We start from the raw sequence: 57,671 nt of genomic DNA, 5'->3' as shown, positions 1-57,671 counted from the left end.
TCATACGCATATCGGACAATATCACATCTTACAGGGCGTAAATTTTGAAGCGAAGGAGGGGCAGGTGACAGTATTGCTAGGTCGGAATGGTGCAGGTAAAACGACAACGCTGAAAACGATTATGGGCTTAACACCTGCCACAAAGGGAGAAATCGCCTTTCGCTCCCACTCTATTAAAAAAAGTCCTACTTACAAGGTGGCCAAATTAGGGATAGGCTATGTTCCAGAAAATCAAGGGATTTTTGCTGATTTATCGGTAGAGGAGAATATGAAGGTAGCGATGCGTAAGGAGGATACAGCGACGGTAGAGCGACAGCAATATGTGCTTGAGCTTTTTCCAGACTTAAAGAAGTTTTGGAAGAAGGCTGGCGGCCATTTATCAGGTGGCCAAAAGCAAATGCTGTCAATGGCAAGAGCTTTTATCAATGATAGTCCGTTAATTTTGATTGATGAACCGTCGAAAGGGCTAGCACCAATAGTCGTTGAAAAGGTGATGGAAGCCATTGTGGAAATGAAAAAGAAGACGTCCATTGTTCTTGTGGAACAAAACTTTATGATGGCTAGCCGAATCGGTGATACTTATACATTGATTGATGATGGCAGAACTGTACATTCAGGCAATATGAAGGAACTTATTGATAATGAAGAACTAAAACGCAAGTATTTGGGCATTGGATAAAGGGGGTGACCATCATTGGAGCTGTTTGTCAATTTAATCATTAATGGCTTGGCAACAGGCATGCTGATATTTTTACTAGCGGCAGGCTTGACGTTAATTTTCGGCTTAATGGATGTGTTAAATTTCGCGCATGGTGGGTTATTCGTTTGGGGGGCTTATGCGGGAATCTTCACCTATATGTATACGGAAAGTTTCATCGTAGGGATTATTGGTGCTATTTTAACGGGGGCATTGCTAGGATTTATCACAGAGAAATTAATTATCACACCTGTTTACGGCAATCATATTCAGCAAATTTTAATAACGTTAGGATTGATGCTTGTTTTGCAGGAGCTAATTAAAGTAGTCTTTGGCCCGAATGGTGTTGCCGTGAAAACACCAAGTTATTTATCTGGTAGCTGGGAAATTGGTGACGTTATTATCATCAAATATCGGTTATTTATTATTGTCACTGGATTTGTGATTTTTGGGATTTTCCAATATATGCTGAAGCGCACGAAGATTGGTTTAATTGTTCGGGCAGGCGTTCAAGACAAGGAAATGGCACAGGCTCTTGGTATTCATATTAAACGTGTGTTTTTATATGTTTTCATGATTGGTGCGGCACTTGCAGCACTAAGTGGCATGTTGATGGCTCCCTATTCAGGCGTAATCTATGCAGAAATGGGTATGGAATACGCTATTTTAGGCTTTATTGTGGTAGTCATTGGTGGAATGGGCAGTTTTTCCGGCTCCTTGCTGGCGGCTATTTTAGTAGGACTAGCAGGTAGCTTTATGGCTTATTATGTGCCCGTCCTATCACTTGCAGTCAATATGATATTAATGGCAATTGTATTAATCTTCCGCCCTCAAGGACTGTTTGCGTTGCGAAAGGAGCGAACATCATGAAGCCAAAAATTGCCTTACGCCATATCGCATTTTTCCTATTATTTGGGATATTTTTCATCCTTCCTTTTGTTAATGATTCAAGGACATTACTTATTTTATTAACGCAAATTTTCATTTTTGGGATACTAGCAATGAGCTATGATATTTTACTAGGTTATACAGGAATCGTGTCGTTTGGGCATGCCATGTTTTTTGGTATTGGTGCCTATACAACAGCGGTTATGCTCAAGCAGATGGAAAATACTATGGTTATTTTTGTCCTCTCCATCGTGATTGGCATGCTGTTAGCAGGACTCATTAGCTTCTTAGTAGGGCTACTGACACTTCGTTTGAAAAGTCATTTCTTTGCTATGCTGACATTAGCCTTTTCAGGGTTATTTCTAGTACTAGCTGAAAAATGGCGCACGGTTACTTACGGCAATGATGGCTTTACATTTCGAGCACCAGATATGTTTAGAGATCGTATGACGTTCTATTTTTTTGTACTCGGGAGCCTAGTTTTAATCTTTTTAGCCCTTTATCGCTTCGTTAATTCTCCGACAGGTCGAATTTTAATTGCTGTTCGTGAAAATGAACAACGGACGAAATCATTAGGCTTCAACACCTTGCATTATAAAGTCATTGCTTCAGTTGTGGCAGGCATTGTTGCGAGCTTCGCAGGTTCTTTATATGCCGTATCCCTACGCTTCGTTAATACAAGTGTAATGACGATGGATATTACACTCGATGCTTTATTAATGACCATTATTGGTGGTGTCGGCACTTTAGTGGGACCATTATTAGGGTCAGCAGTCATTGAATATGCTCAGCACACATTATCTGGATTGGCACGAGATTATCCTATTTTTGAACGTTGGATTATTTTCTTTGGCATTCTTTATATTTTAGCGGTGATCTTTTTCCCAAAGGGCCTTATTGGTACACTTCGCTTGCTCATATGGAAATGGCGAGGAAAAGTAAAGAACAGAAAAACACAGGTTGCCTTGCCGCAGGAAAAGGAGCGATTTGAATGACAGTAGGGATTGTCAGTACAGGTATTTATCTACCACAAAACAGAATGTCATCCAATGAAATTGCGGATCTTTCCAATATTCCAGAGGATATTATCCGTCAAAAAATGGGCATTCATGAAAAACCGATTCCTGGAGAGCATGATCATACCGTGCAAATGGGGATATGGGCAGCACAGGATGCCCTTAAAAAAGCACATATAGAGCCGAAAGATATTGATGTTGTTATTTATATGGGAGAGGAGCATAAGGAATATCCTTTATGGACAGCCTCCATCAAAATGCAGGAAGAGCTTGGTGCAGTCAATGCGTGGGCATTTGATGTGCAATTACGTTGTGGCACGACCATTATGGCGCTGAAGGTCGCAAAAAGCTTAATGGCCTCCGACGACACGATCAACACAATTCTCATCGCTGGTGGTTATCGCAATGTTGATTTTATCAATTATAGCAATCCACGAACACGCTTTATGTATAATTTGGCAGCTGGTGGAGGCGCTATGCTGTTACAAAAAAACTATCCAAAAAACCAGCTTTTAGAGGCGGATATCATGACAGATGGCACCTTTTCTGAGGATGTCGTCGTTCCTGTTGGTGGCACGAAAACACCATTAACACCCTCTCATTTAACAGAACATTTATATCAGTTGGATGTTCTAGATCCGATTGGCATGAAAGAACGGTTAGAACAGAAATCTTTAAGCAACTTTTTGAAGGTCATTCGTAGCTCTTTATCGAAAAGTGGATATAGGGAAGAGCAGTTACATTATTTAGCGATGCTGCATATGAAAAGATCCGCCCATGACTATATTTTAACGGAGCTTGGTCTGCAGCCCGAGCAATCTATTTATTTACAAGAATATGGGCATATTGGTCAGATTGATCAAATATTGTCCTTACAGCTTGCCTTAGAACAAAATCGAATACAAGCTGGCGATATTGTTACATTGGTTAGTGCAGGCATTGGCTATGTATGGGGGGCTATTACAATACGTTGGGGATAAGGGGGAAGTGCAATGTTAAAAACGGTTCAGTTAGCAAATGGGGAAACGATGGCCTATCGAAAACGTTCGGGTGGAGGGCATCCTTTAGTGCTGGTTCATGGGAATATGACCTCCTCTAAGCATTGGGACTTACTAATGGATGCTTTAGATGAAAAATTTACGATTTATGCGATTGATTTACGAGGTTTTGGTGGATCTTCCTACCATCAGCCTATTTCGTCCATCAGAGATTTTAGTGGGGATGTCAAATTATTTGTGGATGCTTTGCAATTACAAACCTTTGATATGATTGGCTGGTCAACGGGGGGAGCAGTCTGTCTACAGTTTGCCGCCAATTATCCAGGCTATTGTCAACGACTGATTTTACTAGCATCTGCTTCCACACGTGGCTATCCATTTTACACGGATTTAGGAACGGGCAATCCTGCCTCATTTAAGAGAGCGTATAGCTATGAAGAGGTACTTGTGGATACATCGAAAACGAAGCTTATACAGGGCTTCTATCATACGAAAAATAGAGAAGGCTTACAGTCACTGTGGAATTCTTTAATTTATATCCATCACCAGCCGAGCAAGGAAAAATATGAAGAATATGTTGAGGATATGCTGACACAGCGAAATTTAGCGGAAGTTTATCATGCACTGAATACTTTTAATATAAGTGTAGTTGATCATGAGGTGGCTAAAGGGACACACGAAGCCCTACTTCTTACTATTCCCATTTTAGTATTAAGAGGAGATCGTGATTTAGTCATTACGGAAAAAATGAATGCAGAATTGCTTCAGGATCTGGGCAAGCAGGCTCAATTTGTGGGCTTAAAAGATTGTGGGCACTCGCCATTAGTGGATGATGTCGCACAGCTGACAGCTGAAATTGAAACCTTTTTAGAAATTGGAGGGAGAAATTATGCGCTTAAACAATAAAGTCGCCATTATTACAGGTGCCGCCAATGGTATTGGCTATGCGGCTGCTGAGCGTTTTATCGAAGAAGGGGCAGTGGTTTTTATTGCTGACTATGATAACGATGCGGGGAATGCTGTAGCACAACATTTAGGTGAAAAGGCGACATTTATACAAGTGGATGTAGCGAATCGGGAGAGCGTAAAACAATTAGTGGCAACCGTCATTGAGCAAGTAGGATGTATCGATATTCTAGTGAATAATGCAGGGATTACAAGAGACGCCATGCTAACTAAGATGACGGAGGATCAATTTCAACAAGTGTTAGATGTCAATTTGACAGGTGTTTTTCACTGTACACAGGAAGTCATTCCCCATATGGTTGCGGCTGGGAGTGGCAAAAATTATTAATACATCCTCTGTAAGTGGTGTCTATGGCAATGTTGGTCAAACGAATTATGCAGCCACAAAAGCGGCGATTGTAGGAATGACTAAAACATGGGCAAAGGAATTAGGGCGGAAAGGGATTAATGTCAATGCGGTTGCTCCTGGCTTTACAGAAACCGATATGGTAAAGAAAATGCCTGAAAATATCCTTGCTCAAATGCGATCGATCGTCCCATTGCAGCGTTTAGGCACACCTCGCGATATTGCTAATGCTTACTTGTTTTTAGCATCTGATGAAGCCTCCTACGTCCATGGTCATACACTTCATGTGGATGGCGCCATTATGATGTGACGGGAGGTTTTCTACATGTTTGTTGAGCACGAGTGGATTTTAAAGCGAGCTGCATTAACACCTCACCACATTGCATTGATTAATCTAGCTACAGCAGAGCAATGGACGTATCAGCAATTAAGTGAGGAAATCAGTAAATGGTGTCAATTTTTCGAGGGTCAGCAGCTATTGAAGGGAAGTAGAGTCGCAGTTTTTGCCAAAAATCATATTCAACTTTTTGCTGTTCTCTTTGCCTGTGGGCTGCGCGGACTTATTTATGTGCCGTTAAATTGGCGTTTGAGTAAGGAGGAACTAGCCCAAATTTTGGAGGATGCTACCCCTTCAATCCTCTTGTTTGAAGAGGAGGATACTTGTCCAATCGTGTTAGACAAAATGTTTTCGCTGCATAGTATCCAGCAACAGAAGAAAGGGAGCGTTAATAAGCAAACTATGGAAGTAGATGATCCTTGGCTCATGATTTATACAGGGGGGACAACAGGTCGGCCAAAGGGGGTCGTGTTATCCTTTGAGTCAGTCAATTGGAATGCCATGAATACAATTATTAGCTGGGGTTTGCACGACAAAGATCGTACTTTAAATTATATGCCCATGTTTCATACAGGTGGCTTAAATGCGCTTTGTATCCCCTTACTGATGGCTGGTGGGACTGTTATTATTGGTGATAAATTCGAAGCGGAGGCAGCACTGCGAGCTACAAACCAATATGAAACAACAATCTCACTTTTTGTCCCAACGATGTATCAAGCAATGATTGCCTCGAAATATTTTCAGGAAAATCAATTTCCTTCGATGAAAGTATTTTTATCAGGTGGTGCCCCATGTCCTCATCCAATTTACGATGCATTTTATAGGAAAGGGTTATTTTTTAAAGAGGGCTACGGCTTGACGGAGGCAGGACCTAATAACTTTTTCATTGCTCGCGAGGATGCCTATGCCAAAAAAGGAGCCGTTGGGAAAAGCATGCAATTCATTGAAGCTAAAATCATCAAACCGACTGGACATAATTGTGCACCTCGTGAAGTGGGGGAGCTATTAGTAAAAGGCAAGCATATGTTTCGTTTCTATTGGAATAACAAGGAGGAAACGGCCAGTATTATGCAAGATGGTTGGTTAAAAACGGGCGATCTAGCTATGATGGATGAGGATGGCGATTTCTTTATTGTTGGACGTAGAAAAGAAATGATCATCTCTGGTGGTGAAAATGTTTATCCTCAGGAAGTCGAACAGTGTATATTACAGCACCCTGATGTACAGGAGGTTGCCGTAATTGGCATAGCAGACGACTATTGGGGAGAGGTCGTGACAGCTTTCATTGTCTGTCACAATCAAGTAGCGACCATTTTAGATGAACTCCACGACCTGTGTCATCAACAGCTAGGTAGGTTTAAAATCCCTAAACAAATCCTTTTCTTAGAGGAATTACCGAAAACAAGCGTCGGTAAAATCGATAAAAAGGCTTTGCATATGCTTGTAGATGCTACGCCATGTGAATAAAAGTGCTCGTGTTTCTATTATCGGAATCGACAGAGCCATCAAAAATAGCGTCATTACAAGGAGAACCTATTATTTTTATTCAACATGCACAATTCTTTAGCGTTGGAACATTTTAAGTTTGGGAAAAGCTCCAATAAAAATTGACTTTGCATATAACCTTCGTCTCATGTAATAGGCGAAGGTTATTGCGCTTTTAAGACTGATAATCGTGCAAGAACCTCTGTTTATCGTTGTTTAGTTCTTGTTACCGCTTATTTTTTCACATCTCTTCCCATCAGACCAACATATCAGTAAAATAGAGTAGGTTAGGGGGATTGTCTTGTGAAAGATCAACGCTTTAAAATTGCGCATCGAGAGGCGCTTATTGGAATTGGATTAGTCCTTGTCAACTTTGCGATTTGGTTTGGCTTTGCTTATGGACTAGGTGCAGGGGATCCCGCAAATTATTCGTATGTTTTGGGTTTTCCTGCTTGGTTTTTCTATAGCTGTATCGCAGGGACAGGCTTTATGATCCTGCTCATCTGGATCGTTATGAAGCTCTTCTTTAAAGAGGTTCCATTTGAAGATGAGGGGGAGGAGCGCTAATGCATTGGCAAGTTGTATTTCCATTGCTATTATTTTTAATTATTATTTTTGGAATTGGTTTGTGGGCCAATAAACATGTCCGCTCTTCTAACTCGTTTCTACAGGAGTATTTCCTTGGTGGTCGAGAAATGGGTGGATTTATCCTAGCGATGACAATGATAGCTACATATGGTAGTGCGAGTAGCTTTATCGGAGGGCCAGGAGTAGCTTATACGAAAGGGCTGGGCTGGGTGCTACTTGCCATGGCACAGCTACCTGCTGGCTATTTTGTCCTGATGATTTTAGGGAAAAAATTTGCGATTATTGCTCGTCGTTACCAAGCTATTACGCTTATCGACTTTTTACGAGAACGCTATAAAAGCCATGTCATTGTCATTCTGTCTGCTATTAGTATTATTGTCTTTTTATTTTCAGCGATGATGGCGCAGTGGGTAGGAGGAGCCCGTTTAATTGAGTCTTTAACAGGCTTACATTATACGGCGGCACTGTTTATATTTGCGATTTCAGTTTTAGTGTATGTTATTATTGGTGGCTTCCGAGCAGTTGCTTTAACGGATACTGTACAGGGCTCCATCATGGTTATCGGAACTGTCATTTTATTAATCGGTACTATTATTGCAGGTGGAGGCATCGATAAAATTATGACCTCGTTGGTCGCAGAGAATCCCAATTTCGTATCTCCATTTGGAGCAGAAGGGGATTTAACACCTCTGTATGTTTCAACATTTTGGATATTAATTGGTGTGGGGGTGGTCGGTCTTCCGCAAATCGCCGTGCGTGCGATGAGTTATAAGGATTCTAAAAGTATGCACTTAGCGATCATTATAGGCACGATTGCCATCGGGACGATCATGTTTGGGATGCATCTAATTGGTGTGTTAGCACGACCTGTCCTACCTGGCATCGATATTGGTGATAAAGTCATGCCACTCTTAACATTGAAGGTACTGCCGCCATTTTTAGCAGGGATTGTCTTAGCAGCACCAATGGCCGCTACCATGTCTACTGTCAATGCACTGCTCATGCTAGTAAGCTCTACGGTTGTCAAAGACATCTATTTAAATTACATGAAGCCAAAGGCAAGTGATGCAGAGATTAAGCGTGCCAGTTTTATAGTAACAACGGTCATTGGCTTAGCGGTTGTCCTCTTTGCACTCCATCCACCTGATTTATTAGTGTGGTTAAATTTATTTGCATTTGGTGGACTTGAGGCAGTCTTTATTTGGACGGTAGTTCTCGGGTTATACTGGAGGAAAGCAAACAAATATGGCGCCATTTCGTCAATGATTTCAGGTATGGCTTTGTATATTTTCATTGACAGGTTCTATCCGACCGCTTTCGGTATGCATACCGTTACGATTCCTATTATAGCTTCCTTCATTATTTTTGTAATCGTCAGTCTTGCTACTAGTCATAAATTTAAGGACGAGCATTTCCTCATATAATGTAAAACAACGCCGCAGATTTTTGACTGTGGCGTTGTTTTTATTTAATGAATCATATAATCGTAGGCATTTTTTGCAAGGAGCGTCATCGTCACAATGATAAAAAGCGTACGGACAAAGCCGCTTCCTTTTTGAATGGCCATACGAGAGCCAAGCATAGCCCCACCAATTTGAGCAACCCCCATAACTAAACCATATACATAATGGATTTGACCTAAGTAAGCAAACATACAAACACCTGCCACATTACTTGCTAAATTTAAAAATTTCGCATTTCCTGCCGCCTTTAAAAAATCAAAGCCAACAAGCAAGAAGCTAAAGATTAAAAAAGAGCCCGTTCCAGGACCAAGAAACCCGTCATAAAACCCAATAGCAAATAATAGCATCATAAATAAAAATAAGTGCGTTTTAGATAGATTTTTAACCGTTGAGACAGCGCCCCAATCCTTTTTAAAGATCGTATATATCCCAACAGCCGCCAGCATGATAAGCATTAATGGTTTTAATAGGGCTGGGTTAATTAAATGAACAGTCCAAGCACCACATAATGATCCAATGAAGGCGAGAGGGAAATATTTCAGGACAGATCGAATTTCAAGCTGACCAGAACGGTAAAAGGAAATGGACGATGTGAGTGAGCCCATCGTGCCAGCTAATTTATTGGTTGCTACTGCAGCGGCGGGATTTAAGCCAACAAACAATAAGGCTGGTAAGGAAATTAAACCACCACCTCCAACGACAGAATCGATAAATGCTGCCAAAAATCCAAAGGAAATCAATAGTATTAAAATATGTACATCCACATCAAAAACCATGCTTACACCTCTTCTTTATTAGTTACTACTGAAATAGTAACTAATTTATTCGATGCTGTAAAGCCTAATTTTTTCATTGGCAAATGTTCACAACAGTAGCCTATAATAAAAATATGGAGGGATGATATGAATGAATTAATCGCCCAATTAAAAGAACTGGGATTGACAGAATATGAGGCAAAGGCCTATACAGCACTCGTACAAAATAGTCATGTCAGTGCCTACCAAGTTAGCAAAAACTCTGGGATACCAAGAGCTAGAATCTATGACATATTAAATGGTCTTGTTGAGAAGGGATTCGTACTGAAAGAGGAAACGGCGGATCAAACGACTTATTCTTCCATTCCTGTCGAGATGTTTTTGCAGCAAGTTCAACAGCGCTGGCAATCGAATTTTACGTCGATTAGTGATCAATTAGAAAAACTAGAAACGAAAGAACAAGAAACGGAACCTAAAGTGTTAATGCTAAAAGGGAAGCAGACAATCATCAATTATTGTCAAACCTTATTAAAAAAAGCAGAGACAAAAGTCATCCTATCGATGTGGGAAGATATGTACGATGCCTTACGCGAGGATATCGAAGGGGTATCACAGCATGTGGAGGTGCATGGCATTACCTTATATGTCGGGGAGCATCTGGCATCTATCGATCAGCACAGAGCCACACACTATACGAGAAAGACTTCTACACCCCATTGGTTTATTTTATCGGTTGATGGACAAGAAATGATTTATGGTCACTCGCCGTCAAACCAGGAAACCGCTTTTATAACGAATGATCCTGTGCATATTTATTTATTAGAGGATTATGTTTGGCATGATGTTCTTATCAATCGACTAGTGAAGCGTGATGATAAAGAGCTTGAGGACTGGATTGCTAAAGAACGTAAAGCATTTTTCTTAGAGTAGCTATAAGGGAAGGGGAGCATCTTGAAAAAATGGATGTTGCCAGTATTGTTTTATGTATTATGGATTGGCGGATGTGATTCTGCACCGCTGCTAGTTCCACCTAAGATTCAGGAGCTAACCATCGTTCCTGACCATATCCAACAGCATATTATAGCTCAAGAAAGAATTCTGTTATTGTATGAAGATGACATGACGTACTATCTTGTCATGTTTTCGAAAGGAAATGTGCTAGCAAGTGTGGCAGCAAATGAAGATCGGTTAGTCATTCATTTCAAGGAAGGAAGCGAGCAAAAGAAAGAAGCTCAACCGTATGTCTATGCCATCAATAAAAACCCTGAGCTGACGATTATTGAGCTATATATTAACGGCAAAAGCATGGCGATAGATCGCATGACTATGATGTAATAAAAAAACCGAAATCCCTAAAAAAGAGATTTCGGTTTTTGTTGATATTAATAAAATACTTTATCTACATTGTATTTGGAGCGGAACGTATTAATCGCATATGTTTCATAAATTTCACGTTCCATAGGATCTTCTACTTCATAGACTTCAATTTTGAAGACCTCGTCACGATAGTTTTTCAACGGAGATACATTGTCTTCAAAATGTTTTTTAATGCGTTGACGAATTTTACGTGCTTTGCCGACAAATAATAGCTCATTCTTTTCATTATAGAATAAGAAAATGCCGCCTTTATCACGTGTGATTTTGTGGAAGTCGATGAAACCAAAGTATGGTGTAATTGGGACATCACCTGGTTTTACATCTTGTTCGCGTTGGCGAATGACTACATCTGGTTTTGGAAATTCAATATTAATCAAAGTATTCACGTTCCTCTCTATTACTAAAGATATATGGTAACATAATAGCGGCATGTTTACCATAAAATTTCATGTAGAATAACCATATACAGCAAGCTTAGTGTTTATCAAATGATTGGAGAACATGCATAGGAATAACAAAATATTCTATGAATTATTGATATTCTAACTAGTCCATGTTACAATTCAAGATAATTAAATAATCTTATCAAGAGAAGCAGAGGGATTTGGCCCGATGACGCTTCAGCAACCTCTAACAAATGTTAGAAAGGTGCTAATTCCAGCAAAGGTTTTTCCTTTGAGAGATAAGAGTGAACGTGAAAAAAATCCTTCTCATTCTATCTCATATGGAATGTGGAGGATTTTTTAATTTTTAGAAAAAGGAGCAAAAAAAGAGAGGGGAACGCAAGATGCCAATTAATATTCCGAAAAATTTACCTGCTGGAGAACATTTACGTGAGGAAAAAATCTTCGTAATGGAAGAGGACCGTGCGAGAACACAGCAAATACGTCCATTAAATATATTAATCTTAAATTTGATGCCTGAAAAAGAAAAAACGGAGCTACAATTACTACGATTACTAGGAAATACACCATTACAGGTGAATATTACTTTTTTAAACACAGCTACTCATGAATCTAAAAATGTCAGTAAATCTCATTTACAATTATTCTACACAACGTTTAACCAAATTCGTCATCGACGCTATGATGGTATGATCATTACGGGTGCGCCAGTAGAAAAAATGCCATTTGAAGACGTTAACTATTGGCAGGAAATTGCTGAAATTATGGATTGGTCCAAAAAGAATGTGACATCCGTGCTACATATATGTTGGGGGGCACAGGCCGCTTTATATCATCATTATGGAATTGGAAAGGTCGAGCTTTCTGCTAAATGCTCCGGCGTTTATTCTCATGTGATTACTGATTTAACAGTAGATTTAGTACGAGGCTTTAGTGATTTATTTACAGCCCCTCATTCTCGCTATACATCTGTCTCGATTGACGAGGTTCGCAATCATCCAGACTTACGCTTATTATCCTATTCAGAGGATGCAGGTGTATTTATCGTGCAATCCAAAGATAATAAAAACATTATGATTACTGGTCATTTAGAATATGATGCGACAACATTAGCCGATGAATACAGTCGCGATGTTGCCAAGGGCATCCATATAGACGTTCCAGTAAACTACTTCCCAAATGATGATCCAGCAAAGGCACCGATGAATACATGGCGTGCCCATACGCATTTATTGTTCTCCAACTGGTTGAACTACTACGTATACCAAGAGACACCATATGAATGGGATTTTGTGGACGAAATTGAATATCATATTTAAATAACACTAAAAAGTCTAATTTCTTCGCTAAGCAGCTTGAAGGAATTAGACTTTGTTATTCTAGATTTTTCTTGTCAGAACTCGTTTTATCCGGTGGCGCCTGGTCGTCCTGTTTGGATGTAGCGTTGCCCGCTTCAGGCTGAGTCACTTGGCTGGAATTCGACATAGCAGATTTATCTTGATTGTCTTTAGTAGAGACTGGATTATCAGTTTTTTCCTGATTGGAAACTGTATTATCTGGTTTCGCCTGATTGTCTTGAGTGCTATCTGTATTAGCATCGTTAGTCTGATTATCTTGATTGGAATCCATAGTAGCAGGTTTAGCTTGATTCTCCTGATGGGAATCCTTATTATCAGGTATCGCCTGATTCTCCTGATTGGAATTCATATTATCAGGTTTCGTCTGATTCTCCTGATTGGAATCCATATTATCAGGTTTCGTCTGATTGCCTTGATTAGAAACCGCATTACTCGCATCAGTCATTTGCCCCTGATTAGAATCCGCATGACCCATTTCAGTCGAATTACCTTGTGATTTTCGGTTACGAATAACAGCTACAATGAGTAGAAGTATGGGTAATAATATGGTGCAAACAAATGCATAAATTGGCCAAATCTCATCATTATAAATGTTGGAATGGACGATGTCTGGGTGAACAATTTGCGAAAGTCCGACCATAATAATACCCATTGGTAGGATAAGTGGACGGTGATCCTTCAATTTCATAATTTGTGCAATCCCGACAACAGTTGTATAGAAGTACATAAACGTTCGAATAAAAATGGATACAATCCACATAAAAGCCATGATAATTTCAATGCGCTGTAAAAAATTTCCGATAGAGATTCTTTGTGCTAGGGCATAGCTAGGGAAAGTTCGCGAAGCCGTGTTGGCTGGCCCTAATACTAAAATAGATAGAGTAATCAATGTTACTAGAACAAATCCACCGAGAAGCATGCCTATGTAAAATCCTTTCTTTGAGGATTGCTGGACATTGACACTAGCAGGGTAAATCATTAATAACATAACTAACGAAAAAGAAAAGACACTTACAAAGCGGATGATACTATATAAGATGGATGTTTTGGATGCTTCCATAATCGGTTGTATATTTTCAAACTTAATTTGTGGGGTGATACTTACAACAAAGAAAATAAAAATTAAGACAAACATAGGGAAAAGTATTTCTGCTGAACGAGCAAAGTTTTCTATCCCTAAATAGGTAGCATACATAATTATAATAATAAACAACAAGGCAAATGCCATAGTAGGCGTCTCTGGCATTACCTCTGTTTTCATAAAAGCACCAATAAAATACAGTAATTCTCCTCCCGCAAATAGGGTAAGAGAAAGGAAGCCCACCACTGTGATTTTTCCAAAAAAGCGACCGAGAAGTTTTTCATTTGCTTCAATAAAATTCAGTGTCGGTGTTTGGTCCCCTAACGTCACAAATAATTTCACAACAAGCAAACTAAGGACAACACCAATACTTGCAGCAATCCACGCATCTTGCTTACTAGAGCTTGCAATACTTGAAGGGATGATTAAGATGGCAGTACCGATAGAAAGGAGGAATGTGATAATTGTAAATTGTCTTGAACTAATTACTTCTTTTTCCATATAAGTGTCCTCCAATTCATGACGATGTGTCTACTATTTTGTGAGTGAAACGATAAAATCTTTAATTGGTGTAAAAATAAAGGTTATAAAATCTAGAGGACTCGGGATATTTATTTTGAGAGCAATGCCCATATTAAGCGCTGTTCCAATTAGTAATAGGATTGAAAAAACAAGAATGGTTTTGGTCTCTTGTTGCTTTTTGAGTTTCGGGATATATAGTATCGCAATAATGATTGAAATGATTAAGATGGCTATTGCTAGTACCAATCCACTATCCCTCCTTTGGCTTTTTTAATAATGAGTTTTGCATTGTGCCTAAACCTTGTGTTGTCACTTTTACATGAACATGGATTGGTAGATCAGGAAAGATATTTGGCCAATCGTTTTTGATTTTTTTCCATTGTTTAGCATCTGCACGATGTAGGGCATCACCATAGCCTAAAACATCCACTTGGTATTGCTGTTGAATTTTTTCTAATGTTTTTTCAATACGTTCATCGATGCCTTGTGCTGTTTTTTTATTGATATAATCCACCGTTTTATTTTTCGTTAGATTGATATCACATTCGACCTCTCCTACATTTTGTTCCACATTTATTTGGACATCAATTTGCGGTTTCCCATTTTTAAATGATCCCTTTACTTTTGTGGAGGATTTCGTAATCTCAGTTGAGAGTGTACCTTGCTTTGGACAGGTGACGATTTCAATCGTACTTTGTATTTTGTCACTGAGGAAACTAATACTTTTACTTTCTCCCTCTGAAAGTAAACCAATGTATTGATCTCCTTTAAAGATGGCCAATCCTGCATATTTTAACAACACAGGTGTTTTAACACGTTGGACGTTTGTTTGATCGGCCCCTAACCGTTTATCCCCATGAACTTCAATCGCAGAAATCAAAGCCCCATTGTCCTTTTCACTGAGCCTTGTGACCAATTCGTCTATATTAATAGCAATAGTAGAGCCCCAAACTTTTTCAGAAACTTTGAGGGAGTTTAAGATTTTATTAGCAGGAACTTTTTCGATAGGTGTGAGAACATTTAACACTTCCTTAGCTGTAGCCTCATAAGACATGATGACATCGAAATCCTTTCTAAACTCATGGTCTCGTGCAATTAAATCTAATGAATCACTGATTCCATCTTTAGCGAGATCTTCACCTAAAACGACTACCTGTAGATGGGCAAAATATGGCTTCCGTGCAGCAATGGTAGTCATTTTGCGGATGGCCTCAAAAATTGTTTCCCCTCTAGAATGATAGCTGACAACAGGGGAGCGCTGAGTGGAAGCTTGTCGCATGGAAACCTCACTAGGATCAACTATTTGAACGGTAATCTCATACTCATCATCTACTTTGTCTATACCAAGCGCTACAACAATGGCTAATTCATTTAATTCACGCTTACTCCAGCAACCACTTAACAGTAAAGTGAGGATGCATAGTAAGCAGATTACTTTTACTTTTGCCATATTTTATTCCTCATTTGTTCAGTAGTTTTATTTCCGACCTGTTCTTGGGACATATTTATGCCCTCTAACAACGTTTTTCTGATTGACTAAGCGTGGACGTGTTAATAAACGTCTACGAGGAAGCAATAAAAATGCATCTTTTTGATCCTGTAAAATTAAAGGAGCAAACGGGCTTAAATACGGTACACCAAATGAACGAATGCTGCATAAATGAAGAATAATGATAATAATGCCAAACATAACTCCAAAAAGACCAAACATAGCAGCTAAGATCATTAATGGAAAGCGCAGTACACGAATCGTATTGGACAAACCATAAGCAGGGAATAAAAAACTACAAATGGCCGTTAATGCCACTATAATAACCATTACAGCCGAGACAACACCGGCATCTACCGCTGCCTGGCCAATTACCAGCGTACCTACGATGGACACAGCTGGACCGATTGTTCGCGGCATTCGAAGCCCTGCCTCTCGTAGTATCTCAAAGGCAAGCTCCATAATAAGTGCTTCCACTACGGCAGGGAAGGGCACGCCTTCTCGTTGTGAGGCGATACTAATTAGCATGGCCGTCGGTAGCATTTCTTGATGAAACGTCGTAATCGCAACATAGAGAGATGGTGCTACCAATGCCAAACTAATACCAAAGAAACGTAAAATACGAATGAGGGAACTAATCATCCAATGTTGATAGTAGTCTTCTGCTGATTGCAAAAAGGAAGTAAATAATGCAGGCACCACTAATACAAAGGGGGTACCATCTACTAGAATCGCCACTTTCCCATCTAATAATTCACCAGCAATAACATCTGGCCGTTCTGAGTTGTAAATGGTTGGAAACATGGTATTTTTAGAATCTTGAATAAAATCCTCAATATAGCCACTTTCTAAAATGCCATCGATATTAATGCGATCTAACCGCGCTAACACCTCCGCAACAATTTTGTCACTGGCGATACCATGTATATACATCACGGCGACATCTGTTTGTGTCACTTCACCGATGACTCGAGACTTAATCCAAAGATTTGGACTTTTTATTTTTCGTCGAATGAGCGCGGTATTCGTACGCAAAGTTTCAGTAAAGGACTCTCGAGGTCCTCTAATAACGGATTCGGTTGAGGGCTCTGTGACAGCTCTATCCTTTGCACTTTTCGTACTTGTTACAATGCCTTCAGCAAAGCCGTCTAATAAAATGACGGTTTCACCATTAAGGATGGCATAATACAATGATGTGAAATTTTCGATATTCATCACATCACCAACAGTTAAATAGGAACTTCGCACATATTGATTAATGGTAGTAATTTCAATTTCTTGTTCTTCCTCAATATTCGCCATTAATTTATCAATCACTGAATCCGAAATCATCGTTTTATCGGATAAGCCATCAATGGAAATAATGGCCAGTCGATGGGGTTCAGCTTCACCAATGGTAATTTCTCGTATAATGATGTCATTGCTATGACCGAGAGTGTTTTGAATGACTTTTATATTTTTGGCAAGGGAAGTATTTAATAAATCGTCCGTTGTAAGGGATGGGGAGGGATCGATCTTGTTTGATATGGACATGGGTTTTCCTCCTCAAATGGATGTTCACTATATATAGAATGGACAACTTTGTGCGGAGATAAACGAAAAAAGGAATGAAATTCTAGCTACTATTTTTCAAATAAAAAAACAGTATTTCCTTTCAGAGACTGAAAGGAAAATACTGCTTTATGTACGATACTCGTATTGTAATTCATCTAAACTAGCATCCACGTCCACATGTAGATTGTGATCGTTAAAGAACCATAAATCTTTTTCATCGATGTAATAGGTTACGCCATCAATGACTGCTTCTGCTCCAATGCCGATGGGCTCTTCTCGCGTCATGCCTAGTGAAAAGCCTTCGTGAAAAGGACTTGAGCCACCATAGCGTGCATAAAAGCGAATAGTATCGCCAGGTTCTACTTCCATCTCTTGTTTGAACCATTGTAGGGCTTCATCTGTCAGTGCAATTTTCATAGCGAATGCTCCTCTCTTCTTACAGCCATTTTACCTTTGGCTCGGTGCCATTTTTAATACGTACAATATTGGCACGATGACGATAAATAATAAAGGTAAATAAAAAGGCTACCAAGATGCTTAATGCAAAGTCACCTGTAACAAAATAATAAACGATTGAATAGATAAGTGCTACTAAAGCGGCTATCATAGATGTTAAGCTGACGATTTTTGTGATTTTCAATGTCACAAGAAAGGCAATTAGGAGCAAGACAAACAATGGCCATGAATAGCCTAATAAAACACCTGCTGATGTGGCAACGGCTTTTCCACCACGGAAATTGGCGAAGATTGGAAACATATGACCAATCACTGCAACAAGACCTAGGATTAAGGAATGGATAGAACTGTCTGAGAATATTGGAAGTGCAGCTAGTAAGACAGCGGCAGTCCCTTTTAGAACATCCATCACAGTCACAACAATACCAGCTTTTTTTCCTAATGTTCGGAACGTATTGGTTGCTCCAAGATTACCGCTTCCATGTTCTCGGATATCGGTATTATAAAAAATTTTACCTATCCATAGCCCTGAAGGTATAGAGCCGATTAGATAAGCACATAAAATAATAAGTCCATTGATCATAGTTGGACTCCTTTCATTCATAGTCCATCACTTGGTACTAATAGTTTGTAACAAGTATTTTACACTTTTTCTTGCTAATCTACAATGTTATGAAGGAGATTTCGTAAGGAGTCTTGAATTCAATACAAAAGAAACTAAAGTAAGTTAGAGATAGGCTTTTAGGCATGATTGATGAAAGAACGAAAAAATTCTTTATTAAAATATAGGCAAAAAGGCAATTTTGTCATTCGTTCATTCCTTTGGTAGAATAGAAGTCTAACTTTATTCATTTACATGACATTGACGCATCAACTATATTGCAACTAAATAAGCTACGATGCGTCAGGTGTTTACGGATACTAGTGGTAGTCTGTCTTGCTTAAATTCCAATTTTAAGCAACTGTTGAAGATGTTTACTATTTAAAGTGTATATTAAAACTGTGAGCAATTTTTAAAAATTTAATGGGACCTGTCGCTAACTATTGACAGGAAATGCTATTATTATTAGGATGAGAACATAAATAGAACAAGTGTTTGTTTTTTGGAGGGGAATTTTTTTGACGAATAAACAGTCACCTAGCGTCTATAATGATGACGCTATACAAGTATTAGAAGGATTAGAAGCGGTGCGCAAACGACCAGGCATGTATATCGGTTCCACAGATGGCCGTGGACTTCATCACCTTGTGTATGAAATCGTTGATAATGCGGTGGATGAAGCATTGGCTGGCTTTGGATCTCATATTATTGTCAAGATTCACAAAGACCAGAGTATTAGCGTACGCGACTTTGGCCGTGGAATGCCAACTGGTATGCATAAGATGGGTAAACCTACTCCTGAAATTATTTTTACTGTCCTTCATGCAGGTGGTAAGTTTGGACAAGGCGGTTATAAAACGAGTGGCGGCTTGCACGGTGTAGGTTCTTCTGTCGTGAATGCGCTATCCACATTTTTAGAAGTAACCATCCATCGTGATGGTAAAAAATATCGCCAGCGCTTCGAGCATGGTGGACATCCAGTGACAACACTTGAAGAAATTGGTCAAACGAAGCAGACAGGTACGCTTGTTCATTTCCTACCTGATGAAACGATTTTCTCTGTTACAAAATATAATTATGATACGTTAGCAGAACGTTTAAGGGAGTCAGCTTTTTTATTAAAGGGCTTAAAAATTGAATTAATTGATGAGCGCGAGGAAGGCAAAAATGATATGTTCTTTTATGAGAACGGCATTGAAGCTTTCGTTGCGTATTTGAATGAAGAGAAAGATGTTCTTCATCCTGTGAAATATGTGGAAGGCATTCAAGATGATATTGAAGTAGAGTTCGCCTTCCAATATAACGATGGTTATTCTGAAACGATTTTGTCGTTTGTTAATAATGTACGGACACGAGATGGCGGTACCCATGAAACAGGTGCAAAAGCAGCTCTGACGCGTGTTTTTAATGAATACGCAAGAAAAATTGGTTTATTAAAGGATAAGGATAAAAACTTGGAAGGAACGGATATTCGAGAGGGCTTAGCAGCTATTGTATCTGTCCGTATTCCTGAGCACTTATTACAATTTGAAGGACAAACAAAGGGCAAGCTTGGTACAAGTGAGGCCCGTTCAGCAGTAGATAGTGTGGTGTCTGAACAAATTTTATATGTGCTAGAGGAAAATGCTGAATTGTCGGCATCTCTTGTGCGTAAAGCGATTCGTGCGCAGCAAGTACGTGAAGCGGCTCGTAAAGCTCGTGAGGATGCGCGAAATGGTAAGAAAAACAAAAAGGGTAGTACGATTCTGTCAGGGAAATTAACGCCTGCACAGTCACGTAATGCGGCGAGAAATGAATTATATTTAGTCGAAGGTGATTCAGCGGGTGGTTCTGCAAAACAAGGTCGCGATCGTACATTCCAGGCAATATTACCACTGCGCGGGAAAGTGATTAACACGGAAAAAGCCAAGCTTCAGGATATTATGAAAAACGAAGAAATTTCAACGATTATTCATGCGATTGGTGCAGGTGTTGGAACAGATTTTGCTGTTGAGGATTCAGCCTACAATAAAGTAGTCATTATGACCGATGCTGATACAGATGGCGCTCATATTCAAGTATTGCTATTAACGTTCTTCTACCGTTATATGCGTCCGCTCATCGAGGCTGGTAAAGTCTTTATTGCATTACCGCCACTTTATAAAGTTTCTAAAGGGACTGGCAAAAAAGAAGTGATTGAATATGCTTGGACAGAAAATGATTTACAAAAGGCCATCAAACAAGTTGGAAAGGGTTACATATTACAGCGCTATAAAGGTCTTGGTGAGATGAATGCAGACCAGCTATGGGATACAACAATGAACCCTGACACACGTACATTAATTCGTGTCACAATCGAGGATGGTGCACGTGCAGAGAGACGTGTCACGACGTTAATGGGCGATAAGGTAGAGCCACGTCGTAAATGGATCGAAGCCAATGTAGACTTCGGTATGGAGGATGATGCTAACATTTTAGAAAATGAATTCATCCAACAAGAGGAGGGCCAAGCATGAGTAGCACAGAAAAGTTTCAAGATTTACCTTTAGAAGAAGTAATGGGTGACCGTTTTGGTCGCTATAGTAAATATATTATTCAAGACCGCGCGTTGCCAGATGCACGTGACGGTCTTAAACCTGTACAGCGTCGAATTTTATATGCGATGTTTACAGAAGGTAATACACACGAAAAACCTTTCCGTAAATCGGCTAAAACAGTCGGTAATGTAATCGGTAATTACCATCCACACGGAGATAGCTCTGTCTATGAGGCAATGGTACGTATGAGTCAGGATTGGAAAGCTCGTCATATGCTCATTGAAATGCATGGGAATAACGGTTCAGTTGATGGAGATCCGCCAGCTGCCATGCGTTATACTGAGGCAAGACTATCTGCGATTGCGGGTGAAATGTTACGAGATATCGGGAAGAAAACGGTTGAATTCGTACCAAACTTCGATGATCAGGATATGGAGCCAACTGTTTTACCAGCACGTTTCCCTAATTTACTAGTAAACGGCTCTACAGGGATATCTGCGGGTTATGCAACTGATATTCCACCTCATGCACTAGATGAAGTGCTAGATGCTGTATTGATGCGCTTAGACAAGCCTACTGCAACAGTGGATGAATTGATGACGGTACTCAAAGGTCCAGATTTCCCAACAGGCGGTATTATTCAAGGTGTGGACGGCATTAAAAAGGCATATGAAACAGGGCGTGGTAAAATTATTGTCCGTGCGCAGGCTGTGGTGGAACCTATTAAGGGTGGCAAAGAGCAAATCGTTGTTACCGAATTACCATACGACGTGAATAAAGCGAATCTTGTAAAAAAAATTGATGAGCAGCGTGTAGATAAACGCCTTGAAGGGATTGCTGAAATTCGTGATGAATCTGACCGTACAGGGTTACGTGTCGTAATCGAGTTGAAAAAGGATGTTCCTGGACAAGGGATTTTACAGTACTTATTTAAAACAACAGATTTACAAGTAGCTTACAATTTTAATATGATTGCGATTCATAATCGTCGCCCAACGATGATGACATTACCATTATTATTGGACGCCTATATTACTCACCAAAAAGAAGTGGTCACAAATCGTTCTATATATGATTTACAAAAGGCAAAGGATCGTTCCCATATCGTAGATGGCTTAATTAAAGCATTGTCTATTTTAGATGAAGTCATTGCGACAATTCGTTCTTCAAATGATAAGAAGGATGCCAAGCTCAATTTACAAGCAAAGTTCGATTTTACCGAGGTACAAGCAGAGGCGATTGTGAGCCTGCAATTATATCGTTTAACGAATACCGATATTACAGAGCTCCGCCAAGAACAGGATGATTTAAATAAATTGATTGCCAAGCTAGAAGGAATTTTACAAAGCGAGGCCAAGCTTGTACGTGTCATTAAACAGGAATTACTAGATATTAAAAAACGCTTCACAGAGCCGCGTCGCTCGAGAATTGAACAAGAAATTGAAGAAATTAAAATTACATTAGATGTCCTTGTTCCAAGCGAAGAGGTTGTGGTGACTGTCACGAAAGATGGCTATATTAAACGTACTTCTACACGATCTCATGCCGCTTCCAATGGTCAAGATTTTGCGATGAAGGATTCCGATTACTTATTGTATGAAGCAAACTTAAATACGCAGCATCATCTATTGTTATTTACAAATAGAGGGAATTATATTTATCAGCCAGTTCACGAATTGCCTGATATTCGTTGGAAGGACCTTGGTCAGCATATTTCTAGTATTGTGCCAACAAGTGAAGATGAATCAATTATTGCAGTCTATGGCTTTGAAACATTTGAACAACCAAATACGTATATTTTAACTGCTACGAAAGATGGACAAATTAAACGTTCACCGCTCGCAGATTATGCAGTGACGCGTTACTCGAAGCCGATTAAAACAATGAATGTTAAAGCGGGCGATGCAATGATTTATGCATCGTTTATGACGGATGATGTGGAATTGCTCTTAACAACTGATACGGCGTATGCTATTCGATTCCCTATTGAGGAATTACCAGTTACTGGTGTGAAAACAGGCGGCGTTAAAGGGATTACGTTAAAAGATGGAGAAGCTTTAGTAGGGGTCAATGTTTTACAGCCAGATGAAACACAATATGTCGTTATTGTGACACAACGAGGGGCTGTCAAGAAAATGAATGTCGCAGAGGTAGAAATAGCAGGTCGTGCCAAACGTGGTCTTAAAGTCCTGACAGAATTAAAAGCAAATCCTCACCGAATTGTCGCTGTGATTCAAGCGACAAACGATGAGCAGGTTGTGATTGAAACTGAAAAAGGCGTCCAAGAGTTTATTGATGTTCAAGCATTGACACGTGCTGATCGTCATTCTAATGGTTCATTTAAAGTGGATATTGCAACAGATGGAGCCATTTCCCATGTCTTAACGGCCAAAAAAGAACAAAAACCAAGCTAAAATCATGCCCAGTCTCTATATTGTAGAGCTGGGCTACTTGTTGGAGTGGAACAACTATCCAAAAATAGCATCTTGTCATTTTAGATCAACTATGGGTATAATAATCATCGAAAAGTTCATAGCGAAAGAATGTAGGGGGGCTAGTTATGGCTAGCTGAGATTGTGTCCGATAGACACTGACCCTTTGAACCTGATTTGGCTCGTACCAGCGTAGGGAACATCTATTCAAAAAAGCAAAAGTTTTGGAGATTGATTGCAATACGTCTGGGAGGAATCCTAGGCGTTTTTTTGTTTTTCAATCAATATCTTACCAACTGTATATTACGCTTTCTTCTGGTGACAACATTCATTCTTGAACGCTTTCATATTACAAACTGGGAGGACCTAGCATGAAAAAATGGTTATTTATTTTAATAGCGGCACTATTGACGTTAGTAGGCTGTAGCGACAAGGAGGACAAGCAAGCTGCTGATACAAAGAAAAAGGTGTCAGTGGTTCTCGATTGGACACCGAATACGAATCATACAGGATTGTATGTTGCGAAAAAGCTTGGTTATTTTGAAGAACAGGGCTTAGATGTTGATATTATTATGCCAGGAGAGGCAGGAGCCGATCAGCTCGTAGCTTCCGGTAAGGCAGAATTTGGCGTGAGCTATCAGGAGGGCATTACACAGGCTCGTGTTCAGGATGTGCCACTCGTCTCAATAGCAGCCATCATCCAGCATAATACATCTGGATTTGCTTCTGTAGAATCAAAGGGTATTACATCTCCAAAGGACTTTGAAGGAAAAACTTATGGTGGCTGGGGGGCGCCACTCGAACAAGCAGTATTACAATCATTAATGCAAAAAGAAAACGCTGATATTAATAAATTAGAGATTGTCAATGCAGGAGATTTAGATTTCTTCACAATGATGAAAAAAGACATCGACTTTGCTTGGATTTATTATGCTTGGACAGGAATTGAGGCAGAGCTTCGTGGGGAAAAGATTAATATGCTGTATTTAACGGACTACAGTGATCAGTTAGATTACTATACACCTGTTTTAGCAACTAATGAAAAAATGCTTCAAAACAATCCAGACATCGTCAAAGCTTTTGTTGCGGCTGCATCGAAGGGCTATGAATATGCAATCGAGCATCCGAATGAAGCTGCCGATATTTTACTAGAAGAAGCCCCAGACTTAGATAAGGAATTAGTGCATAAAAGCCAAGAGTGGTTGGCTGATAAGTATCAGGATGACGCTAAACAATGGGGTGAGCAAAAGCTTTCTGTATGGGAAAACTATGCTAAATGGATGTCGAGCAACAAAGTATTAGAGGGCGAATTTGATGCTAAACAAGCGTTTACGAATGAGTTCTTACCGAAAAAGGAGGCCAAATAACATGGCAAATTCATTAATCAGTGTCCAAATTATTCCGAAGACAGAGAAGTATGAGGATGTCATTCCTTATGTAGATGCGGCCATTGCAGTTATTAATGCATCTGGTGTGAAATATGAGGTTCATCCACTTGAAACAACGATGGAGGGTGAGCTTACAACTCTCCTTCAAATCATTGAAAAAATGAATATTAAGATGGTCGAGCTAGGAGCCATTAATGTCATTACACAAGTAAAAATTTTATATCAACCAAATGGAATTACAATGGCTACATTAACGGAGAAATATCAGTCATGAAACGGGCATTACAAAAGGGAAGGACGATAATTTTTATCGCCTTCCTCTTATTCATATGGGAGCTTGTTGTGCATATCGCTGATGTTCCTCCATGGCTCCTTCCAGCACCGAGCATAATTGTAGTAGAAGGCATTCAATCGTATCAGACGTTCCTGCCACATGCTCTGGCTACTGTGCAATTAGCTTTACTAGGACTTGCTATTGGAGTTGGCTGTGGTCTAACAGTGGCAATTGTTTTGCATCGTTTTCCTTTCATTCGGTCGTTATTTTACCCGATTCTCATTATGTCGCAAAACATACCTATTCTTGTGTTAGCACCGCTGCTTATTATTTGGTTTGGCTTTGGCTTATTACCAAAGCTCATCATTATTTGTCTAGTGTGCTTTTTCCCTATTGTCATAGCGACAATGGACGGTTTTCGTCAAACAGCACCCGAGTTAAAGCATTACTTTGAAATGATTGGTGCAACGAAGGCCCAAACGTTTTGGAAACTAGAATGGCCACATGCCTACCCAGCTATTTTCTCAGGTGTAAAAATTGCTGCAACTTATAGCGTAATGGGGGCAGTCATTGCGGAGTGGCTTGGTGCGAAAAAGGGAATTGGTGTATACATGACCTTAGCACAATCCTCCTTCCGTACAGATCGAGTGTTTGTCGCAATTTTTGCGATTGTCTTGTTAAGCTTATTGTTATTTAGTAGTATTCGTTTGCTTGAAAAATTAATGGTAAAGGGGAGAAGTTATCATGCTCAGCATTCAAAACATCGCTAAGTCCTTTAACAGTCTACATGTTCTTGATAATATTTCCTTTGATGTCAAGAATGGTGAGTTTGTGGCCATTGTAGGTCCATCCGGCAGTGGTAAAAGTACCCTTTTTCAATTAATTGGTGGGGTCTCTTCGGTTGATCAAGGGGTGATTTTATTAAATGGAGAGGATATCCTGCAAAAAAGAGGAACAATTGGCTATATGCCACAGCAGCCTTGTCTACTGCCTTGGCGTACTATTTTAGAGAATGTAACTATAGTTGAGGAACTGCAGCAAAAGCCTAATGTTGAACGTGCAAAGGGGTGGCTAGAAAAGGTAGGACTTGCTTCCTTTAGCCATGCTTATCCAAACCAGCTATCTGGAGGGATGCAACAACGTGTATCCTTCATCCGTGCCATTGTCAGTGATAAACCTATTTTATGTCTAGATGAACCATTTTCTGCGCTCGATGAATTTACAAGACTGGAAATGCAGGCATGGCTACTGTCTATTTGGGAAGAACATCGAAAATCCATCTTATTTGTCACACATAGTATTGAGGAGGCACTCTTTTTAGCGGATCGTATACTTGTTTTATCGAAACGACCTGCAACGGTGAAAAAAGAAATCATTGTCCCGTTTGAGCGTCCTCGCAAAGAAGAAATTCGTCATTCGGCCACATTCACAGCCTTGAAGCAACAATTATTCATGTATTTACAGGAAGAAAAGGGTGATTTGCATGTTGATTGATGCCCATATTCATTTAGATCAGTATAAGGACGTGGAAATACCTTCTTTATTGGAAGAAGTAGAGGCATTAATTGCGGTAAGTATGCAGCTGTCCTCCTGTCAAAAGACGTTGAATTTAGCGAAGGTCTATCCCAAAGTGAAGGCAGCTTTTGGTTTCCATCCCGAGCAACCTTTACCGAGTGAAATAGAAGAGAAGGCTTTATTTGATTGGATTCGCTCGCATAGTGATGAGATGATAGCAGTCGGCGAGGTCGGTTTACCCTATTATTTAAGGCAAGAACAAGCTTTGGATGTTCGTCCGTATGAGGCTTTATTGGAACGATTTATCGTATTGGCGAAGGAGTTGGACAAACCGATTGTATTGCATGCTGTGTATGAGGATGCTACCGTTGTGTGCGAATTACTAGAAAAGCATCAGCTTCGTCAGGCACATTTCCATTGGTTTAAAGGGGACGAGGCAGTTGTGAAACGCATGATTCAGCAAGGTTATTTTATCTCCGTTACGCCTGATGCATTGTATGAAGAGGAAATTCAACAGTTAATTCAAATCTACCCGATTGAATTAATGATGGTTGAAACAGATGGTCCATGGCCGTTTGAAGGTCCATTTACAAATAAACCTACGTCTCCGTGGATGATGCATTCGACGATTGAGGTGATTGCAGCCATCAAGGGATTGTCTATACAAGAAGCGGCTCAAATTATCACTCAAAATACGACAAACTTTTATCGACTTTAAACTAATTTTGTAAGTGACACTTGTGTTTTCTACAATAATAAAAGCAGTATAGGATACAAACTAATTATCCGTATACTGCTTTTTATGTTTAGTAAAATCATGCTTCAATTTCTCTGTCTTTGTTTTGGTGGTGCGTTCATGTGTACTGAAGGAATTGGATTGGCGATTTTTCTCTACATCCTTGCCAACAGTTCTTTTTATTTGCATTCGCTTCTTTTTCGCTCTAGATTGAGCCATTTTCATTCCCTCCTTTTAACAATTATAGTAACGAAAATGAAAGAAAAAGTAAAACCTCGTAAGCAAGAACTTACGAGGTTTATGACATAGATTTAGTGAGATACGTCCTGTACAGAAATACCTGTGTTTGCTTTAACGTCAACTTCACGATATTTTGCATCATCAGTTTCTTTAGAAAGTAATGTGCCGATGAAACCACCAAGGAAACCAAGCGGTACAGAGATTAGGGCAGGGTTCGTTAACATAATTAACGGATCACCCACGAAAATCGCCTTGCCTTCAACTGGATTCCATACGTTTGGTGACATAGCTACTAATACTAAAGCAGAGATTAAACCTGTTAACATCGCTGTAACAGCACCAGCTGTATTAAAGCGTTTCCAATAGATTGTGTAAATAATAACTGGAAGGTTAGCAGAGCCTGCAATACAGAATGCTAAAGATACTAAGAACGCAACGTTTAAAGTTTGTGCACCAAGTGCTAATAAAATGGAAATTATAGCGATTGTAATCGAACCGATACGTGCTGCAAGAACTTGCTCTTTTTCAGTAATTTTACCCTTTTTAATGATTTGCCCATAAATATCATGTGATAGGGCAGAGGCACCTGAAAGTACAAGACCTGCTACTACCGCTAAAATTGTTGCGAATGCTACTGCACAAACGAATGAGAATAGAATGTCGCCACCTAGTGCTTCTGCAAGAAGTGGGGCAGCCATATTACCAGCAGCGTTAGCCGCAATAATATCTTCTTTTCCAACGAATGCTGCTGCACCGAAACCTAAGAAAATTGTTAAAACGTAGAAGATACCTACAATCCAAGTAGCCCAAATAACAGATGAACGAGCCGTTTTTGCATCCTTTACAGTGAAGAAACGCATTAAAATATGTGGAAGACCCGCAGTACCTAATACTAATGCAATTAACATGGAAATTGTGTCAAGTCCATTTGTATATTTTAGACCAGGGTTTAAATAAGCAGCGCCACTATCTGTCGCTGTAGACATTTCTTTGAACATTGTTGCAATACTGAAGCCAAACTCTTTTAATACTAAGAATGAGATAATAACTGTACCTAGCATTAAAAGACAAGCTTTAATAATTTGAACCCATGAGGTCGCTGTCATACCACCGAATAATACGTAGGTTGTCATCATGAAACCTACGATCAATACAGCTACCCAGTAGTCGATACCTAAAAGTAATTGAATAAGTGCTCCTGCACCAACTAGTTGTGCAATCATGTAGAATAAAACAATTGTAATCGTGCTTAAAGCAGCTGTTCCACGTACTTTTGAGTTATTGAAACGAGCTGTAATCATGTCAGCTAAAGTGAATTTTCCAAGGTTACGTAATGGCTCAGCAACGATGTATAATACCACTAAGTAAGCTACTAAATAACCAATAGAGAAGAAGAATCCGTCAAATCCAAATAATGCTACTGCACCTGCAATCCCTAAGAAAGAGGCTGCTGATAAATAGTCACCTGCGATAGCTAGTCCATTTTGCCAGCCTGTTAAGCCCCCGCCAGCTGTATAGAAGTCACTTGCAGAAGATGTACGTTTAGATGCCCACCATGTGATAACTAATGTTAAACCAACAATGGCTACGAAGAAGAATATGGCTGTAAAACTCATTCCGTTATTCATCGGCGGCCACCTCCGTTCTCATATTCTGCGATAATCGCTTTTGCTTCTCTGTCGAAGTTGTTTGCTTTAGCTACATATAAATGACATAACCCCCATGTCATGATGAATAGCCCTGCGGAATAAATCCACACCCAAGTAATTTCCCCAAATGCCTTTTGGTGTAGAATTGTTGTGTACGATGTCAGAATTGGTAACAACATGTAGGCCAATAAAAATATGGCAGTCATAGACCAAAGAAAAGAGTTCTTTCTGCGTACAAGAGACTTAAACGATTCTTGGTTTGCAATTGCATCATAGTCAATCACGACACCTTTTTTTGCTTGATTGTTCGCCATTAACATTCCCCATTTTGTGTATATTTTTTCTGCCTTAAGACTTGATTTTGCTAGTTTAGTGAATTCACATTCTCATTTTATGAAAGAGTTCACAAAATTGCAATACATTTCAGAAAAATTATGTAAAAAAAATTTTTCTGAAAATAGTCCTGAAAGAGAAAAAAACCTCCGAAACCAAGAACATCTAGGGTTTTAGAATATTCAGATAAATAAATGAAGCAAAGAGAAATCTAGATTCTTGACAAAAAAAGAATGATAAATCCACAAAAATGCCTTGGTTTTTTATCCATATTTAAACACTATTGCCTTAGTGAAAATTGGTTTTTTTCTGTATTTTGGAAGTCAAATAATATTGTTCGATAAGTAATTTGCTAGTTGTTGAATAACAAAAAAGGCGAAAAACTCGACCGAAAATCGAATTTTTTGCCTATTTTTTTGTATATTTTGAATTTCAATTCATTATGCATACAGTGTATAAAAATTAGTGAGAAATATCAGATACAGAAACACCAGTATTCGCTTTTACACGAATTTCTTTATAAATACGTTCGGCTTCTTCAGTTGGTACTTTACTAGATGACAGGACCGATCCCAAATAACCTGCAATAAAGCCTAATGGAATGGTAATAATGGCTGGAACAGCTAGTGGTACAAGTGGTTTACCAACAAAAATAGCTGCACCTTCAACAGGACTCCATACATTTGGTCCCATCGCTCCTAAGATCAAACAAGAAATTAACCCTGTTAGCATCGCTGCTACAGCACCAGTAGAGTTGAACTTCTTCCAATAGATCGTATAAAGAATGACAGGTAAATTCGCGGATGCACCAATACAAAACGCAAATGACACTAGGAACGAAACGTTTAAGCTTTGTGCAAACAGCGCTAAAACAATGGAGACAATTGCAATTGAGATAGAGCCTGTCCGTGCTGCTACTACCTGTTGCTTTTCCGTTAATTTTCCATCTTTAATAATTTCTCCATATATATCGTGTGAAATCGCTGATGCACCCGTTAAAACTAAGCCAGAAACAACCGCTAAAATTGTCGCAAAGGCTACAGCACCGATAAATGCCATTAACACATCTCCACCTAAATAATGTGCCAGCAGTGGGGCAGCTGTGTTACCAGCCTTACTTTCAGCTAAAATTTGATCTAAACCTACAAAATTTAACGCACCGAAGCCTAAAAATATTGTTAATGAGAAGAAGATAGCTGTAATCCAAGTTGTCCATGATATAGACGAGCGAGCCGTTTTGGCATCTTTTACAGTAAAGAAGCGCATTAAAATATGTGGTAAACCTGATGTTCCTAAAACTAAGGCCATCATCATCGATACGGAATCAATAGTGCTTGTGTATTTAATTCCTGGTACAAGGAATTCCTCCCCATGATCGACGGCAATGGTGTCAAACATTTTCATTAGAGAGAAATCAAATTTCACTAATACTAATGTAGCTAATAAGCCTGTCCCGAATAATAGTAAACTAGCTTTTATAATTTGTACCCAAGAAGTTGCTGTCATGCCACCGAATAATACGTAGGTAGTCATCATTACACCGACAATTAACACGGCAATCCAATATTCAATGCCGAATAGTAGTTTTATCAATGCACCTGCACCTACAAGCTGTGCAATCATATACAGAATGACAATAATAATCGTACCTGATGCCGCCACGCCACGAATTCGTTTTTCATTAAAACGAGCCGTTAACATGTCAGCAAGTGTATAGCGGCCTAAATTACGCATAGGCTCAGCGATGATATATAGAAGAACTAAGTTGGCTACAACATAGCCCACAGAGAAAAAGAAACCATCAAAGCCAGTTAAAGCAATCGCACCAGACACCCCAAGAAAGGCTGCAGCTGATAAATAATCACCAGCAATCGCAAAGCCATTTTGCCACCCCTTTAATCCGCCGCCAGCTGTATAAAAATCAGCTGCTGAGGAAGTACGCTTGGCTGCAATATAGGTAACAACAAGTGTTAAACCAACAATAGCTAAAAAGAAACCTACGGATACAATGTTCATTTAGTTACCACCTTTCGCATGATACTCGGCGAGCACAGCAGCTGCAGCTTTATCGAATGAAGCAGCTTTTTTTACATATACTGTACAGAGCACGATGGTCATCACAAATAATCCAGCCGAGTAAACCCAAACTCCAGTAATATTTCCGAAGATTTTTTGTTGTAGTACAGGCTGGAATGCAAGGATCGGAAGCAAAATATAAAGAATAAGAAACACTGCTGTAATCGAGAAAAGAAAGGTGTTTTTCCTTTTCACAAAGCTATTGAATGATTCCATTGCCTCAATTGCATGATAATCAACGCGTTGTGCTTGTTTTTCACTAGAAACATTCGCCATTATTATTCCCCCTAAAGTTATATATTTCTGTTTTAAACGACATATTTCTTTTTCGTTCGCCGTTATATTCACTTATTTTATGGGGGATATTCTTATAATGCAATACTAATTTTTGAGTTTTTATAATTTTTAGTCATTTCATTTTTATGGGAATAACATAGAAATATTAAGGGTTTACTAGAAAAATATTGTATGAAAGAGAGTGTTTATTTCTATTGATATAATATTCTTAAAATAGATTACTGCTAATAAAAATGACTGCGGGAGAAAATAATCACTTAAAAGAGAATTTTCTGTATTTTATTATTCTGCTATTAATATCCAGTGTTGATTAATAGTGTGGAATCGTATGTTATATAACAATGAAATTTTTCTTTGGGAAATAAAGAAAATGATAAAAAAAAGCTTTGAAAATTTTTAAAAAAAGGAGAGCCATTTGGGAGAAGTAGAGTGATGTAATGCCAAAAATAGTTAATGTTCACAACTTACACAAAATGCAACGCTTGGATAAGCTCATTATCTTGTATTTGGAATCTAGAATGCATAAAATAAGGTGAAGAAATGAAGGGAAGTGTGCAAAATAAATGAAAAAGAAAAGCATGCTGCTAGTTTTAGTACTAGCATTCAGTAGCATTTTAGCTGCTTGCGGAAGTTACAAGTTTGAGCCATCTCTAAATATTGAGGTTCAAGATTTTAATGTAACCAATCAAAAAAATGAACAAGTGAGCCTTGATAACTTAAAGGGCAAGCCTTGGTTGGCCATGTTTATTTTTACAAACTGTACGACAATCTGTCCGCCTATGACATTTAATATGACAGAAGTACAGCAGGCCTTACAGGATGAAGGTCTTGAGGATTATCAAATTGTTGCATTTAGTGTAGATCCGGAAGTGGATAAGCCAGACGTATTAACAAACTACTTAAAAACGTATAACGTTGTAGATGAAAGTAAATGGCAGCTATTAACAGGCTATCAGCAGAAATTTATCGAGCAATTTGCACGTAAATCATTCAATTCATTAGTCAAGAATGATCCTAACTCAGACCAAGTCATACATATGTCGAGCTATTATTTAGTGAATGCAGACGGCACAGTTGTAAAAGACTATGATGGCGCGACAAACGTACCAGTTGAAACAATCGTTGGAGATATGAAGGCTCTTATTAAGGAAAGCAAGTAACTCAAGTAACACAGAGGTCCATGTGACTTCTGTGTTTTTTTGTTGTATAGAGACGAGCTTCGAAAATTGATTCGTCTCGATTTACTTTCTCAATATTGCACGGAATAGCCCTGTATTATATTGTTGTATTCATAACGGTTCAATAACTTAAACTATTCAACTAATTAAAGGAGGTATTCACTTAATGACTAAAGAGGAACAGCTACACATCATTAAAGAAAATTTTATGAACTGTCAAAAGGTATTATTGGCAATTGGTGATGAAACACGTCAATCTATTTTACTTGTTCTAATGGCAACAGATTGTCAAACAGGCTTGCGTGTTGGGGAAATCACAGAGCAAACACATCTTTCTAGACCTGCTGTGTCACACCACCTTAAAATTTTACGAGATGCTGGCGTTATTTTAATGCGTAAAGAAGGGACAAAAAATTTTTATTATATAGATATACGTACGAGATTAGGTTTACTAAAAACACTTGTTACAGATATTGAATCGTTGTTAAAGGAATATTATTGAAACGACTGGTATCAGACATGAATTGGAGGAATCAACAATGAAAGCAATGGTAATTGATAAATATGGCGCTGCTCCCATGCGTTTAGCAGAAGTGCCTACACCTAATATTGGTGAATATGAAATTCTAGCAGAAATTCGTGCGGCCAGTATTAATCCGATCGATTTTAAAATACGAGATGGGAAAGTAAAACTATTAATTAAGTATGAAATGCCTCTAATCCTCGGAAATGATTTTTCAGGAGTTGTGGTAAGGGTTGGTGCAAAGGTAAGTCGATTTAAAGTAGGAGATGAAATATATGCACGGCCACGTAAAAGCAAAATTGGCACCTTTGCCGAATTTATTGCAATTCATGAGGATGACATAGCGTTAAAGCCTAAAAATTTAAGTTTTGAGGAAGCTGCGTCCATCCCACTCGTTGGCTTAACTTCATACCAAGCATTGCATGACATCATGCAATTACAAACAGGACAAAAAGTATTGATTCATGCAGGGTCTGGTGGTGTCGGTACTTTTGCTATTCAATTAGCTAAATTAATGGGGGCAACTGTGGCAACGACTGCTAGTGAAGCTGGGGCAAATCTAGTAACAACGCTCGGTGCTGATGAAGTAATCAACTATAAGACAGAAAAGTTTGAGGAGCTATTAGAAAAATATGATGCAGTTTTCGACACACTCGGAGGGACGTCACTCGAAAAATCCTTTGAGATAATTAAACGTGGAGGAAAAATCGTTTCAGTTTCAGGCTTACCGAATGCACGCTTTGCGAAAGAGCATGGCTCAGGTTTTTTTAAAAGATTATTGTTTTCAGCAGCAAGTTATAAACTGACTGCACTTGAAAAGAAGCATGATGCTCACTATTCATTTTTATTTATGAAGCCAAGTGGTGAGCAATTACGTATAATTGCGGACTATATTGAATCGGGTAAAATCAAACCTGTCATAGATAGAATTTTTTCATTTGAAGAAGCTCAACAAGCAATGGAATATGCCGAGTCTGGAAGGGCTAAGGGGAAAATCATAGTCAAAATCAAGTAATGGACTAAGCGATTCAGGTTGTTATCCCATGTTGGCAAAGCAAATGCTCACTTATAAATTTCTTTTTATATGGAAAATTTTGCTGTAAAATAAGTTCTAGGTCGATTTAGAAAAAAAGGATGATTTAATGAAGAAAGCAGTGAAAATAGCCTCCTAAAACCAGCCAAAATTTTAGGAGGCGTAAAAAAATGAAATTTTATTTGATAGACCGTGAGAATTGGCAACGAAAAGAGTATTTTGAACACTATTTGCAACAACAAACATCATTCAGTATAACGAATGATATTAATATTACTGTTTTGATGGAGAATTTAAAGAAAAAGAATTTGAAACTATATCCTGCGTTTATTTTTATGATTACTAAAATAGTCAATGCACATCAAGAATTCAGAACTAACTTTAACGCAGAAGGGCAGTTAGGGTATTGGGAGGAAATGTTGCCTTCATACACAATTTTTGATAAACAGTCATGCACATTTTCTTGCGTTTGGACATCTAATTTCACTACATTTACTGAATTCTACACGCAATATGAGCAAGATATAGAAACATATAATGGTACAGATCGAATGTTTCCCAAAATGCCTATACCAGAAAATAATATTCCTATCTCCATGATACCATGGTGTTCTTTCACCGGATTTAATTTGAACATTCATAATGGTGGAGATTATCTATTACCGATTATAACGGGTGCTCAATATGCTTCTATAAATGGGGAGTATCGCTTACCAATTTCGCTACAGTTTCATCATGCAGTTTGTGATGGTTATCATGCAGGGATTTTTATGAATGAGCTGCAAAAACTTGCTGATAATAGTGCAGAATGGCTATAGTTTTTATAAAAGGAGCTGTGATTGCAGCTTCTTTTTTGGGGACATAACAGTTTATTTGTAATTAGAAGGTGGAAGCGTCCGTCATAGCTGAAGACACCAATGTTATGTTTTTGAAACCACCGTTTTATTTATAACAGTCTAGTAACTAGAGAGGCTTTCTATTCAAATGAAATTTATAGTAAACTAACCAAAAGCGAGGAGAGAAATCATGATTAAACAACTAATCGTCGGTGACACATTGCATGAATTGACCGCTACACGTCGTATTTTGGAACGTTTGCCTGAGGAGCATCTGTCATGGAAACCTCACGAGAAGTCGATGACGCTCGGTGGGCTAGCCACACATTTGATTAATATACTGAACTGGCAAATTGCTATACTTCAATACTCAGAGTTTGATCTCTTAACCGTACCGCTAAGAAGAGAACCTTTAGAAAAACAATCGGATATTCTAAATGAGTTTGACGGGAACGTTGACAAGCTGGAACAAATGCTTGCCGAATGTGACGGAAATATGCTAGGTCAAGAATGGATATTGCGTCAAGGTGACCATATCATTCGCCGTGAGCCACGTGCACTCGCATTCCGTACCTTCGGATTAAGCCATATGGTCCACCACCGAGGGCAACTCGGAGTATACTTGCGCCTTCTCGATATTCCCGTCCCTGGCATGTACGGTCCCTCTGCTGACGAACAAACCTCATGAGCGAAGGTTCTTCATTCGAAAAGGGTAGAAACATAGTTTGAAGGCTCATATTTTAGCAAATGTCTGCCACCTTACATGAAAATGCTTAGTATAAAAGGAGCGACCAAAGCTAATTGTCTTATAAAGGACAAGGCGTTTTGGACGTTTCTTTTATTTTGATGAAATTGTATTAATCCTAAGTGGATGGTAAAAAAATTTTAAATTGGATGGTGATAAAAAATTAAAATCCTTTATCATTGAAAGGCGGATGATCAAACATCCATATAGCGACATTACATATTAATGAGAAATCAAATTATTAATAAAGTAATAGCTATGAAGAAAAATGGCTGAAAGAGTTGATATAAGATGACAACGGGATTGATCATTACGATAGTGATTGGATCTATTATTAAATTGTTAATGAGCCCACCAAGTATAGCTGTGGCATGGGTAGTAAATAAATTTGAGCTTCACAAAGAACTGGACTCAAAGGAAGTTACGGTTACGTTTAATGGATATAATTTAGAAGAGGGAGAAAAAATAAGATTTATAGATTTTTTTAATAAAGCTATCTTTTTGAAAAAATATTATATATTTCCGGGCAATGAAAAATTATTTTTACAACCTGAGACGAGTGTTACACCCTTTGTCATCAACTTAAAAAGTGGCAAAAAAGATGTGGATTTCTTAATTTTTCCCTACGATGATCATGTGGATGTAGTCAAGAAGCGTAAAGAGAAAGTGATTTCATATAGCCTTAGTTCAGAAAATCTACAAAAGTTCACTATATAAACAGCTAATTAAATTTTTGAAAAGTAGGGATTCGGTCCAAACTGCGGTTTCAGTGTAGAATCCCTCTTCTATACGAACTCTGATTTCTCAACTCATTTGTATAGTAATTTACTATTTCTTTTTGCAGGAATTACAAAACAACCAAAAGATACAGGTACAAGACAATATCTTTCAGTTTTTATGCAAAAGTTCTTACAATAAATCGTCTTTTTTTATTGCATTCTTACATATTCCTTATGTATAGCGGATAGGTAGCGCTAAGGTAGAATAAAAAGCTGTTTTTTTGAAAAAAACCCAATTTCTCTGTATAAATTAGAGAAATTGAGCTTTGCTTTTATTATCGCTTTGAATTTGTTTGAATAGTAAACTTAGAGACATTTTCCTCCATTGTATTAGCTAACTTTGCTAATTCTTCACTAGAATGGGCAACTTCATAAATGGAGTTTGTTTGATTCTGTAAATATGCGGCTGCTTCTTCCGTACCAGCTGCATTTTCTTCCGATATAGCAGATAAGTTTTGTAGAATATCTATTACTTCGTCCTTTTTTTCACCCATATTATTGCCTAAGTTATATAAATCCTCAATTACCGTTTTTATTTTTTCAATAGAAACTGCAACATCTTCGAATTTACCATTTGTAGTTTCAACACTTTTTGTTTGCGAATTGACAAGATTATTCACTTCTTGCATTGTTTGAACTGCTTGTCCAGTTTTTCCTGTTAAATCTCCTATCACTGTGGCAATTTCCTTAGTGAATTGATTGGATTGTTCTGCCAATTTCCGTATTTCGTCCGCAACCACCGCAAATCCTTTTCCTGCTTCACCAGCTCTAGACGCCTCAATAGCCGCGTTTAGGGCTAGTAAATTCGTCTGTTCAGCAATAGTTCTTATCATCTGACTTGCATTTTGAATTTTCCCAGAGCTTTCGTTAGTCGTGAGAATGATAGTATAAATTTCATTTGCTGCCATATTATTTTCTTCTGTTGTAGCAACAAGTTCCTTTAATATGAGTAAACTCTCATCTTTTATATTGCTTACTTCATCGACAAATTTATTTAGATTTTCTAAATGACCTTGATTATTTTCAATTAGTACTCCAAGCTCTCCAATACTTGTAGTCCCATATTCGGTATCTTTTGCCTGTTCCACTGCACCCTTAGCGATGTCTTCAACAGTGGATGATAAATCCTTCGAAGACTCTAAAGAAATACTAGTAGCATCTTTAAGTTCTTCAGAAGATGCAGTTACCTTTTTTGAAGTTAGACTGATTTCATTAAGTAAATCAACAAAATTATTCTGCATCTCATTTAATGCATGTGTAAGCTTGCCTACTTCATCATTTCTACTTGTATATTTTAAATTGATTAACTCAGTGAATTCTCCTTTTCCCATTTCATTGCATTTATCAACTGCTAACAACAAAGGCTTAAACATTTTATTTAAAATAATAATCATTAGTAAAATGATTATTAAACAGCCAACACTAACTGTAATAATTTCCTTGAATAAAATTTCATTCGTGACCTTTGTGATATCGCCCTCAAAAATGCCAACATCCATAGAACCGTAAAGCTTATTATCTATGTAAATGGGTACCATTATATCGAACGTCCAACTTTTCTGAACATCCGCATAAAATCTACTCGTCATAGTTTTCCCATTTTTTGCTCCATCTACTGAGTAGGGGTCATCTTCATAGTTTTTACCTATTTTCTCTTGATCACTATGAGCAATTGCCGTAACGTTTTTATCAATGACTACTGCATAAGCTATCCCACTTTGCTTAGCCTTGTTTTCAACAAAATTTTGCAATTCCACTGTAGGATTAGATGTAGAAAGTAAAATATACTCCGCTTGACGTGCAATTTCATCGACTTGCTGGATACTCTTTTCTAATAGCGCATCTGAAACATTTTCTTTAACTGTACTAATATTCAAATAGGAACTAATGCTGATAACCGAAATAAACAGTAAAAGTGTAAATCCGATAATGCGATTTTTTAAACTTCCTTTTCTGACCTTACCATTTTTCAGCTGTTGACTCATAGATACTTACCCCCTTCTTTTTAACTATCTCAACTTTTTAATTAATTATAGTTCTTTAGTTATGGTTAATCAATATTATTTGGAAAAAAATTATTACTTTAGGTTATAAATTCTAAAATTTTGAAAACTTGCCCTTAGTTGGTAGCTCTTTATATCTTTTGTTCGCAGTTCATTTTCCGTACTATAGGTTAATGAAGCTTACATAATTAATCCTTTTCCTTGAATTGACTAGCTGGTTGGGGGGAGTCATTTTTTCCGAGAAATTTATCTTTACATTCAAGTTACTTTAAGGTTTAACATTAGACTTAGGTAGATGGTAATTTGACTGAATTCATGAATATACAGTTAAGGGATGCTCATATAAATTTTTTAAAAAGAGAAAGCTTTCGTTTTCTTATTTTTGATAAAAGTGGCGGCAAGGACCTTATTGGAACTGCGAGCCTTCATGGGATTGACTGGAGTATTCCTAAATGTGAAATAGGATACTGGATTAATACCAAATATAGCGGTAATGGCTATATGACGGAAGCGGTAAAGGAGTTAGTGAACTTCGGATTAAATCACCTCGAATGTAAGAGAATTGAAATAAGATGTGATTCAACAAACTTTAAAAGTCGTTTTATTCCGGAAAAGCTTGGTTTTATGTTGGAAGGTATATTAAGGAATGAAGATCTATCCGCAGATGGCAGCAAGCTGACTGACACTTGTATTTATTCCAAAATAAATTAAATTGGTGAATTGTATCGAAAAATATCATTTGCAATTTAAATGGGGTATGAAGAAAATTTATATTGACAAAATATTTTTTTGCTGTAAAATGAAAAACAATTCAAAAATATTTGTATAGAACAAAGGCTATGAAAAGAAATAGTATCAATTATTTTTACGAACAGAAAGTTACCGGTTGATGAGAGGTGCATGTAAAACGATTGAGAATTCATCTTGGAGCTGTGTACCGAAAAGATCATTCTAAGTAGGCTACACCGGTAAGCACCCGTAATCATGTGCGAGAGTATCGTCAAATGACCGTACTTCTTAAGGTAAGTAATGTGAATTGCTTATAAATTAAAGGTGGTAACACGAGTTGAATCGTCCTTTTGGTTAATCCAAAAGGGCGTTTTTTTTTTATTCCTTTTTTGAGCAAAGTATTTGAAAATCTAAACGTAATAGGAGTTAGACATTATGAAAGACAATCATCAAGATTCACAGCTAAAGCGCGGATTAAGTACACGTCATATGCAATTAATTGCACTTGGCGGATCCATTGGAGTCGGTTTATTTTATGGCTCTAGTTCAACCATCCAAATGGCTGGGCCATCTATTTTACTAGCTTATTTAATTGGCGGATTAGTTATTTTCACAATTATGCGTGCATTAGGCGAAATGGCAGTAGAGGAACCTGTTTCAGGCTCGTTCAGTACGTACGCGAATAAATATTTAGGGCGCTTTGCTGGATTCTTATCGGGTTGGACGTATTGGTTCATGTGGATTGTCGTTGGTATGGCAGAATTAACAGTAGTCGGAGTATACATTAACTACTGGTTCCCTGATATTCCACAATGGGTAACTGCCCTTGTAGTACTCGTTATAATGACTCTTGTAAACTTAGCAAATGTAAAAGCCTACGGAGAATTCGAATTTTGGTTTGCGATGATTAAAGTTGTTGCGATTATCGGTATGATCGTTCTAGGGTTAGCCATTATTTTCTTCGGTGTTGGCAACCAAGGTGAAGCAATTGGCTTCGATAATTTATGGGCACACGGTGGCTTCATGCCTAACGGTTTCCATGGTATTTTAATGTCACTTGTATTAGTTATGTTCTCATTCGGTGGGGTTGAATTAGTTGGTATTTCTGCAGGAGAAGCAAAAAATCCTAGCAAGTCAATTCCTTCAGCTATTAACAACATCGTTTGGCGTATATTAATTTTCTATATTGGTGCATTAGGTGTAATGATGATTATTTATCCTTGGAACGAAGTTGGTTCAGAGGGTAGCCCGTTTGTTCAAATTTTCGATTACGTTGGCATTCCTGCTGCGGCTCACATTATTAACTTTGTTGTCATTACAGCAGCAATGTCTGCATTTAATAGTGGTCTATACGGTTCAGGACGTATGCTACATAACTTATCGGTACAAAAGAATGGTCCAACCTATTTCAAAACAGTAAGCAAAAACGGTAGTCCACGTAGAGGGATTTTATTTTCTTCAGCGGTGTTATTAATGGCGGTTGTCTTAAACTATATAGTACCTGAAAAAGTGTTCATCTATATTTCTGCTGTTGCGACTGTTGCAGTCATAACAAGCTGGATGATTATATTATTAGCACAATTGAAATTTAGAAAGTCAAAAACGAAAGGGGAAGTAGCCGAGCTGAAATTCAAAATTCCGCTTTATCCACTTTCTACGTATATTGCCATTGCATTCTTATTAATGGTGATTGTGTTAATGGCGTTTATTCCAGACATGCGTATTGCGCTATATGTCGCACCAGTTTGGTTTTTAATCTTATTTGTTGGATACAGTATAAATGTGAAAAAATAGTTAAATCATTTTATTTAACCGATATTTTCTTCAATGGGACGTAAAACGATTGGATACAACTATCTCAAAATTAATCATTTGTATGCTCTAGAAAACGTGAATGTCCCAAAAAGAAATCAAAGTCCAAGAAATGCTGTTAAACCAACATTTCTTGGACTTTTTCTATGAAAAAAGTTAAACTTTGGAGGAACATCGCGGCAATAAAACGTATAACGAAATTAAGTTTTGATATATATCGTATTATGAAATAATGCTTTAATAAAGGAGCTGTATAAAATGGATGAACAAAAAGATACAGAAATAACACGCCCTTCAAAAGCAGAAAACATTCTATCTCAGATCAATCGTAAAACGAAGCTAGGCGACCTACGAAAAATCGCGAAGGACATTAAAAAAGACCATGAACTAGCTATGGAACTTTGGTCAACCGAAAAGTTTTTGCCTAGACTATTAGCTATTTTAATTATGGACAAAAAATGTCTTTCACATGATGTGCTAAATAAGCTTGATAAGGATATGCAAACTCACACTTTTGATGAGCGAAATAACTTAATGGATTGGTTAATGGCGAATCAGCTCACCAAAGACAAGAAGAAAATGGAGTTGATGGAGTCATGGGAGAATAGTGCTTCAACTCTTCAAAGGCGAGCATTCTGGTATTATCAAGGGCGATTGAGATGGACTGGGCAAATACCCCCTGATAACACTGCACACCTGCTATCTGCATTAGAAGCTAATATTATGCAGGAAGAACCGGAAGTGCAGTGGGCTATGAATTTCACCGCAGGATGGATAGGTGTTTATGATGAAAAGAATCGTGAACGTTGTATTAGACTTGGGGAGAAAACGGGTCTTTACAAAGATGAAAAAGTAGCAAAAGGATGTACGCCCAGCTATTTGCCAGAGTTCATTACAATTGAAGTGAACAAACGACAAAATAATTAGTTACCGCTAAAAAATAAATTAGGCTTTCATGCAAAACAATGAGGCGCTTTTCTGAAATAAGGAAAGCGTCTTTATGATATTAATGATTCCATTCCTGCTCCTCCTTATATTCAATCCATTTCGCCTCTGGAAAAGTTTTCTTGAAATAATTTATTTTTTGATTCTGAATGCTCCTAGCCTATAACCAAAATATTAGCTAATTAAACCTCCGCCAGACTTTCATGTGGACTGCGACTAATCTTATATAAACCATTTTTCTTGAAAACACTATTCATTTCCATATTTTACACTCTATTAATATTTGTAGCAGTCATGTAAACTACGTCTATTGGTAAAAATTTAATAGAAGAAAGTAGAGGCAACCACCAATGAAAGCACTTTATGTTTTTTTATCTTCCCTTGTATTTTTTGGATTTATTTGTGTTTCACCAGCAGCCGCAGCAGAAAAACCCATTGATTTATATTTTTTGGATGATGTTGATTACGATCATTGGGCATACGAAGAATTGGAACGTTTCCTGTATGCAGATATTATAGACGGATATGTGGAAACAGAATCGTTTGAGGAAGATGGGGAGAAATATGATTATACATACGTCTCTATAAAACCAAAAAATTCGATTACTCGTGCTGAATTCACGAAAATTTTAGTGAATTCAATGAATTTACGTGCAGGTGAAACAGTTAAATCATTCCCTGATGTAAAACCAGCGAAATGGTATTACGAGTATGTGAAGGTTGCTAGCAGCCAAGGCATAATCAATGGTAAACCAGACGGCACTTTCCGACCGAATGATAAGATTACACGTAACGAAATGGCAGTCATGATTTACCGTGCATTTGAGTCAACGCTTGATTTTTCAGCAACAGGAAAAGTATTCCCGGATGTACCAAAGGGGAATTTTGCCTATGAAGCGGTTATGAAAACGGCAGCTTTAGGAATTATCAAAGGGTATGGAAATATCTTCAAACCTTACAATGATGCCACTCGCGCTGAAGCTATCGTGATGATTGACCGTGCCTTACATTTAGTGCCAGGAACACATGAAGATCCAGCTGCAAGCATTCAAACAGTGGATCGTTACATTAAAGACGAGATGAAGTTTACTGAACAACAAGACGTAGAAGCATTAAAAGCCCTTTATCATGAAACGACAATGGGTTACCAACTAGCTTATGCACTTGATAGTATGGATATGGCAGGTATGATTGAAGAAGATGCAGATACTAAATTCACGATGGAACAGATTGGTGAACATGTGATCAATGCAGTTTCTGTAACTAATCATTTTGCTGAAGTTCGCATTGATAACCTAGTATATAAAATATCTATGACAGCTCCAGATATGTCTTTTAACATGAACATTGACTTATCAGGTACTGCTTATCTTAAGAAAAATGATGATGGTAAATGGAAAATTTATAACGTTGTTCTTGATGAAGATGACTCTGACCAAGATTGGAAAGAAACATTAGAAACTGAGATCAACTAAGAACAAAAAGCGGAAGGGATTTATTATCTCAAATCCGCTTTTTTTCATAAAGTAAATAAGTGATTTTTACCTTTAAAAGTTTTACACCAAAATTATAGGTTTGAAATAAAGTCAATTTACTTATAAAAAAGACGAACCGGAATTTCTGATTTCGGTTTTTATTGTGGATTAAGATCCAGTATTGGCTCTAATTGTACGACTTTCCTCTGAAGAATCCTCATCATAGAATTCATTAGGTTATAATATAGTATAGATTTTTCGAATGGAGCGATGGATATGAATGGAGCGCAAAAAGCGTTTTTTGAGGAAAAGGAACGTTCACTTGGCGTTCGTCTAAATGATGTGCAGATGCAGGCAGTGCTGCAAACGAATGGTCCGTTGCTACTATTGGCATCGCCTGGTTCAGGAAAAACGACGACGATTATTATGCGTATTGGATATATGATTGAGGAGCTTGGTGTGAAGCCTTCTCGCATAAAGGCTGTTACGTTTAGCAAGGCATCGGCAGGTGATATGAAGGCACGTTTTGCAAAGTTTTTCCCGCATTTGCCACCGGTTGATTTTTCGACGATTCATAGTTTAGCTTTTCAAGTTGTGCGGCAGACACTTGAACGTCAGGGCATTTCGTACGGCATTATTGAAGAATCGGACAAGCCGGGTGTTGTTTCTAAAAAACGAGTGCTTCGCGAGATTTTTGAACAATTAAATGACACAAAAATTACTGAAGATCAGCTAGACGAGCTTCTGACGTACATAACGTTTATCAAAAATAAAATGCTGCCAGAACAGGAATGGGATATTGCAAACGTAAAGGTGCCAAGAAAAGTACAGATTTTACAACGTTATGAGGAATATAAGCGCACAGGTAGTGACCATTTGTTAATTGATTTTGACGATATGCTATTAATGGCAAATGAAATTTTCATGAAAAACCGAGAAGTGCTAGCACAATACCAACGTCGCTATGATTATTATTTTACGGATGAGAGTCAGGATACATCGCCCGTCCAGCATGAGATTATCGCGAAGCTTGTCGCAGTGCATCAAAATTTATGCGTCGTCGCGGATGAGGATCAGGCCATTTATAGCTGGCGCGGTGCAGACCCAGACTATTTGTTGGATTTCCAAAAGGTATTTCCGGAGGCGCAAGTTTTACTGATGACACAAAACTATCGCTCATCTGCATCGATTGTAGAGCCAGCCAATATGTTCATTCAGCGTAATAAAAAACGTTATAACAAACAAATGTTTACGGAAAACCCTGCAGCAGAGCCAATCTCATTTAAGATTCTAGAGAATTACCATTTACAGGCCAAATATTTAGTGGATCAGTTGAAAAATCTGTCTAAGCGTGGCTCAACGGCTATTTTATATCGAAATAATACGTCAGCCATTCCACTTATGGACGCGATTGACAGAGTAGGTTTGCCTTTCTATATGAAAGATTCCACCATTCGCTTTTTTACGCATTGGGTCGTGGAGGATATTATGAACTTCATGCGTCTAGCGTACAATACAAAAAACATCACTGTCTTTGAAAAAATTTACAGAAAAATGAATGCTTATATTACACCAGCACAATTGAAGGCACTACAAAGGGTGCCGGAGGAATGCTGTGTATTCACACAGTTGTTAGAGCATGTTGAGTTAAAGGATTATCAGCCAGAATATATTAAGCGAATTCGCAAAACGTATGATAGCATTCAATTTGATAAAACGACGCCAACCGCCATGCTAGAGCATATCCGTTATGACTTTGGTTATGAGCGTACTTTAAAGAAAATGAGTGAGACTCTCGGCTTTAATTATGAAAATTTACTAGATATTGTAGATGTACTTGGTTTAATTGCGCGCCATACGCAGACGATGACCGAATTTGCAGGTCGTTTGAAGCAGCTTGAACATTTAGCACGCTCGTCTCACATAAAAAAAGATTTGAATGCCATTACACTGTCAACATTGCACAGTTCAAAAGGCTTAGAATTTGACCGTGTGTATTTGATTGACTTAATTGAAGGGATTTTACCTAGTGAGCAGGAAGAAGAAATAGAAGAAGAAACGCGACTCTTTTATGTAGGTATCACGCGAGCGATTCGCCATTTGGAATTAATTTCGTATAGCAAGCGCTTTAAAACAAGTGTGGTGCCATCGATTTTCATGAAGGAGTTAAAACAAATCGTTTCACCGCAGGAAGTACCAAAGAAAGCGCAGAAAAGCCCGAGGAAAGCACTGAAGCAATATTATAATGAGCGGACAATTACAACCGAGTCAGCGTTAATCGTTGGCTCGAAAGTAATGCATGTGATTTTTGGAGAAGGTGAAATAGTAGCTGTTACAAGTAGCACGATTGAATTGTCATTTACAACAGGAAATAAGAAGTTTGTGACGGATACATGTTTACAGCAAGGCTATCTAGAAATGATGGAAGAGTAAATGTAGCGTATTCTGGAGTTTTCTAAATGTACAGGCACCCGCTCGGTCAGTTCCACATTGAAGTTGGTAAAAACAAAGCCAGAAAAGACTGTTGTTGGTTATCGCGTTAAAAGATGATATTATCTGTTTTCGATAGGGTAGATACATGTGGTGCTTGTAATTAATGAATAGAATATTAGTTGCTGTGAAGAAATGAATGGTTCTTTGTTTAGTGATCATGATAGAAAGTAAATGTCATGTTTTAAAATATAAATAACATCCTTTTTGTGGGATATTTTTTCTTACTTAATATGGGAGCTAATTAGAATAAGTGTAATTCCTGTAAATAGGCAAATGATTCTCATGACAGGAATTTTATCAGCGAGTCCAAATAAGGCAATGGCAGTCGTTACGATTAAAACTGTTGGACCAACCAAAGCAAGCAGTGTATTAATATAAAATGCTTTTTCTAAACTATTCAACTTTAGCATTAACAACCCAGCACTTACTTCAATACTTCCAGACAAAACCCGTAAAATAACCATAGCAAGAAGTGATTTATCAATAATTGTCATCATCCTATCTTTATCAATAATTTCGTTTATACGAACATTCCATCATTCAGACAGAATCAACATAGGCTTTTGTTTTATAGAAATATTAACATCAATATATGTAGGGCTCAAATCAAATATTCTTGTTATATAATGCTTTATAGTTGAGTTAAAAAGTGATTTTCTAGGTAATCGAATCAATTTGATATATCTATTTTTCTGGTTAAATAGATTTTTAGTTGAGTAAGTCATAGACACACATAATTATCCCACTACCATACTTTGCGAATTCTTCATTTTAAGTGAGGGGAGACCATTTACTAGAATTTATTTCTACTATTAGTTCTTGGTATGAAATGTTTAGCATTTGAGCTACGCTGGAAGTGATATATATTCAGGAAACTGATAAGAATAATGAATCATTTTAGAATGAGAATTGAAAAAGATTATTTTTTGCTAGATACAAATGGATATCAAACTAAACCTAACAATGGAGGTATTCATTAAATGTATATTGTGCCTATCGGTTTTTTTATAATTTTCCTTATTACAACAGCCACGGGACTACTTTTCATATTTAAGCTGAAAAAGAAAAGTAAATATTTACATTGCTAATGGAACAATTGCTGTAGGGACAGGGTTTTTTTCGTTAATAGCCTGCATTATTTTCTTTTTTTTTAAGCGAATCATAAGCCATTCTGTTTCTTGAATTTACGGAGCTGAGGATGGTTAAGTAAATAAGAACAAAGTAAAAGCGGTCCTCCACAGATTAGATTGTGGAAGGCCGCTTTTTTAGCATTAATACAGCACCATTTATTGTTGATTAAGTGTCTGATTCGTTTAACTCATAAATCTATTTAGCTTACGCAGCTTGACGCAATGATTTCATAATTAAGCTCACGATGAAAACTAGTAAAATTGCTCCAATGAGAGCAGGGAAGATGTAGAAATCAGAAATTTTAGGACCCCAACTACCTAGCAGCGTACCACCAATCCATGCACCAATAATACCTGCAATAATATTACCAATAATGCCACCTGGGATATCTTTTCCCAAAATTATTCCTGCAAGCCAACCGATAAGCCCGCCAATTATTAAAAACCAAATGAAACTCATACTGTACATCTCCTATCTTGTATTATAAATATTTCGCTATAGTGTTATATAACCTTTATTAATCCTCTTCAAACTATTTTGAGAAAAAAATTATTAAAAGTGGAAATTTAAAAGAAGATAGAGAACACTATTCTATCTATATGACAATGTGATCGATGGTCAGAAATAAGTAAAAAAAGTTTGTCTGTTATGATTTCTTTTTCCATTCTTGGCTCATCATCAATAAACTAAGGTAGCATGTATGGCTATTTTAAATAGAAAAACTTGAGTGCAGAGAAATTAAAAGGATTTAACACGGGACAATACCGGATTCAATCCTTCATAGCTGTTTAACTTAATGAAATGGGGGTGTCATTTCAAAAAGAAAAGGCGCCCATTTTTCATTTAAGGTTCAGTAGGGAAAGTAGTTAACATCTACATTTATTCTAGAGCATTTTTTATGGGCTTTTGAAGAACGTCTATAATGGCTGCGATGATAGCTGTTATTAAAATCCCTATTAGACCAAGTGCAATCGGACCTGCTGCATCGTCACCCGTGAACATAGCAAAAAACCTTAAGTAAACTAGTAGAATCAAAATGAAGAAAATAACTGTGAAAGCACATTTTTTTATAGCCTTCAAGGATTTAAGAGATAACTCAGAAAAGGCATTGTTTAGATGGATATAACTTAATAGTTTATATGCTTGAAACAACGCAACAGAAAACGTAATGCATACTCCGTAGGCACATAGTAATAATGGATATATCGAGTAATCTCCGGGACGCACTTTCGCATCTCGTATAGCTGCTTGAGGTAACCAATATACACACACAGCAAGTACCGCAATTCCAATAAGAAAAGCAACGATTTTTAAGAAAAAAGTTGAACTTAGTTTAACATTCATTTGAAGCACCTCATTGATTTAATGATAATATGATATTAGCTTATTTATTATCGTTTATCAATATGTTTATTTTGTTTTTCGTTATATTATTGTTGTTATTCAATTTATTTTTTCTTGTTTTAACAAGCGATAGAAAAATCACGAACTTGATACGAGGTCTATAATTAGACATTTTCTTGGATAATCTATCTTTAGGGGTATTTTTAAATGGCGTAAATAAAATAAGGAATATGAGCATCATATTAATTGGAGTAGAGGCTCTTGTTTTTGTTTGATTCAATAAAATTCATTTTTTGAATTTGCATGATTAATATCTATTGAAATAAGCTTATTACTGATAATGAGTGTTAATGGACTTAGCTATATTTTATTGAATGGTACTGGAAATCCCAAAAGATAAAAATTTCCCTAGATGAAAGCCCACTGTATAAGTTAGTGGACGGAAAAAAATAAAGAGCTTCAAGAAAAATGGTGTCGATAGCTACGGAAAACATTCTAAAAATATTTAAGAAAAATGGTTGACACTGACGCTACTAGTTGATACTATGTAGTTGTAATAAGTAATACTTAATAGCTTGATTACTCAAAAGCTGTTTTGAATAAATTCACCCAAGTACTAAGTTATACTGAATATAAGTCAGACAAAGTAGAGGAGGTTCTAAATATGGAAAATTTAACAGAAATGCTGAAGGGTTCGCTGGAAGGCTGCGTACTGGAAATCATCAGCCGCCATGAAACCTACGGATACGAAATTACTCGACGCTTGAATGACTTAGGTTTTACCGAAGTCGTAGAAGGGACGGTATACACCATCCTTGTGCGTTTAGAAAAGAAAAATCTGGTAAGTATTGAAAAGAAACCGTCAGATATGGGACCGCCCCGCAAGTTTTACTCACTTAATGAGGCTGGACGTGAAGAACTTAAGTTGTTTTGGGAAAAATGGGATTTTATATCTTCGAAAATCAATGTCCTGAAGTCAATCTAGTTTCATATGATATTCCGTCCAATAATTTTGAAGTATCTTTTTATGCTTAATAAAAAAGGAGGAAAATAACATGATAGAAATGTTAAAAAAATTGATTGGTGATAAAAAAGAGTACAAGATGATGATGGCACGGGTTGAGGAACTTCCGTATGACTACCAATTTGTATTTAAAAAAATTCAAAACTACATGTGGAATTTCGCATCGGGCAATGGGATGGATATGCTGCACATGCAGTATGAATTGATCGATTTGTTTGAAGCTGGTGCAGCGGAAGGCAGACAAGTGCTGGAAATCACAGGTGAAGACGTGGCGTCCTTTGCTGATGAACTAGTAGCAAACGCTAAAACCTATATCGCCAAGTATCGTGAAGATTTGAATCAGAGCATTTTGAATCGATTAGGAAAAAAATAAATAGAACCGATGATTCGGACTGAATAGCTAATTACAATTGTTAATTACCGCCTTCGCTATTCAGTTTTACTTTTAATTAAGTACTAAGTTATACAGATTATCAGTTATACTAAGTAGTGAAGTGAATGAAAACGGTAAAGAGATTTTTATAAGGGAGGAATTAAGTATGACTAATGAAGTGATTTCTGTAAAAGGGTTAAAAAAATCTTTTAAAGAAACGGAAGTCTTAAAGGGGGTGGATTTTGAGGTGCATCGTGGCGAAATTTTTGCACTTCTAGGCTCAAATGGAGCAGGCAAGACGACGATAGTCAACATCCTTTCAACGCTGATGAAGCCTGATGGTGGCAAAGTAGGTATTTGCGGTCATGATGTCCAGCGTCAACCGGATTATGTCCGTCAGAGCATCAGCCTGACAGGGCAGTTCGCCGCTTTAGACGGCATGCTCACGGGGCGGGAAAACCTGATGCTGGTTGCCAAGTTGCGAGGCGTTTCCAATCCTTCACAAATCGCAGACAATCTGATAGCAAAATTCAGCCTGACCGATGCGGCAAACCGCCGGGCAGACAAATACTCTGGCGGGATGAAGCGCAGGCTAGACATCGCCATGAGCATAATTGGGAGGCCAGAAGTCATTTTTTTAGACGAACCAACAACAGGGCTTGACCCCGAAGCTCGTATTGAAGTCTGGGAAACTGTTAAGGAGCTTGCTTGTGGAGGCACGACCATCTTCCTAACGACACAGTACCTGGAGGAAGCCGAACAAATGGCCGATCGTATTGCCATCCTACATGACGGAAAAATCATTACAACTGGTACTCTAAGCGAACTCAAAGAGATGTTCCCGCCAGCGAAAGTAGAGTACATTGAAAAGCAGCCGACACTGGAGGAAATCTTCCTCGGAATCATAGGCAAAAAGGAGGGAATATAAATGACAAGCAAAACATGGGTATTATTAGGACGATTAATGCGTAACATCATGCGCAGCCCGGATACTATAATTACAGTGGCGATTACGCCGATTATGATGATGCTTCTGTTTGTCTACGTATTTGGCGGCGCCATAGAAACAGGTACGGATAACTACGTCAATTATTTATTGCCAGGAATCTTGCTGATGGCTATCGCATCCGGCGGCGCTTACACTTCCGCACGGATGTTTACGGATATAAAGAACGGGCTGATGGCGCGTTTTATGACCATGCCCATCAAGCGCTCGTCTGTATTGTGGGCTCACGTATTGACCTCGCTTGTTTCTAATGCCATAACGATTGTGGTGGTTTTCCTCGTCGCGCTCTTAATGGGCTTCCGTTCCAGCGCTGAAATTCTGGATTGGCTTGCAGTGGCTGGGATACTGGGGTTGTTTACGCTATCTCTGTCATGGTTGGCCATTATTCCGGGATTGGCAGCACGGACTATGGAGGGGGCGACAGCTTACTCATACCCTCTGGTTTTCTTACCGTTTATCAGTTCAGCCTTTGTTCCCACCGAAACAATGCCAAAATTTGTCCGTGCGTTTGCTGAAAACCAGCCCGTTACCTCAATCGTGAATGCGATTCGTGCCCTCTTATATGAAGGGTCTGTTGGCAACGATATCTGGCTTGCTCTTTCCTGGTGCGTCGGCATCATGGTTATCGCTTACATTTTCGCCATTAAACAATTTAAGCGCCAGTTAAGTTAGGGAGATCATGAAAAAATAAAGCAGTAGCGTCTTTAATATCATTGCTTAAGAATTGGTTATCGGTGTACGGATACAGTAAAGACAGCTAACGATCCCATGTACATTTCTAAAAAATATTAAAAAAATAACGATACAAGGTGAAGGAGAAGTTTCATAAGATTTTTTTAGTGAGATCTTTTATTGTTGAGGAACGTTTTCGTTAAATTGGATATTATTGTTGAAATCTTAGAATAAGATTGTGATTTTTCTCACTTAAACTAACAGGGAAGGTTAGTTGAATAAGGGCGAATCCAAGTTTGTATAAGACTAAGATGTTTAAGGTGCTAGATTATAAAAGGCAACTGTAAAGTGCGTTTAAAACACAAGCTATATAGATAAAAACCGAGATGGCTTCTTTGTCATCTTGGCCCTATGCTACGTTATAATGAATGAACAATACGGTCTCGAAACATAGTACTTCGACCAAAATATGCAATAGAAAAAAGGCACTTTCTTTAACCTCTTATTCTAAATGTTATGGAGCTTGTAGGATTGAATATATCACAAATAAATTTAACAAAGCGGTATGTTTACGGAACATACCGCTTTGTTGATTGTGTTACGTTCGACTATTCAAATACTTGAACAAAACTATTGAGAGAAGCGACCTCTTGTGTCTCATTCATCACTTCTATATAGGACTTTATTAAAGCTTGAATGGAAAGTGGTGCTATCTCAAATTCATCAGCGATGGCATTTGCATAATCACGTTCCCACCCACCATCTTGCAAATAGTCCGCTTCAACGATAACAGACTTTTTCAACTGAAAATTCGCTGTTTCCGCAATAGCTAAACTTTGACTTTTACTCCACACATTCTGAATGTTCCCTTCGTTTTCAATAAAGGCTGAATAAAGCGCCAAAATGGAAACTGCACAAAAATGACTACGTTGCTGTAAGCTCGTATACGCCATATCCCATTCTGCAAAACATAGCTTCACACCTAATTGCTTCGCGCGTTTAAAATACTGAAGTAGCTGTTCCTTTGATTTGAAATACCAAGAACTATGGGACAACACGACCACATCAATGTTCTCTAAAAGATGAAACGTTAAAAAATCTGTCTCCACATGAAACGAGATTCGCTTCCCTAATGGCGATGACTGAATTTGCGCATGGGCTTGTGCAAGGGTTAACGGTGCACCGTAATCACTTGCTGCGATATCAAGTGCAAGTACATGTCCAGTGTCACCAACAATGTCTGCCAACACTACCGTTGTATCCCCTTGACCGCAGCCAATTTCAAGAACACGCATGCCTCCTTGAATGTCAAACGCCTCGACTAACGCGAAACGATGACGTAATTGTATCTGTTGAATTTCATTTTCTTTATATAAATTATTTTTTTGACAAAATGATTTTACTTGGTCTTGCATGTAGACTCCTCCTTGGGTAACGTAGCGTTGCCGAACGCTATTTAAAGGATTGAGGCTTAGCTACATTTACCCTCACATCGTTTTAACTTGTTAATGATGTATTCTCTTAAAGTCAGCATCAATTCATTTCCCCTCTCGATTATCATTCCAGATATTATAAGATAAAACTATGAATTTGTCAGTTAGAGGAAATTTCAATTCCTACTTTCCCATTTTGTCCAAAATTGTCAGTCGTCATTACGGAAAAGGGCGCAATTGTTGAGGTAGCAGATTTAAATTCAAGATACTTTAGCTCATTAAAGGTTTTTAAGATATACATAATCATTCAAAATAATGTGCCCAAATGAAAATTTGGAAAGAGACCGAAAACAAAAAAATGTGGTTAAACCAACATTTGCATTAGAGGACCAGAATGTGTTGTGTAGTCACTTTTAAATTAAGTAAGTTATTTATGTTAAAATATATGGTAATTGCAATTTTTTTCTTAATTTTTAAAATTGTGCAAAAGAGAGGGATGATTAGAAAATGGATGATTTTGTGGAATTATGGGATGTGTATGATATAAATCGTATTAAAACAAAACGTATGTGGGTTCGTGGTGAAAAACCTCGACCTGGTGATTGGCATTTAGTTATTCATGTTTGTATTTTTAATTCAAGTGGAGAAATGCTCATTCAACAAAGGCAGCCCTTCAAAGAGGGATGGCCAAATATGTGGGACCTTACTGTGGGAGGGAGCGCGATAGCTGGGGATACAAGTCAAATTGCAGCACAAAGAGAATTGTATGAAGAAATAGGTTTACAATTAGATCTTCAGCAAATACGTCCTCATTTAACCATTAACTTTGAGAACGGTTTTGACGATATATATCTAATCGAAGAAAATGTGCAGTTACATAAGCTCACTTTACAGTATGAGGAAGTACAAAATGTGAAATGGGCAAGCAAGCAAGAAATTTTGACTATGATAAAAAAAGGAGAGTTTATTCCTTATTATGAAAGCCTTATTCAATTACTCTTTGATAGCCGAAAGCAACGAGGCACTATTCGAGTGTAGTTAATCTCCAACAATCACAAAAAGGTAATTTACGTGTTGTTTTTTTTAAAAACTTTGAAGAAACTTTAACTCAGGATATAGATGAACTAGATATCTTTTTTTGAAACTATAGAAGAAGCAATTAAGAATGGATGGTAGTCAATGACTACGTTATTGAAAGGTTGTCAAAGCCATTTACACGCTAATATTGCATTTGAATTGAGCAGCAAAATACTGGACTTAAAAGTAAACTTAATACTTTAAAGAAAGACTGTTTTCGTAAAGATTGTTGTTAGCCAACTATGATGCAGTTAAATGCAAGAAGGATTTAGAATATTGTTTCGATATGGACGTAAAAAATGGGGGAAGTAATATGTTTATAGTTAAAACAGTTATTTTATGGATTATTATATCAACTATCATTAATGCCTATTTAATGACATTACCCATACCTGTTTTACGAAAAAGAAATTATCCGGCTAACTATCTTATTCTACAAAACAACCGAATAGATTTTCAAAACAATACGGAATGTGCAGCATTTTCAACAGCGTATGTATTGCGCCATTTTGGTATGGAGGAAGAGGGTGAAGCGTTATATACGCAATTTCCTAGTAAAACAAGGGCAGGCACTGTATATTCAAAGGGAATTCGTAAAGTATTAAGAAGAAAGGGCTTTCAAACAAACTATTATAAAGGAAATATAAATACATTAAAGTATGAAGTTAGTAAAGGTACTCCCGTAATTGTTTTTATAAAAGTACAGAAAAATCGTAATAATTTGCATTTTGTCCCTGTTGTAGGTTATGACAAGAAAAATATTTACCTTTCAGAATCATTAAGGCATCTAGTGAATTGTGATGATGCTAACAATAGCTATAATCGAAAAGTTCCAATTAATGAATTTAAGAAACTTTGGAATATAAAGAGAATTCATATGCCTCTTTATAGCAATACTTACATAACCGTGGATGCCACATAAAGCTACTATTGAATGAGAGGGTCCAGTCAGAAAAATGCGGATTTACAACGTTAAAACGGCGCTTGGGGTGCATTTTTGTTCAACTAACAGGGGCTTTAATTAAAGAAAATAGTCAAAATCAGGAGCAACAATCTATACGAAAACAGCCAAATAAAATAACTTTTTACAAATCTAAACAAAAAAATGTTCCCAAATGAAAGTTTGAGGACCTGAAAAATAATCTTCTACAATCGGGCGCTTTCTGAAATTAGGAAAGCGTCTTTCTTCATGGAAAGGGCAAGATTGAGGGATAACAATCCTTAAAAAATGTTCCCTAACGACGCTTGTGCAAAAATAATATAGTTGATTAAAATCCTTATTCCACGAGAGGAGCAGGTTAGTGGAAGCAATAGTAATTAGGTTTAACTGGGGAAAATTGTCGAGGATATAAAAAAAGACACCAAAGTGTCTTATGTTTTTTAAAGATACCTATAAATTGAAATGTAATTCCTTCACAATATGCTTATCATGGGAGCGAGGTATTTTATCGGTGAGTGTATACAAACCATGTAATGCTCGCTGTTAATAATACTGACGAAATCAAAGCTGTAAGAACGCTATATGTTTGCCAAATAAGTATCGTTGACCAATCGAAAGCAAAGCACAGTATACCCAGGGCAATCGTAGCGATCAGGAAAATAACTGATACGATTGATCTCTTTTTTGTCATTAGATGTCGCTCATTTGTTTTCCTTCTGCGTAATCCTAAGAGAAATAGCAAAACAGCCAATAGGCAAAGAATAATTGTGATAGACGACAAAATAATATCCAAAAGCTGTGTGCCACTTATTTCATAGGACTGAGTTAGATTGCCATCTAATATATCTTTAACTTTTAGTACCAGGTTTATATTGGTATTTGCGCCGTTACTCAGCAAGCAGATGGCTGTTCGTTCATTTAGCAGTATAAGTACTTCGGTTCTGAAATTTGGGTTGCCCCCTGTGTGTTCTATAATCGTTTGGTCGGCGTTTACCGACCAGCCTGCCGCATAATACATATCGTTGACAGACGAAACAGACATATCACCCTTATGTGATTTTTCAATAACCCTGTGAAATATTTCAGGTATGTTCTGCACGATACCCATTTGTATGCCCATCCAACGCGCCATATCTTTTGTATTAGAAATGATGTAGCCTGCGGGTTTATTTCCAGCATAATCTGGAGCCTTAAATGGAGTTGTCATAAAAAAGGAAGAACGGTAGCCCTGTGCCAACTGTCCAGTGGCTTGAGCATCTTTTTTATAAACATACGTCTGGTGAAGACCTAACGGCTGAAATACCTGTTCCTTCATAAAGTCTTCATAGCTTTGTCGCGACACAATCTCAATAACCAAACCCAATACGTCATAATTAACGGTTCCATAGTTATACTGTTCGCCGGGAGGGAACTCCAATTCAGCATCTACGAGCATTTCCACAGTCTTCTGCAACATATCTGGTGTATTGCCTTGTGGAATATTTTGAATATGTCTACTATTTGTTAGACCACTTGTATGGTGAAGAAAGTTATTTAGCGTAAGACTTTGCATATCAACCAGTTTCCCTTGATACTTTACCGTAAACCAAGGTAAATATTTTTGGACAGGGTCAGTCATTGAGAGCAGCCCTTGCTCTTCCAACAGCAAAATACCAATACCGGTAAAAGCTTTACTGACCGAGGCTAACTCATAGAGTGTATTTTCACTTGCAGGCAACCCCTTTTCACGGTCTGCAAGCCCTGAAGAAAAGTAGAGCACTTCATCATCAGCAAGTAATGAGATTGACATGCCCGGCACACCTGATATATGACGGGCATCATCTAGCAACGCTTGGATTGCCGCAGATTTTGAATCTGACAACGCATAACTTGGTGTTGGAAATCCTGAAAGTAATATAAATAACGTTAATACAAAAATAATAATCTTTTTCATACACCCTCCTTTTTGAAAAGTTGTAAGGGAATAAAATCAATAAGCAATTATTACAACTACTAAACTAAATTTTAATTTAACTTTCTATTCATCTATATAATATCAAGTAATTGTGAAGAGTTACACTTAACGAACAGATATGTTAGTTCTATAAGCAACGATCTTCAAGACAATTGGGCTATTTTCACGTAGAGTTGAATTACAGTTGTGACGAAAAACCTCCTTGAAACCGAATAGGAGAGCAACATTTCAAATAATGTTCCTTGTTATAATTCTCTATGTAATATAACTATGTTTGAACAAGGAGATGGAAGCATGAGTAAGTTAACAGGCAAAATCGCTTTAGTTAC

Annotated in this window: 53 protein-coding genes, 2 pseudogenes, 2 riboswitches and 1 other annotated feature (1 of these 58 running past the window's edge); of the genes and pseudogenes, 36 read left to right on the top strand and 19 right to left on the bottom strand. The window is 37.8% G+C overall.

Features of this window, described 5'->3' with window-relative positions:
- The 9 genes and pseudogenes from C9J29_RS19185 to panF all read left to right on the top strand — a co-directional run.
- Positions 1-679: the 3' portion of an ABC transporter ATP-binding protein gene (locus tag C9J29_RS19185; protein ID WP_008178717.1), read on the top strand. It extends 29 nt beyond the left edge of the window; 679 of the gene's 708 nt are visible here — the last part of the coding sequence; its start codon lies off the left edge, out of view; its stop codon occupies positions 677-679.
- Between the two features lie 15 nt (positions 680-694).
- Positions 695-1,567, top strand: a complete 873-nt coding sequence (locus C9J29_RS19180) for a branched-chain amino acid ABC transporter permease (RefSeq protein WP_107922617.1) — start codon at positions 695-697, stop codon at positions 1,565-1,567.
- Positions 1,564-2,580: a branched-chain amino acid ABC transporter permease gene (locus C9J29_RS19175; protein ID WP_008178720.1), complete on the top strand. Its 1,017-nt coding sequence runs from the start codon at positions 1,564-1,566 to the stop codon at positions 2,578-2,580. Before C9J29_RS19180 ends, C9J29_RS19175 begins: the two co-directional genes overlap by 4 nt.
- Positions 2,577-3,581: a 3-oxoacyl-ACP synthase gene (locus C9J29_RS19170; protein ID WP_008178722.1), complete on the top strand. Its 1,005-nt coding sequence runs from the start codon at positions 2,577-2,579 to the stop codon at positions 3,579-3,581. The genes C9J29_RS19175 and C9J29_RS19170 overlap by 4 nt, the downstream gene beginning before the upstream one ends.
- Positions 3,582-3,593: 12 nt before the next feature.
- Positions 3,594-4,505: an intracellular short-chain-length polyhydroxyalkanoate depolymerase gene (gene phaZ / locus C9J29_RS19165; protein ID WP_107922616.1), complete on the top strand. Its 912-nt coding sequence runs from the start codon at positions 3,594-3,596 to the stop codon at positions 4,503-4,505.
- Positions 4,489-5,221 (top strand): annotated as a pseudogene (fabG, locus tag C9J29_RS19160) (3-oxoacyl-ACP reductase FabG). Before phaZ ends, fabG begins: the two are co-directional and overlap by 17 nt.
- A gap of 15 nt (positions 5,222-5,236) precedes the next feature.
- Positions 5,237-6,715 (top strand): class I adenylate-forming enzyme family protein, encoded by a 1,479-nt coding sequence (locus C9J29_RS19155; protein ID WP_096364643.1) that lies wholly within the window; start codon positions 5,237-5,239, stop codon positions 6,713-6,715.
- A gap of 321 nt (positions 6,716-7,036) precedes the next feature.
- Entirely contained in the window at positions 7,037-7,300 is a 264-nt protein-coding gene (locus C9J29_RS19150; RefSeq protein ID WP_008178730.1) for a YhdT family protein, read from the top strand.
- The gene (panF, locus tag C9J29_RS19145) at positions 7,300-8,745 is read left to right on the top strand and encodes a sodium/pantothenate symporter (RefSeq protein WP_089987197.1); all 1,446 of its coding nucleotides are present in this window, start codon (positions 7,300-7,302) and stop codon (positions 8,743-8,745) included. Before C9J29_RS19150 ends, panF begins: the two co-directional genes overlap by 1 nt.
- Before the next feature lie 44 nt (positions 8,746-8,789).
- Here panF and C9J29_RS19140 read toward each other — a convergent pair whose 3' ends face one another.
- A complete protein-coding gene (locus C9J29_RS19140) occupies positions 8,790-9,560 on the bottom strand; it encodes a TSUP family transporter (protein ID WP_090002692.1) in 771 nt (256 codons plus the stop codon).
- Positions 9,561-9,686: 126 nt separating this feature from the next.
- Here C9J29_RS19140 and C9J29_RS19135 point away from each other — a divergent pair, with 126 nt between their 5' ends.
- Both C9J29_RS19135 and C9J29_RS19130 read left to right on the top strand, forming a co-directional pair.
- The gene (locus C9J29_RS19135; protein ID WP_089987196.1) at positions 9,687-10,469 is read left to right on the top strand and encodes a TrmB family transcriptional regulator; all 783 of its coding nucleotides are present in this window, start codon (positions 9,687-9,689) and stop codon (positions 10,467-10,469) included.
- 21 nt (positions 10,470-10,490) lie between these two features.
- Entirely contained in the window at positions 10,491-10,874 is a 384-nt protein-coding gene (locus C9J29_RS19130; RefSeq protein ID WP_237068876.1) for a hypothetical protein, read from the top strand.
- Between the two features lie 47 nt (positions 10,875-10,921).
- Here the strand turns inward: C9J29_RS19130 and C9J29_RS19125 are convergent, their stop codons facing one another.
- Entirely contained in the window at positions 10,922-11,293 is a 372-nt protein-coding gene (locus C9J29_RS19125; RefSeq protein ID WP_008178740.1) for a nucleotide excision repair endonuclease, read from the bottom strand.
- 202 nt (positions 11,294-11,495) lie between these two features.
- Positions 11,496-11,605, top strand: a riboswitch (SAM riboswitch).
- 98 nt (positions 11,606-11,703) lie between these two features.
- On the opposite strand from C9J29_RS19125, the gene metA reads away from it, so the two are divergent.
- Positions 11,704-12,639, top strand: a complete 936-nt coding sequence (gene metA / locus C9J29_RS19120; RefSeq protein WP_090002691.1) for a homoserine O-acetyltransferase MetA — start codon at positions 11,704-11,706, stop codon at positions 12,637-12,639.
- Positions 12,640-12,694: 55 nt separating this feature from the next.
- Here the strand turns inward: metA and C9J29_RS19115 are convergent, their stop codons facing one another.
- The 6 genes from C9J29_RS19115 to plsY form a co-directional block, all read right to left on the bottom strand.
- Complete coding sequence (locus tag C9J29_RS19115) at positions 12,695-14,260, bottom strand: GerAB/ArcD/ProY family transporter (RefSeq protein ID WP_090002690.1); 1,566 nt, start codon at positions 14,258-14,260, stop codon at positions 12,695-12,697.
- Positions 14,261-14,293: 33 nt separating this feature from the next.
- Entirely contained in the window at positions 14,294-14,527 is a 234-nt protein-coding gene (locus C9J29_RS19110) for a hypothetical protein (protein ID WP_008178745.1), read from the bottom strand.
- A 4-nt stretch (positions 14,528-14,531) separates the two neighbouring features.
- Positions 14,532-15,731, bottom strand: coding sequence for a Ger(x)C family spore germination protein (locus C9J29_RS19105; protein WP_089987195.1), 1,200 nt, complete (start codon positions 15,729-15,731; stop codon positions 14,532-14,534).
- A 27-nt stretch (positions 15,732-15,758) separates the two neighbouring features.
- Entirely contained in the window at positions 15,759-17,303 is a 1,545-nt protein-coding gene (locus C9J29_RS19100) for a spore germination protein (RefSeq protein WP_008178750.1), read from the bottom strand.
- Between the two features lie 147 nt (positions 17,304-17,450).
- Positions 17,451-17,741 carry a HesB/YadR/YfhF family protein gene (locus tag C9J29_RS19095; RefSeq protein WP_008178751.1) on the bottom strand — a complete coding sequence of 97 codons (291 nt, stop codon included), beginning with the start codon at positions 17,739-17,741 and terminating at the stop codon, positions 17,451-17,453.
- A 19-nt stretch (positions 17,742-17,760) separates the two neighbouring features.
- On the bottom strand, positions 17,761-18,363 hold the full coding sequence (plsY, locus tag C9J29_RS19090) for a glycerol-3-phosphate 1-O-acyltransferase PlsY (RefSeq protein WP_008178753.1): 603 nt from the start codon (positions 18,361-18,363) through the stop codon (positions 17,761-17,763).
- 536 nt (positions 18,364-18,899) lie between these two features.
- Between plsY and parE the strand changes: the two genes are divergently transcribed.
- The 7 genes from parE (at position 18,900) to C9J29_RS19055 (ending at position 27,224) form a co-directional block, all read left to right on the top strand.
- The gene (parE, locus tag C9J29_RS19085) at positions 18,900-20,876 is read left to right on the top strand and encodes a DNA topoisomerase IV subunit B (RefSeq protein ID WP_008178755.1); all 1,977 of its coding nucleotides are present in this window, start codon (positions 18,900-18,902) and stop codon (positions 20,874-20,876) included.
- Positions 20,873-23,311, top strand: a complete 2,439-nt coding sequence (gene parC, locus C9J29_RS19080) for a DNA topoisomerase IV subunit A (protein ID WP_089987193.1) — start codon at positions 20,873-20,875, stop codon at positions 23,309-23,311. The genes parE and parC overlap by 4 nt, the downstream gene beginning before the upstream one ends.
- Positions 23,312-23,434: 123 nt before the next feature.
- A riboswitch (TPP riboswitch) is annotated at positions 23,435-23,545 on the top strand.
- Between the two features lie 155 nt (positions 23,546-23,700).
- Positions 23,701-24,696, top strand: a complete 996-nt coding sequence (locus C9J29_RS19075; protein ID WP_089987192.1) for an ABC transporter substrate-binding protein — start codon at positions 23,701-23,703, stop codon at positions 24,694-24,696.
- A gap of 1 nt (position 24,697) precedes the next feature.
- The gene (locus C9J29_RS19070) at positions 24,698-24,991 is read left to right on the top strand and encodes a thiamine-binding protein (RefSeq protein WP_008178760.1); all 294 of its coding nucleotides are present in this window, start codon (positions 24,698-24,700) and stop codon (positions 24,989-24,991) included.
- Positions 24,988-25,761, top strand: a complete 774-nt coding sequence (locus C9J29_RS19065; protein WP_089987191.1) for an ABC transporter permease — start codon at positions 24,988-24,990, stop codon at positions 25,759-25,761. The genes C9J29_RS19070 and C9J29_RS19065 overlap by 4 nt, the downstream gene beginning before the upstream one ends.
- Positions 25,736-26,485, top strand: coding sequence for an ABC transporter ATP-binding protein (locus C9J29_RS19060; protein ID WP_089987190.1), 750 nt, complete (start codon positions 25,736-25,738; stop codon positions 26,483-26,485). The genes C9J29_RS19065 and C9J29_RS19060 overlap by 26 nt, the downstream gene beginning before the upstream one ends.
- Positions 26,475-27,224 carry a TatD family hydrolase gene (locus tag C9J29_RS19055; protein ID WP_008181306.1) on the top strand — a complete coding sequence of 250 codons (750 nt, stop codon included), beginning with the start codon at positions 26,475-26,477 and terminating at the stop codon, positions 27,222-27,224. The genes C9J29_RS19060 and C9J29_RS19055 overlap by 11 nt, the downstream gene beginning before the upstream one ends.
- A 60-nt stretch (positions 27,225-27,284) precedes the next feature.
- On the opposite strand, the gene C9J29_RS24385 is transcribed toward C9J29_RS19055, so the two are convergent.
- The 5 genes from C9J29_RS24385 to C9J29_RS19035 form a co-directional block, all read right to left on the bottom strand.
- The gene (locus tag C9J29_RS24385; RefSeq protein ID WP_164908714.1) at positions 27,285-27,461 is read right to left on the bottom strand and encodes a hypothetical protein; all 177 of its coding nucleotides are present in this window, start codon (positions 27,459-27,461) and stop codon (positions 27,285-27,287) included.
- Between the two features lie 92 nt (positions 27,462-27,553).
- Complete coding sequence (locus C9J29_RS19050) at positions 27,554-29,098, bottom strand: solute symporter family protein (RefSeq protein ID WP_043990796.1); 1,545 nt, start codon at positions 29,096-29,098, stop codon at positions 27,554-27,556.
- A gap of 8 nt (positions 29,099-29,106) precedes the next feature.
- The gene (locus C9J29_RS19045) at positions 29,107-29,445 is read right to left on the bottom strand and encodes a DUF485 domain-containing protein (protein WP_025116302.1); all 339 of its coding nucleotides are present in this window, start codon (positions 29,443-29,445) and stop codon (positions 29,107-29,109) included.
- 481 nt (positions 29,446-29,926) lie between these two features.
- On the bottom strand, positions 29,927-31,480 hold the full coding sequence (locus C9J29_RS19040; RefSeq protein WP_008181316.1) for a solute symporter family protein: 1,554 nt from the start codon (positions 31,478-31,480) through the stop codon (positions 29,927-29,929).
- Complete coding sequence (locus tag C9J29_RS19035) at positions 31,481-31,816, bottom strand: DUF485 domain-containing protein (protein ID WP_089987187.1); 336 nt, start codon at positions 31,814-31,816, stop codon at positions 31,481-31,483.
- A 584-nt stretch (positions 31,817-32,400) separates the two neighbouring features.
- Here C9J29_RS19035 and C9J29_RS19030 point away from each other — a divergent pair.
- The 6 genes from C9J29_RS19030 (at position 32,401) to C9J29_RS19005 (ending at position 36,869) form a co-directional block, all read left to right on the top strand.
- Positions 32,401-32,997 (top strand): SCO family protein, encoded by a 597-nt coding sequence (locus tag C9J29_RS19030; protein WP_008181322.1) that lies wholly within the window; start codon positions 32,401-32,403, stop codon positions 32,995-32,997.
- 184 nt (positions 32,998-33,181) lie between these two features.
- Positions 33,182-33,517, top strand: a complete 336-nt coding sequence (locus C9J29_RS19025) for an ArsR/SmtB family transcription factor (RefSeq protein ID WP_275443985.1) — start codon at positions 33,182-33,184, stop codon at positions 33,515-33,517.
- Between the two features lie 37 nt (positions 33,518-33,554).
- Positions 33,555-34,553, top strand: coding sequence for an NADP-dependent oxidoreductase (locus C9J29_RS19020; RefSeq protein ID WP_107922615.1), 999 nt, complete (start codon positions 33,555-33,557; stop codon positions 34,551-34,553).
- Between the two features lie 188 nt (positions 34,554-34,741).
- Positions 34,742-35,389 carry a type A chloramphenicol O-acetyltransferase gene (gene catA / locus C9J29_RS19015; RefSeq protein WP_008181328.1) on the top strand — a complete coding sequence of 216 codons (648 nt, stop codon included), beginning with the start codon at positions 34,742-34,744 and terminating at the stop codon, positions 35,387-35,389.
- A gap of 208 nt (positions 35,390-35,597) precedes the next feature.
- Positions 35,598-36,095 carry a DinB family protein gene (locus C9J29_RS19010; RefSeq protein WP_089987184.1) on the top strand — a complete coding sequence of 166 codons (498 nt, stop codon included), beginning with the start codon at positions 35,598-35,600 and terminating at the stop codon, positions 36,093-36,095.
- Between the two features lie 348 nt (positions 36,096-36,443).
- On the top strand, positions 36,444-36,869 hold the full coding sequence (locus tag C9J29_RS19005; protein ID WP_008181333.1) for a YfmQ family protein: 426 nt from the start codon (positions 36,444-36,446) through the stop codon (positions 36,867-36,869).
- 337 nt (positions 36,870-37,206) lie between these two features.
- Here the strand turns inward: C9J29_RS19005 and C9J29_RS19000 are convergent, their stop codons facing one another.
- Positions 37,207-38,916, bottom strand: coding sequence for a methyl-accepting chemotaxis protein (locus tag C9J29_RS19000; RefSeq protein ID WP_089987183.1), 1,710 nt, complete (start codon positions 38,914-38,916; stop codon positions 37,207-37,209).
- Between the two features lie 327 nt (positions 38,917-39,243).
- On the opposite strand from C9J29_RS19000, the pseudogene C9J29_RS18995 reads away from it, so the two are divergent.
- From C9J29_RS18995 to C9J29_RS18975, 5 genes and pseudogenes are all read left to right on the top strand, one after another.
- Positions 39,244-39,645: pseudogene (locus C9J29_RS18995) on the top strand (GNAT family N-acetyltransferase); the annotation flags it as partial.
- A gap of 119 nt (positions 39,646-39,764) precedes the next feature.
- Positions 39,765-40,016, top strand: a binding site (T-box leader).
- A gap of 82 nt (positions 40,017-40,098) precedes the next feature.
- On the top strand, positions 40,099-41,457 hold the full coding sequence (locus tag C9J29_RS18990) for an amino acid permease (RefSeq protein ID WP_089987174.1): 1,359 nt from the start codon (positions 40,099-40,101) through the stop codon (positions 41,455-41,457).
- Positions 41,458-41,733: 276 nt separating this feature from the next.
- Positions 41,734-42,402: a DNA alkylation repair protein gene (locus C9J29_RS18985; RefSeq protein WP_107922614.1), complete on the top strand. Its 669-nt coding sequence runs from the start codon at positions 41,734-41,736 to the stop codon at positions 42,400-42,402.
- A 368-nt stretch (positions 42,403-42,770) separates the two neighbouring features.
- Complete coding sequence (locus tag C9J29_RS18980; protein ID WP_107922613.1) at positions 42,771-43,895, top strand: S-layer homology domain-containing protein; 1,125 nt, start codon at positions 42,771-42,773, stop codon at positions 43,893-43,895.
- A gap of 276 nt (positions 43,896-44,171) precedes the next feature.
- Positions 44,172-46,328: an ATP-dependent helicase gene (locus tag C9J29_RS18975; protein ID WP_107922612.1), complete on the top strand. Its 2,157-nt coding sequence runs from the start codon at positions 44,172-44,174 to the stop codon at positions 46,326-46,328.
- Between the two features lie 281 nt (positions 46,329-46,609).
- On the opposite strand, the gene C9J29_RS18970 is transcribed toward C9J29_RS18975, so the two are convergent.
- The 3 genes from C9J29_RS18970 to C9J29_RS18960 form a co-directional block, all read right to left on the bottom strand.
- Entirely contained in the window at positions 46,610-46,885 is a 276-nt protein-coding gene (locus C9J29_RS18970) for a YqhV family protein (RefSeq protein ID WP_008177674.1), read from the bottom strand.
- An 838-nt stretch (positions 46,886-47,723) separates the two neighbouring features.
- On the bottom strand, positions 47,724-47,978 hold the full coding sequence (locus C9J29_RS18965; RefSeq protein WP_089987405.1) for a GlsB/YeaQ/YmgE family stress response membrane protein: 255 nt from the start codon (positions 47,976-47,978) through the stop codon (positions 47,724-47,726).
- A 420-nt stretch (positions 47,979-48,398) separates the two neighbouring features.
- Entirely contained in the window at positions 48,399-48,863 is a 465-nt protein-coding gene (locus C9J29_RS18960; RefSeq protein WP_090001370.1) for a DUF2975 domain-containing protein, read from the bottom strand.
- A gap of 664 nt (positions 48,864-49,527) precedes the next feature.
- On the opposite strand from C9J29_RS18960, the gene C9J29_RS18955 reads away from it, so the two are divergent.
- From C9J29_RS18955 to C9J29_RS18940, 4 genes are all read left to right on the top strand, one after another.
- Positions 49,528-49,848 (top strand): PadR family transcriptional regulator, encoded by a 321-nt coding sequence (locus C9J29_RS18955; protein WP_090001372.1) that lies wholly within the window; start codon positions 49,528-49,530, stop codon positions 49,846-49,848.
- A gap of 70 nt (positions 49,849-49,918) precedes the next feature.
- A complete protein-coding gene (locus C9J29_RS18950) occupies positions 49,919-50,260 on the top strand; it encodes a DUF1048 domain-containing protein (protein WP_107922611.1) in 342 nt (113 codons plus the stop codon).
- A 166-nt stretch (positions 50,261-50,426) separates the two neighbouring features.
- Complete coding sequence (locus tag C9J29_RS18945) at positions 50,427-51,188, top strand: ABC transporter ATP-binding protein (protein ID WP_090001376.1); 762 nt, start codon at positions 50,427-50,429, stop codon at positions 51,186-51,188.
- The gene (locus C9J29_RS18940) at positions 51,189-51,938 is read left to right on the top strand and encodes an ABC transporter permease (protein ID WP_107922610.1); all 750 of its coding nucleotides are present in this window, start codon (positions 51,189-51,191) and stop codon (positions 51,936-51,938) included. It begins immediately after the preceding gene.
- 608 nt (positions 51,939-52,546) lie between these two features.
- On the opposite strand, the gene C9J29_RS18935 is transcribed toward C9J29_RS18940, so the two are convergent.
- Complete coding sequence (locus C9J29_RS18935; RefSeq protein ID WP_107922609.1) at positions 52,547-53,353, bottom strand: class I SAM-dependent methyltransferase; 807 nt, start codon at positions 53,351-53,353, stop codon at positions 52,547-52,549.
- 537 nt (positions 53,354-53,890) lie between these two features.
- On the opposite strand from C9J29_RS18935, the gene C9J29_RS18930 reads away from it, so the two are divergent.
- Both C9J29_RS18930 and C9J29_RS18925 read left to right on the top strand, forming a co-directional pair.
- Positions 53,891-54,409 (top strand): NUDIX hydrolase, encoded by a 519-nt coding sequence (locus C9J29_RS18930; protein WP_174804747.1) that lies wholly within the window; start codon positions 53,891-53,893, stop codon positions 54,407-54,409.
- A 352-nt stretch (positions 54,410-54,761) separates the two neighbouring features.
- Positions 54,762-55,370: a cysteine peptidase family C39 domain-containing protein gene (locus tag C9J29_RS18925; protein WP_107922607.1), complete on the top strand. Its 609-nt coding sequence runs from the start codon at positions 54,762-54,764 to the stop codon at positions 55,368-55,370.
- Between the two features lie 523 nt (positions 55,371-55,893).
- On the opposite strand, the gene C9J29_RS18920 is transcribed toward C9J29_RS18925, so the two are convergent.
- The gene (locus C9J29_RS18920; RefSeq protein ID WP_107922606.1) at positions 55,894-57,321 is read right to left on the bottom strand and encodes a serine hydrolase domain-containing protein; all 1,428 of its coding nucleotides are present in this window, start codon (positions 57,319-57,321) and stop codon (positions 55,894-55,896) included.
- Positions 57,322-57,671 lie beyond the last annotated feature (350 nt).

Origin of the sequence: Lysinibacillus fusiformis, from assembly GCF_003049525.1 — a bacterium.
GTDB classification, from domain to species: domain Bacteria; phylum Bacillota; class Bacilli; order Bacillales_A; family Planococcaceae; genus Lysinibacillus; species Lysinibacillus fusiformis.
This window is presented reverse-complemented; position numbering and strand designations above follow the sequence as displayed.

Excerpts from the sequence above, each read along its gene's own strand:
- C9J29_RS19175 (WP_008178720.1), top strand. The coding sequence starts at position 1,564 with ATGAAGCCAAAAATTGCCTTACGCCATATCGCATTTTTCCTATTATTT.
- C9J29_RS19170 (WP_008178722.1), top strand. The coding sequence starts at position 2,577 with ATGACAGTAGGGATTGTCAGTACAGGTATTTATCTACCACAAAACAGA.
- phaZ (WP_107922616.1), top strand. The coding sequence starts at position 3,594 with ATGTTAAAAACGGTTCAGTTAGCAAATGGGGAAACGATGGCCTATCGA.
- C9J29_RS19155 (WP_096364643.1), top strand. The coding sequence starts at position 5,237 with ATGTTTGTTGAGCACGAGTGGATTTTAAAGCGAGCTGCATTAACACCT.
- panF (WP_089987197.1), top strand. The coding sequence starts at position 7,300 with ATGCATTGGCAAGTTGTATTTCCATTGCTATTATTTTTAATTATTATT.
- C9J29_RS19140 (WP_090002692.1), bottom strand. The coding sequence starts at position 9,560 with ATGGTTTTTGATGTGGATGTACATATTTTAATACTATTGATTTCCTTT.
- C9J29_RS19135 (WP_089987196.1), top strand. The coding sequence starts at position 9,687 with ATGAATGAATTAATCGCCCAATTAAAAGAACTGGGATTGACAGAATAT.
- metA (WP_090002691.1), top strand. The coding sequence starts at position 11,704 with ATGCCAATTAATATTCCGAAAAATTTACCTGCTGGAGAACATTTACGT.
- C9J29_RS19115 (WP_090002690.1), bottom strand. The coding sequence starts at position 14,260 with ATGGAAAAAGAAGTAATTAGTTCAAGACAATTTACAATTATCACATTC.
- C9J29_RS19105 (WP_089987195.1), bottom strand. The coding sequence starts at position 15,731 with ATGGCAAAAGTAAAAGTAATCTGCTTACTATGCATCCTCACTTTACTG.
- C9J29_RS19100 (WP_008178750.1), bottom strand. The coding sequence starts at position 17,303 with ATGTCCATATCAAACAAGATCGATCCCTCCCCATCCCTTACAACGGAC.
- C9J29_RS19095 (WP_008178751.1), bottom strand. The coding sequence starts at position 17,741 with ATGAAAATTGCACTGACAGATGAAGCCCTACAATGGTTCAAACAAGAG.
- plsY (WP_008178753.1), bottom strand. The coding sequence starts at position 18,363 with ATGATCAATGGACTTATTATTTTATGTGCTTATCTAATCGGCTCTATA.
- parC (WP_089987193.1), top strand. The coding sequence starts at position 20,873 with ATGAGTAGCACAGAAAAGTTTCAAGATTTACCTTTAGAAGAAGTAATG.
- C9J29_RS19075 (WP_089987192.1), top strand. The coding sequence starts at position 23,701 with ATGAAAAAATGGTTATTTATTTTAATAGCGGCACTATTGACGTTAGTA.
- C9J29_RS19070 (WP_008178760.1), top strand. The coding sequence starts at position 24,698 with ATGGCAAATTCATTAATCAGTGTCCAAATTATTCCGAAGACAGAGAAG.
- C9J29_RS19065 (WP_089987191.1), top strand. The coding sequence starts at position 24,988 with ATGAAACGGGCATTACAAAAGGGAAGGACGATAATTTTTATCGCCTTC.
- C9J29_RS19060 (WP_089987190.1), top strand. The coding sequence starts at position 25,736 with ATGCTCAGCATTCAAAACATCGCTAAGTCCTTTAACAGTCTACATGTT.
- C9J29_RS19055 (WP_008181306.1), top strand. The coding sequence starts at position 26,475 with ATGTTGATTGATGCCCATATTCATTTAGATCAGTATAAGGACGTGGAA.
- C9J29_RS24385 (WP_164908714.1), bottom strand. The coding sequence starts at position 27,461 with ATGGCTCAATCTAGAGCGAAAAAGAAGCGAATGCAAATAAAAAGAACT.
- C9J29_RS19050 (WP_043990796.1), bottom strand. The coding sequence starts at position 29,098 with ATGAGTTTTACAGCCATATTCTTCTTCGTAGCCATTGTTGGTTTAACA.
- C9J29_RS19045 (WP_025116302.1), bottom strand. The coding sequence starts at position 29,445 with ATGGCGAACAATCAAGCAAAAAAAGGTGTCGTGATTGACTATGATGCA.
- C9J29_RS19040 (WP_008181316.1), bottom strand. The coding sequence starts at position 31,480 with ATGAACATTGTATCCGTAGGTTTCTTTTTAGCTATTGTTGGTTTAACA.
- C9J29_RS19035 (WP_089987187.1), bottom strand. The coding sequence starts at position 31,816 with ATGGCGAATGTTTCTAGTGAAAAACAAGCACAACGCGTTGATTATCAT.
- C9J29_RS19030 (WP_008181322.1), top strand. The coding sequence starts at position 32,401 with ATGAAAAAGAAAAGCATGCTGCTAGTTTTAGTACTAGCATTCAGTAGC.
- C9J29_RS19025 (WP_275443985.1), top strand. The coding sequence starts at position 33,182 with ATGACTAAAGAGGAACAGCTACACATCATTAAAGAAAATTTTATGAAC.
- C9J29_RS19020 (WP_107922615.1), top strand. The coding sequence starts at position 33,555 with ATGAAAGCAATGGTAATTGATAAATATGGCGCTGCTCCCATGCGTTTA.
- catA (WP_008181328.1), top strand. The coding sequence starts at position 34,742 with ATGAAATTTTATTTGATAGACCGTGAGAATTGGCAACGAAAAGAGTAT.
- C9J29_RS19010 (WP_089987184.1), top strand. The coding sequence starts at position 35,598 with ATGATTAAACAACTAATCGTCGGTGACACATTGCATGAATTGACCGCT.
- C9J29_RS19005 (WP_008181333.1), top strand. The coding sequence starts at position 36,444 with ATGACAACGGGATTGATCATTACGATAGTGATTGGATCTATTATTAAA.
- C9J29_RS19000 (WP_089987183.1), bottom strand. The coding sequence starts at position 38,916 with ATGAGTCAACAGCTGAAAAATGGTAAGGTCAGAAAAGGAAGTTTAAAA.
- C9J29_RS18990 (WP_089987174.1), top strand. The coding sequence starts at position 40,099 with ATGAAAGACAATCATCAAGATTCACAGCTAAAGCGCGGATTAAGTACA.
- C9J29_RS18985 (WP_107922614.1), top strand. The coding sequence starts at position 41,734 with ATGGATGAACAAAAAGATACAGAAATAACACGCCCTTCAAAAGCAGAA.
- C9J29_RS18980 (WP_107922613.1), top strand. The coding sequence starts at position 42,771 with ATGAAAGCACTTTATGTTTTTTTATCTTCCCTTGTATTTTTTGGATTT.
- C9J29_RS18975 (WP_107922612.1), top strand. The coding sequence starts at position 44,172 with ATGAATGGAGCGCAAAAAGCGTTTTTTGAGGAAAAGGAACGTTCACTT.
- C9J29_RS18970 (WP_008177674.1), bottom strand. The coding sequence starts at position 46,885 with ATGATGACAATTATTGATAAATCACTTCTTGCTATGGTTATTTTACGG.
- C9J29_RS18965 (WP_089987405.1), bottom strand. The coding sequence starts at position 47,978 with ATGAGTTTCATTTGGTTTTTAATAATTGGCGGGCTTATCGGTTGGCTT.
- C9J29_RS18960 (WP_090001370.1), bottom strand. The coding sequence starts at position 48,863 with ATGAATGTTAAACTAAGTTCAACTTTTTTCTTAAAAATCGTTGCTTTT.
- C9J29_RS18955 (WP_090001372.1), top strand. The coding sequence starts at position 49,528 with ATGGAAAATTTAACAGAAATGCTGAAGGGTTCGCTGGAAGGCTGCGTA.
- C9J29_RS18950 (WP_107922611.1), top strand. The coding sequence starts at position 49,919 with ATGATAGAAATGTTAAAAAAATTGATTGGTGATAAAAAAGAGTACAAG.
- C9J29_RS18945 (WP_090001376.1), top strand. The coding sequence starts at position 50,427 with ATGACTAATGAAGTGATTTCTGTAAAAGGGTTAAAAAAATCTTTTAAA.
- C9J29_RS18940 (WP_107922610.1), top strand. The coding sequence starts at position 51,189 with ATGACAAGCAAAACATGGGTATTATTAGGACGATTAATGCGTAACATC.
- C9J29_RS18935 (WP_107922609.1), bottom strand. The coding sequence starts at position 53,353 with ATGCAAGACCAAGTAAAATCATTTTGTCAAAAAAATAATTTATATAAA.
- C9J29_RS18925 (WP_107922607.1), top strand. The coding sequence starts at position 54,762 with ATGTTTATAGTTAAAACAGTTATTTTATGGATTATTATATCAACTATC.
- C9J29_RS18920 (WP_107922606.1), bottom strand. The coding sequence starts at position 57,321 with ATGAAAAAGATTATTATTTTTGTATTAACGTTATTTATATTACTTTCA.